This window comes from Paenibacillus sp. SRL342, from assembly GCF_984798905.1.
This window is the reverse complement of record NZ_OZ481790.1, coordinates 6,566,807-6,624,477: the sequence shown is the minus strand read 5'-3', so window position 1 is coordinate 6,624,477 and position 57,671 is coordinate 6,566,807. Positions and strand designations below refer to the sequence as shown.

The following is a 57,671-nucleotide window of genomic DNA, read 5'->3' as shown; positions in this document are numbered from 1 at the left end:
AAATACAGCGACAGGTAGATCATCAGCGGCACGATGATGAATGTCATCACAGCGAGCTGCCAGTTGATCCCCAGCATAATCCCGAAAGCTCCGGCGAGTGTCATGAGGGCAATGAACAGGTCCTCGGGTCCGTGATGCGCGATCTCACCAATATCCATCAGATCGTTGGTCATGCGGGAGACCAGATGTCCGGTCTTATTGTTATCGAAGAAGCGGAAGGACTGTTTCTGTACACGCTGGAACAGTTCACGCCGCATATCGGATTCGATGTTAATGCCAAGTTTGTGGCCCCAATAGGTCACTGCATAATGGAAAAAGGAACTGAGCAGGTAGATGCCGAGCAACCCAACACACGCCGCTAAGATCATGGACCAATTGCCAGCCGGAAGCAGCTGATCGACCACTCGGTTAACGGCGAGTGGAAAGGCCAACTCCAGCAGTGCGGCGGCAATGGCACAGGAGAAGTCCAAGATAAAGAGCCTTTTGTAAGGACGATAATAAGACATAAAACGGCGAAGCATATGTAAGTCCTCCTCGATATGACACAAATGCCCGAACAGGCTAATTAGGGCGTGTCTCAAAACTCGTTGAAGTGCATCTTTTACCGCCTTTTCGCCCCCTGCTGCGTCACTTTCCCTTGACGTGCCCCGGCACGCCTGCGGAAAACTTTCTTGCTTGGAACGAAAATTCGGCAAAATCTGCTTCCTTCGGAGTTTTCAGACGCGCCCTAGCCTGTCCGGACACCTGGATTCATCCTTATGTTATTTACGGTTTTGCTCGGCACGTTCTACGATCATATCGGCGAATTCTTCAGCCTGACCTTGAATTGCAATCGGGTCGAAGTACCAGTAACGGTCTTCTAATAATTCATACACCTGATTGTTTTTCACAGCCGGCAGGGATTGCCAGATGGCATCACCTTTGTAATTTTTATTGTTCTCTCCAACGGTTAAGAAGATATGATCCCCTGCATAATCACCAACAACTTCACGAGAAATCTCTTTCCATTGGGTATCACCCATCAGTTCTTTTTTGGTGATTTCGAGAGGGGCAAGTTGCAAAGCACTGTAGACCGCTTGTCCTCCTCGACCAAAGTTGTCTCCATATCCATAATAACTTTTGTCGGATACTTCAAGGATGGAGAAGGTTTCCTCCGGTTTGATGACTGTTTTCACCTTGGCGCGAGCGGCTTCAATTCGTTCATCGTACGTTTTCAGCCAAGCTTCGGCTGCTTCGGATTTGTTCATCAGCTCTCCGAATCCCCGGATTTCGTCATGTACATTGGTGAATGTACCGTACGGAATGACCACAGTTGGTGCGATTTTTTTATAACTTTCAATCTCTTCGGCTTGATCAGAGTAGGTAATGATCAGATCCGGGTTCAAGGCAATAACCTTCTCCATGGATACCGCTGCCCGATCACCGATACTTTCAATGCCCGCCACCTGATCTGCATAGAACGGGTTTTCCAAATAATATTGAACAGCCCCAACGGGTTTCACACCCAGTGCGAGCAGATCACTTACGTACATATCCGTGACGATTCGTTTCGGTTCAGCCGGAATCTCAACATCCCCGCTTAATGACTTGTAGATCCGTGTAGCATTCGAATTGTCCGAACTGGACGACGTGTCTATGTTCGTTTCGGAGGATCCGGTTGTCGTTTCTGTTCCCGCTGCCGATGTCTGTTCAGTGGCAGTCGAGCCTGTTCCGCTGCTACAAGCAGCCAGAATCATAATGATGGCGAGCATAAGCAGCAAGCCGGAAAAGCGTTTTTTTGTAGCAAACATATTTGTTCCCCCTGTGTATAATCAATAATGATTATTATTCTCATTAATAACATAGAGGAAGATGTGATATTTGTACATGGACAACTATGATCACTACAGCATGGACAATTATGATGTGAGGAGACGCATGATATACTGCAACTGCTCCATAACGGACAAGGGATCAAATCCATAGAACATGTCGGCATCAATCTCGTATACACGTCCTTCACGAACGGCGGAGAGGGTGCCCCAAGATTCCTGATTCAACAGGTTATCCAGCATTTCTCGTTCGGCAGGTTCCTCAGGGAAGGCGACAAACATGTGATCTGCGGCATACAAGTGAATCTCGGACAACGGAACATGAACGTACCCCGTAAGTAACTGCCCATCCTGCTCCATACGTGAGGGTGGAGTGAAGCCCAGCGATTGATACAGCACATGAGAAGCTCTGCCCCAGCCATGACCGTAGATATAAGCCCCGTCTTCTCCAATCATAAACATGCAAACGGCGGACCCTCGTGTTCCTGCCATCTGTTGGTCCAACGTATGATTGGCTTCTTGTTCAAGTTGGTGATATTGATCTAACAACGCTTGTGCATTGGACTCAAGCCCGGTAATTCGGCCCAAAAGAAGAAGCTGCTCCTGCCAATCGATTTCCTCAAAGGGCATCAGAATGGTCGGTGCGATCAGACGTAGTTCATCGGAAGTGGGATGCGGTGCATATCCGATAATGACATCGGGCTGAGCGTTTGCAATCAGATCCGTATGTTTAACCAGCTCATATTCGGAATGTTGCTCAAATGGTTCATGACCATCATGACCATGTTCCCCCATTTTTTCTTCCATCCAGCTGGCAACGGCGCCCATGTGGGGAGTGTGGCCCAGTGCCAGAAGTGAGGCCGTATAATTGTAAGTCAAAGATACAATCTTCTTGGGCATTTTCCGGTAGTGTGTTGGGGCTGATCCAACCATCTGTTTGAATTTGCGGCTCAGATAAAAGGTGTCCCTGTAGCCTGTTAGTTGTGCAATTTCCTGTAGCGTAGGGTTCGCGAACAACAGATGTTCCTGAGCCATCCTGATTCTGAGACGGGTCACATATTCAACAAACGTAAGACCTGTATGCTTCTTGAACTCTCTTGAAAAATGCTCAGGACTCACATTCGCATCGCGTGCCAATTGTTCGCGAGTCAGCGGATGCGTATACATCTGATGGATATGTCTGAGTACAGCATCGAGCCAGGAGTGATCTTCATGAGCAGAATGAGCTACATGATCCCGCAAAATATCCAGTAATTCATAGAAAAGCATATGTGGCCTGAAGGGGCTCGAATCATGGCCTGTCGAACTTGCTTGAATCAGCTCTACTGCCCTGTCGGTGAGAGTACGGCTCGCAATGGGGGCTGGTATCCCGAACGGCCAGAACAGCTGTTCATTTTCAATGGAATCAAAAGCAATAGCAATGCCCTGTACTGGCGACAGGGAGCCGCGCTTGCTCTCGTGCTGAAGCAGGCTTCCAGCTTGTCGAACGACTGCAGAGCCTGCATTTAATGTCAGTTTGCCCTCTGCACTGATCAGCCTGGCCTGGCCAGCAGTAATGACGTATAGTACGTGAAGTGTGCTCCACATCTCATCTATGCGGGAGAATGCCTCGCGGTCGTGAAGCTGCACCAGATGGCACAGCTTGAACAGGGCAACAGGTACGGACTGAATCTTCTGCAAGGAAACGGGACGGGACAGTGGTTTTTTTTGGTATGTGGGTTTGGAAATATTCATTAAATAACTGTCTCCTTATATAAGTCAGCAGGGGCATTATGCGTCTCATGCCCTTTGTATACTGGCGTAATTCGCGGATCTCAACTATTATGCAGTATATACTATAAACGGAGTGACGTGGATGGACAGATTGGACAATTCAACTTTTTCTGTGAAAAATAGATAAAGTGGTTGAAATCGCTATCAACACCGACTATAATGAAAATGTCGAAACGTTTCAATCTGGCGTTTACTGCCAGTTTCATTGTATTAGGCAATAACTGGTCATAGGGCGCCAGATTGAAAGACGCGTCATGACCATCATTAATGGTATGGATTGGAACGGGACGCATTCAACCGTGGTCCCATAAGGATGGGAACGAGGATTTTTTTTGAGAACACCTCGAAACGTTTCGATTGACATCCATCGCTATGATATGTATAAAGATTAATAAACGATAATGAAGGATTTAGTGGTTGTTCTAACCATGTACCGTATAAAATGTGGGTAACCTTGAATTTGTTCTATATAGGTTCAACTAAACTTTTTACGCGAGAACGGAGAGGACAGAAATAACGTGAAGAAGCGAAGCGTTCGCCTTTATCCCCGGATTTTCCCTTTGAAGAAGGGAATTAAAAAAAATCTGGGGATAACAGCGATCGGAAGGTTATTCTGTCATCGGAGTGGTAAGTGTAAATATTCTTTAGTTGAACTTATATATAGTTTAGAAGGAGCGAACGTGGAATGGCAACGATTAAGGATGTGGCAAAGCTGGCAGGTGTAGCACTCTCGACTGCTTCCTATGCGCTGAGCGGGGATAGCAAGGTTAGTGCCAAGACCAAAGCTAAAGTGCTTGAGGCAGCACGAGAACTGAATTACCGCAAGAACGGCTTTGCCATGGACCTGAAACGGAGCCGGACAAACACGATCGCTTTGATCCTGACCGATCTGTCGGGCCCGTATTACTCGGAGTTGATCCGTAGTGTACAGGATGTAGCCCTCGCGAACGGGTATGACCTGATTGCGTGCAGCTCCATGGGTGGACGGGACTCAACGGCAGTGCGATTTTTGCGTGAAAAAAGAGTAGATGGAGCCATCATCCTGGCGCATAACATTCATGATGATATTCTGGTAGAATCTGCCGGTCATCGTTTTCCGATCATTGTGATGGATCGTCAGCTGTCGAGTGACCATCTGGTCAACGTGCTGGTAGATGGAGAGCAGGGCGGTTACCTTGCCACCCGCCACCTGATTCAGGCAGGACATCAGAAGATTGCCTATATCAGCGGTCCATCCAACTCATATGATAACGCGCTCCGTTACCAAGGGTACCTGCGAGCGATGCGGGAAGCGGGACTTGAAGAAAAGTCCAAATGGCGTCTGAACGGTAATTTTGTACGTGAGGGCGGATACAGCGCAACTAAGATGATGATCATGCAAGGCGATCTTCCCTCAGCGGTATTTTACGGTAACGATGAGATGGCGATTGGCGGCCTAAAGGCATTGGAAGAGCGTGGTGTATCGGTGCCGGATGATATTTCCGTGATCGGTTTTGACGATATTCAGTTGTCCGAATATGTGAATCCACCACTGACAACGATACGCCAGCCGAAGCATGAAGCCGGGTCGCTCGCCGGACATCTGTTATTCCAGATGCTCAATGGCGAAGCGGTTGACCCTTCATATACGTTAACGATTAACATGATCGAGCGCAGCTCTGTACGTTCGATTTAGACCGAGTCTGAACAACCAAGAACTGCCTGCATGCTGAAGTAAAAGTTTAATGATGGGGTTATCGTCCGGACGGGCTGTAAATGGCCGGTTTGAAGAGGCCCCTATTCTTTTTCAGATTTATCGAAACGTTTCGATTTTAACTATTTCAAGGAGTGAACCTTATGACAACGATGATTAATGAACCGATCCGCTTAAGTGCCGGAGAGTTATCCTTTACCTTTTTGAACAGTGGCGACCTATACCAAGCTACATCCGGCACAACGATGTTGAACCAGTTGCTCAACAACCAGATTGATGGATCATTGAACAACTTGTACCTGCGTGTACATGAGGGAGAGAATATCAGCTCGTTCCCGTTGCTCGGTGTACGTTCGAACAGCAAGGTGATTACAAGCAAGGCACAATCCAGCAACCAGTTGATCTGGGAGGGCACAGTCCAGCTGGAAGGTAGCGAAAAAGGCATTGGCTATCAGGTCGTATTTACGGCTACACCTCAAGGTGTATGGTTCTGGGATGTGAAGCTCACAGGACAACAACATAACGTAGACGTGGTATACGGACAGGATGTAGGTCTTGCTGATCCAGGTGCGGTACGCAGTAATGAAGCTTATCTGTCACAATACATTGACCACACGGTGTTTGAAGATGAAGCGAAAGGTTATGTCGTTTGTTCCCGTCAAAACCAGCCTCAGGGCGGCGCATTTCCTTATATGCAACAAGGTTCCCTGACGAAAGCAGTTGGTTACTCCACAGATGGATTCCAATTCTTCGGTCTGTCGTACAAGGAAACGAATCAACCAGAGAGCTTGAATCGCCCAACGCTGGCAAATGAGACGTATCAGTATGAATTTGCCTACACGGCGCTGCAATCTGAACTGCTGAATCTAAACGGAGAAGCTCAGGTGGTCTTCTATGGACTGGCGAAGCCTAATCATGCCGAAGGAATCTCTGCACTGGAATTCGGAGATGAAGTTACCGCAGCATGGAATGAAGTACAGGCTCTGACTGTGGAAAATGGTGACACGTTGGAACAGGTGAAACTGTCCTCCTTCCTGGGTGAACCACTGGTTACATTTGATCTGACACAAGATGAGATTCATGAACTGTTCCCTGATCGTCATCAGGAAGAGCACAGCGGTGAGGAACTGTTGTCCTTCTTCACAGGCAGCTATGAGCATATCGTTCTGAAAGCAAAAGAATTGCTCGTAGAGCGTCCACACGGTCACATTCTGATGAGTGGTGGCAATGTGCAACTTGGAGCACAGGTTATTACGACAACGTCGTATATGTACGGTATTTTCAACTCACAGCTCGTTATTGGTAACACCAATTTTAATAAAATGATCAGTAATGCCCGCAATGCATTAAACGTGCCGAAAACGGCGGGACAACGCATCTATGTGGAAATGGACGGACAATATCGTCTGCTTACGATGCCTTCCCTGTTCGAGATTGGCTTCAACTATGTACGTTGGATCTACAAAGCGGCATCCGATACGATCATCGTGACGAACTATACAGGGGCACAGACCACTGAAGTGAGCATGAATGTGCGCTCCACAAGTGGCACAGCATACCGTTACCTGGTAACAAACCAGATTACGATGAATGTGAATGAATACGAGTATCCACTGCATATGACGCAGGATGGCGATACACTGATCTTCAAGGCTGATCCACAAGCGATTAGTGCAGGAACGTATCCAGATCTGCAATACCATATGTCGGTGGATGGCGCAGCTGTGAATGTAGGGGACGAAACGTTGCTGGCAAGTGGTATCCGCAGTGGGTCTGCATCACTAGTTACGCTTAGTCTGGAAGCAAGTGCTGAATGGACGCTGAAGGTACAAGGGGTATTGGAAGGTCAAGCGGATAGCGGAGTGGCAGTGGGCTCAAGCCTGACGTTTGAAGAGGAAGTGCAGGCATACCGCGAGTTCTTCGCAGGGGTGATGAACGGATTCCGTTTGTCCCGTGGCGAAGGTCAGAGTGCTGAGGATCTGTTCAAAGTAAATGCGCTGGCTTGGTGGTACACCCACAATATGCTGGTTCACTACTCCGTGCCTCACGGTTTGGAGCAGTATGGCGGCGCGGCTTGGGGTACACGGGATGTGTGCCAAGGTCCGGTGGAGTACTTTATGGCAACGCAAAAATATGAGCAAGTTCGCGATATCATCAAAATGGTTTATACCCACCAATATGAAGATGATGGCAACTGGCCGCAATGGTTCATGTTTGATAAATACTTTGCGATTCAACAGGAAGAGAGTCATGGCGACATCATCGTATGGCCGTTGAAAGTATTGGCGGACTACCTGACAGCGACTCGCGACTATGCAATCCTGGATGAGAAAGTACCTTATACCGTCAAGCATAGCTTCGGGTTCACGGAAGAGACGGCAACGGTATTGGATCACGCGAAAAAAGAGATCGAATATATCCGTTCGCACTTCCTGCACGATACGTTTCTGTCTTCCTACGGAGATGGCGACTGGGATGATACGCTCCAACCAGCCAATGCACAGCTGAAGCAATACATGGTGAGCAGTTGGACGGTGGCATTGACGTATCAGTCCGTAAACGTGCTCTCGCAAGCGCTGAAATTCAAGGATGCGGACTTTGCACAGGAGCTTGACGTGCTAGCTCAAGGCATTCGTGAGGACTTTAACCGTTACATGCTGGGCACAGATGTGATTCCAGGCTTTGTATACATGGAAGAAGCCGACCAAGCGAAGCTGATGCTTCATCCAACGGACACAGAGACAGGCATTCAATATCGTCTGTTGCCAATGACGCGCAGCATGATTGGTGAGTTGCTGAATGCGGAGCAAGCAGAGTCTCATTACGCATTGATCCGTGAGCAGTTCCTATGCCCGGATGGCGTGCGTCTGATGAATCGTCCAGCTCAATATGCTGGTGGTGTAAGCACACACTTCAAACGTGCAGAGCAAGCATCCAACTTCGGACGTGAGATTGGTTTACAATATGTTCATGCTCATATCCGTTACGTAGAAGCGATGGCGAAGCTCGGTAAGACAGATCAGGTCTGGAATGGTCTCGCGATGATCAACCCGGTTGGTATCGGTGAGGTTGTACCTAACGCGGAGATTCGCCAAGCGAACTCGTACTTCAGCAGTTCGGACGGCAAGTTTAATACGCGTTACGAGGCGCAGGAGCATTTTGACCAGCTTCGTAAAGGGACTGTACAAGTGAAAGGCGGATGGAGAATCTACTCCAGCGGCCCTGGAATCTACATGAACCAGCTGATCTCCAACGCACTGGGCATTCGTCAAGAGGGCGGCGATCTGGTCATTGACCCGGTATTGCCAGCTGAGCTGAACGGCATGCAATTCGAATTCGAGTATGCAGGTGAGCCAGTGACGTTTATCTATCACTTGAACGAAGGTGCTGTGAGCCGTGTAGCAGTGAACGGCAAGGACATTCGTACCGAGCGTACAGCGAACCGTTACCGTCAGGGCGGTGTAAGCATCTCGCTTGATGAGTTCAGACAAGCACGCAATGCAACTGAGCGTACGGTTGTTGATATCTATATGTAATTTCATAACATGATGTACACCAAGGTCATCCTCCTTTATTCAAGGCGGGATGGCCTTTTTGGCATATGCTCATGATTGCTTACCGCAGTGGAACCGCCAGTAACGTATGTAACAGCTCATTATGCCGCACATGCTTGGTTACGTAGCCCTGCTGCTCCAACCAGCCGCATAGCTCACCCAGCAGAGGGAAGTGACGCTCGCGCAAGGCACGCAGCTGTTCCTCATGTCCTGTGGTTTCGGCCTGCCGAATGTAGGATTCACGGTGAGCAGCATCCACAAACATCAGATCGGTTAGACCGATACGTCCGCGCGAGGTTAATACCCGCTGCATCTCCTGTAAAGCCAATAGTTGCTGGTCTGCACTCAGATGATGGAAAGCAAAGCTGGATACAACAAAATCGAAGGAATGATCGGCAAAAGGCAGCGCCAGAAAATTCCCAAGTTTCACATGCATCTCAGGATATTTGGTGCGGCATCTGCGCAGCATCTCCCGGGATTGGTCGATTGCGGTCATGTCTGCGCCGTGCTGTAGCAGTTTCCCAGCCAGATTACCTGTGCCTGTACCGATATCGAGTCCTTTCTCACCAAGGGCGGGAGAGATCCAATGTGCTGTCTGTTCGAGCGCTTCGTCATAGTTGTGATACAGATAAAAGGAAGACTGTACCGTATCATTGGAGTCGCCCGGCGTGGAATGATCTGCATCCTGGTGTGGATGTAGAACTTCATTCTCATGGCTTACAGGGGAGGCGTTGTCCGAATGATGATTGTCCTCTGAATTGGGATGTTCAGTACTGACTCTGCCTTCAGCCTGCACTCGCTGATCATGGATGGCTGCCTGCGTGTCATAATTCCACCGATCATGCCAGTTCTGCCGGGCTTCACGCAGGCGACGGGCACTGTCCGCAAGATCGTGCAGATGGCTGACATCCAGCGGTACTTCCTGACGATTCAGGTCAATCATACGTTGGGTTGTATCCATCATACGTTTCAACTCAATCCACTGGGCATACATGACGGCCTGTTGCAGCTCCAGATATTCTTCCAGCCGCTGCTGATTCCCTTGATCAATCTCTCCGAGCGCGTGTGTAATATCCTGTAGGGACATGCCAATCTCACGCAGTGCAGCAATGGTTTGAAGCCGCCAGATATCATTCTCAGTGTATGTACGATACCCGTTACTAGACTGTTTGGCGGGGAGAATTAATCCTTTTTCCTCATAAAAACGAATGGCTCTCGCCGATATACCAAGCCTGCTTGCTGCCTCTTTGATATTCATCATGCATCCCCTCCTTATCGAATCAGTATAAAGCATGACGTTACGGCAAGGTTAAGTGTTTATTTCATTTTGCGAAAAGGTTCAATACCGAGTGGAATTTTAGTCAAAGCTGAGGCTATGCTACAATATATAGAACAAAAAACTTAAATAGTGAAGTAAACGAACAATGTCTTCCTATTCCTAAGTTTCTCAACGTTCTTAATTCTCTTAACTTTCCCAACGTTGTAACGCACAGCGTTGTCGACTATAGCACGAAAGGTTGAATCATTATGCTTACCAGCCATACATTTACGATTCGTCCATCGGAGATTAAGGATGCAGCCCAGCTAATGGGGTTGGATGCCCTGGTATGGGACAAATACACCTCTCCTGCACCGATGCATTGGCGTTCCAGACAGCAATATCTGCAGCATTGTCCGCCAGGCAGTCAATTGATTGCGGTGCAGGGAGAGCGGGTATGTGGTTATGTGGGCTTTCAGCCAGCCACAGGTATGCCGGTCAACCGTCATGTCTACGAGATTCATATTGCAGTTCACCCTCATGATCGGCGTTGTGGCATTGCTACAGCTTTGATGGATGCCATGAAGCAACATGCGGCCCAACAAGGCGTTCACAAGCTCAGGCTGCGCGTGCTATCCAGCAATCCGGGAGCCATCACGTTTTATACACAGTGTGGATTTGTGACGGAAGGCAGGCTGGTGTCCGAGTTTTATATCGGAGGCAAGTATGTGGACGATATTCTTATGGGTTATTTTATCCAGACCAAATAGAGACTAGCTGAGAAGGAGGAACAACGATGGACATGGGACTTCAAGGTAAAAAAGCACTGGTGCTGGCTTCCAGTCGAGGGCTGGGCAAAGCAGTAGCCGCTCAATTGGCAGCAGAAGGTGCTGACGTCATGCTTGCCAGCCGGAGCGAAGAAAAGCTCGCAGCAGTGAAGCAGGAGCTGCTGGCGCTTGGTGGTGGTGGACGTGTGGAATATTGTGCAACCGATGTGACACGCAAGGAAGATATTGAGGCTCTGATTCATAAGACAGCGGAGCTGTTTGGGCAGATTGATATTCTGGTGAACAATTCGGGTGGCCCACCATCGGGTTCATTTGAGTCACTGACCGATGAAGATTGGGAGCGTGCATTTGAATTAAATGTACTCAGTTATGTAAGGCTGATTCGCGGTGCTCTTCCTTATATGAAAGAAAGCGGAGGCCACATTGTGAATATCGCTTCAACTTCGGTGAAACAGCCCATTCCGGGTCTGGTGCTGTCCAACACGTTCCGTACCGGCGTGTTTGGATTGGCGAAGACGTTATCCCAGGAGCTGGCTCCATACGGAATTTTGATCAACACGGTGGCACCAGGACGTATTGCAACAGATCGTATTCGTGAATTGGATGCAGCGCGGGCTGAGCAGAACGGAATCAGTGAGGAAGAGGTATCTGACCAGTTCCGTAAAGAGATTCCACTAGGACGTTATGGTCAACCGGAGGAGTTTGCCAAAGCGGTGGTGTTCCTGTTATCCGGGGCCAATACGTACATTACCGGAACCTCATTGATCGTGGATGGTGGCATGGTCCGAGCCCTATAAAATCCATGGATACAATAAAATACCCTCTGTCACCACATTCTGTGGAGATAGAGGGTATTCCTGTTATTCCGGTATGTTGGGAGAGATCTCTCCTGATTTATTATGTAGGCGAATTAGCGCAAAAGTTCCCATTCATGCTGAAGCATGCCGTATACTGCATGGTTCACGTAACCTTTAGGCAGCTTCTCTGCCTGACGAATGACACCTTCGAGAACAAATCCGAGTCTTTCTGGGATAGCGCGACTCCGTTTGTTGTTGGTTGCCGAGCGAATCTCGACGCGATTCAGATCCAGGGTCACCAGTGCATAATCAACCAGAACGCGACAAGCGCTTGTCATCAAGCCTTGACCTTCAAAACCTTTGCCAAGCCAATATCCGATGCTTACCGAGCGGTTAGTCCAGTTAATCTCGTGGAATCCGATGACGCCGGCTAGATCCCCCTTTGACCATACTCCGGCGGTGAATCCGCCATTCTCGGCACCTTGTTTTAACGCGTTGGTAATAAAGTTCGAGGTGTGTTCCACTTCTGTCACATGATCCACCCACGGCAACCAATGTCTCAATTGATCCCGCGAGCGATCCGTCAGTTCGAACAGCGGTTTGGTATGTTCCATGGCCAGCGGCCGGAGTTCGGTATATTCATCCAATGAATAGGTAAACATGAATGCAACCTTCTTTCTTTATAAATTAGTGGATTAGCGGGAAGTCTTGGGTAACTTTTGCTCCAGTGCAAACAGGTCTTCTTCCATCGAGGCCATGCGTTGATTAACTGTTGTGCGTGCGTCACGGAGTGCCTGATTATATATGTAGGGAGCGAGCTGTGTCATGAACAGGTCGAGGACACCCCAAGCGGCCAGATCACCCAGTTCTTCGCCACGTTCCTCTTCGAAATACGACTGGATGGTGCGAATGGCTTCATCCTGCTGTTCTTTGGTCAGTTTAAGCGAGTTCAATGGAATGGGAAACCCTCCCTTTAATTTGTTTTTACTATCATGCTACATGATTCGAGCGAACCCGTCAAAATGGTTTTGGGCCTATTTATGCATGGCTGATCCTGACTTTGGTGCCGTTCTTTATTGAACTCCTCCCCCGTTAAAGGTATATTTAAATGAAACGCGTACGAAACTTTCCAAGAAAATAGATTTTTTCAGGAAATGACTTCGTTATTAAGGAATTATAGCCGGAATTGCTGCAATTCCCGAAGGCTCCAATCCATTCATGAAAGGTTTGATACCTGTGGACAATCGTACAACCCCACCTAACTTTATCAAAAATATTATTACCGAAGATCTCCGGTCTGGGAAAGTCCAGGAAGTTATTACCCGTTTTCCTCCGGAACCGAACGGTTATCTGCATATCGGCCATGCCAAGGCGATCTGGATTAACTTTACGCTGGGCGGCGAATTTGGCGGCAAAACGAACCTGCGCTTTGATGACACGAACCCGGTCAAGGAAGATGTTGAGTACGTTCAATCGATTCAGGAAGACGTGAAATGGCTCGGATACGAGTGGAACGAAAAACGTTTTGCCTCGGATTATTTTGACGAGATGTACAACCGTGCTGTCTTGTTGATTAAAAAAGGAAAAGCCTACATCGACGACCAAAGTGCCGACGAAATCCGTGCAATGCGCGGAACGCTGACGGAGCCGGGCAAGAACAGCCCGTACCGTGATCGTTCGGTGGAAGAGAATCTCGACCTGTTCACACGTATGCGTGCAGGCGAATTCAAGAACGGAGAGAAAGTGCTGCGTGCCAAGATCGATATGTCTGCACCGAATATCAATCTACGCGATCCGGTTATTTACCGGATTTCACATGCACACCATCATAACACGGGCGACAAATGGTGTATCTATCCGATGTACGCCTTTGCTCACCCGCTCGAAGATGCAATTGAAGGTGTAACGCATTCCCTCTGCTCCTTGGAGTTCGAGGATCAACGTCCATTCTACGATTGGGTTATTGCCGAGTGTGAGATGGAGAACAAACCGCATCAATATGAATTTGGTCGCCTGAATCTGTCCCAGATGGTAACAAGCAAGCGGAAACTGAAACTGCTCGTAGATGAAGGACATGTGGATGGATGGGATGATCCACGTATGCCAACAATTTCGGGTCTGCGCCGCCGGGGTTATACACCGGAAGCTATTCGTGATTTTGTATATGAGACAGGCATTTCCAAAAACTATGGAGTTATCGACCTGCAAACGCTGGAGCACTTTGTACGTGAAGACTTGAAACTGAAAGCTCCACGCACGATGGCTGTCCTGCACCCGCTCAAAGTGGTTATTACCAACTACCCTGAGGGGCAAGTGGAATGGCTTGAAGCAGAGAACAATGTGGAGAACCCGGAGATGGGTAATCGCCAAATTCCGTTCTCCCGTGAGATTTATATTGAACAAGACGATTTCATGGAGAATCCGCCGAACAAATATTTCCGTTTGTTCCCTGGCAACGAAGTTCGTCTGAAACATGCATACTTCATCAAATGTAACGATGTGATCAAAGACGCAGAAGGTAATGTAACCGAGATTCATTGTACCTATGATGTGGAGACAAAGAGCGGCAGTGGCTTCACTGGTCGTAAAGTCAAAGGAACAATCCACTGGGTAGAAGCGACTCAAGCGGTACCTGCTGAATTCCGTCTGTACGAGCCGTTGATTCTGGATGAAGCACCGGAAGCAGAGGTGGAAGTGGCTGTAGCCGGGGCAGAAACTGAGGTTGTGGAAGAGCAACCGGAGAAAACGTTCCTGGATCAACTGAATCCGAACTCCCTTGAGATTGTTAATGGGTATGTGGAGCAAGAGATGAAGGAAGCAAACGCTCAGGATAAATTCCAATTCTTCCGTCATGGTTACTTCAGTGTAGATCCAAAACACTCCGAGCCAGGTCGTCCGGTATTTAACCGGGTCGTATCCCTGAAAAGCTCGTTCCAACTGCCAAAGGCATAAGGTAAAGTCAAGGCGTAGGATTAAGTCTACAAGTTAGAGCTATAAGCTTAACTTGTAGATTTAAATTTATAAATGTAAAAGGCGTCTCCATGGCAACAACCCATGGAGACGCCTTTCTCTTTACTACACCTATGCTTAATCTTTTGTCTGAATGTTTGAACGGTTTATTTACACGATAACGGAGAGGACAGAAATAACCTGAAGAAGCAGAGCGTTCGCCTTTATCCCCGGATTTTACCCTTTGAAAAGGGAATCAAAAAATCCGGGGATAACAGCGATCGGAAGGGTATTCTGTCATCGTAGTGCTCTTGTGTAAAACGATCTCTCAACTCTTTCTAACAAAAGATTATCGGTCCTCATCCATATTGCCCATCTCCGTCAATACAACTGGCTGATAGCCGTTACGTCGATTCGATAACCACATGATGCTAAATCCAACAGCGCCGATGAGCGAGAAGAATACGCCAATGCTATACATGATTTCCGCACCGAAGCTCTGGAACAACCAGCCGCCGAACAGACCGGCAATGACGCCGGAGAGACCGCCCCAGGCCATTGTATATACCGCTTGACCGGAGGAACGATAAGGTCTTGGAATAAACAGCATGGTCAGCTGCGTACCCACATAGAAGTACCCACCAAACGTAATGGAGTGCATCAACTGAATGAATACAATCTCCAGCGGGTTGTTAGCCAGTGCCATGAGCTGCCAGCGCAGTGCAAACAGCACACTGATCAGAATGAGAGATGCCAAGAGCATGCTCATTTTGCGTTTGAGCAAGCGGTCGAGCAGCAGGAATACGCCGACTTCGAGAATGGATGAGGTGAAGATGGCCCAGCCGACCATCTGTTTGTCACCACCCATTTCTACAATATATAGTGACATAAACGTACTGTTCATTGCATTAGGCACCGATACGAGCACACCCAGGCCGATAAATGCCATAAAATACGGATTAAACATGACTTTGCCAAACCGCCGAAAAGTAACCACGGGTGTATCCGAAGCGATCGGCTGTCTGGGTAGAAATACGGATAATACAAAGGCGGTGGCAATCATGCATGCAAATATAATGGATACACTGCCGATGCCAAAACGGTCAATGAGCGGTCCGGCTGCGACGGCAGTCAGTGCCCAACCGAGTGAACCCCAGAGCCGGAATGACCCGAATTTTTGGGTTGTACCATCGATATATCCGAGAATCAGACTGTTCGTTTGAGCAAATAATGGACTTTGAAAAAAATAAAAGAAAATCATGGCTACATAGATCCATGTATAAGTGGGCGCATAGAACACACCCTGGGCGAGCACAAATGTACCTCCCATCATAATCATCAGAATGATGCGAATGTTGCGAGATTTATCGCTCCAGAAACCCCAGAACGGGTTGGCAAACAAGGATACAAAAGGTCCAATCGCCATGAGACTGCCAATCTCCAGTTTGGTCATGCCAATCTCTTGCAGGTAAAGTTGCAGGAATCCGGCGAAGATCGAGATAGCTCCATATATGAAAAAGTTATATAGTTTCAGAGAAACCAATGAGGGATTGCCTCTTGAAGGTGCAGGTCTGTCCAATTAAGCCATTCCTTTCAAATGCATATTGTTCAATGTATCATTTGTTGAAAGGGGATTCAATGCATAGCGAACGTTTTGAAATTGATGCAGTCATACACATATCGTGATCAGAGGAGGATAACGACATGAACACGAGGGAATGGACAGGCATCATATTGGCAGGAGGTTTATCCAGCCGCATGGGGACCAACAAGGCCATGCTGGAACTGAACGGTTCCCTAGTACTGCAACATGTCACGAAGGCGATGAGACCCGCCGTATCCCGTATCATCGTGGCTGCCGGACCCAATGTGACAACCTACGGTGCAATGGGCTACGACTGCGTTCAGGATCACTATCCGGGGAAGGGGCCACTCGCCGGTCTCCACGCGGCGCTGGAAGCTTCCGATACAGACTGGAATCTGGTATGCGCCTGCGATATGCCGCTCCTGCAAACGTCTTTCTTTGATGGAATAAAAAAACTGGTCGAATCGCATAACTCTTATTCTGCTATCGTTCCACGCGTGGATGGACATGTCCACCCTCTTGCAGGGGCTTATCACATACGAGTGCTCCCTGATCTGGAGCAGCGCCTGATACAGGATCATCTTCGAGTTATGCGATGGCTTGAAGAGATCGGTTGCTGTTATGTCGAAGCAGAAGAGCTTGAGAGAGCGGGCGTTCATCAAGTAGCGATGCAAATGAGTAATATGAACACGCCGGAAGAGTACGAACGTATCCGTAATCAAGATTCTGGACTCGATTCAGATCTGTAAGATACAGGATCACCTGATGATTCTGCATGATGATTGCGATATTGAAGCGGGCTTTGGCCTGTCCAGCGTTTGAATTGTCTGCTGAAATGGGACAGATGGGTGTAACCGAGCTTCCACGCAATTTCCCCGAGCGACAGCTCTGGCTGTTCGATCAATACTTTGGCCTCCTGCAACTTCAAGCTGGACAGGTAAGCCCTGGGCGAACGCCCGTACACCTTGCGAAAGACCTGTAGACCATATCCCGGGCTGATGCCAAACGAGGATATAATCTGCTCTACTTTGACCGTGGATACACTGCTTTCCTTGGTTCGAAGCTGGGCATGGAATGCCTGCTTGATTGCCTCTGCTATAGCTCCCGCATAATGCATGGCTGTTGGAGCTGGTGCATGTGAAGCAGCAACGGAAGTGGTGGACTCCGGTTCATGGTCAGCGGCTTGGGACAACAGGGCGAACAGTTCAAACATGCGTGCCTGCATGATCATTTTGTCAGTGGACGTGTAGGCCTCAGATATGTTAATCATCCCCATCCAACTCTCCAGCACAACGCGCATCTTCCTATTATCTGCCGTACCTGCTGCGTAGATTCGGCTGTGCTGTGACATCAGCTTCAGGGTGAAGACCGGATCATCCACATTAAAGTGAGCGCTAAAATAAGTCATGCCTTCCGTGGATACACATTGATTTGTATGTTTGAACCCGGGAGGAATGAGAAGAATGGAACCTTCCTCCACGGTATAGGTATAACCATGAATCACACTCTCCTGCGTACCTTCGATGATCAACATAATCTCAAAGCCCGGATGTGATTCCTCCGGCATCGCCCATCCACAGGGTACTTGTTGGCTGTGAGCACCATAGAATTTGATGTTACAGTCGATAATAGGCAGCCAGTGGGCCAGCGTATGGTGAGGCATTTCTCGGAGCTGTGATCGGATATCCATCATATTCACCTCGGAAAAGGGTAAAAACAACTTGCCTTATACAATCGGCACCCGTAGTATACTTCATTATAATCAGTTTAACGCAAGGATGGATGATCCATGCAACGCATCAGCGTTTGAAGTGGTTGCTGAACAATCCAAGTTCTTCGACCTATAATAATGTAAACGCTACCATTACGGATTGGAATATGTCAACTCTTGCACACGTCAAGAACATTATATTTTCCACCTAAAAAGGAGATTAAATCATGGACAAATTATTATATGGCGTAGCTTACTATGATGAATATATGCCTTACGAAAGATTGGACAAGGACATTCAGATGATGAAGGATGCAGGCATCAACGTGGTCCGTATTGCAGAATCCACCTGGAGTACCCATGAACCGCAGAATGGCGTATTTGACTTTTCTTCCGTAGACCGTGTGCTGGATGCCATGCATGAAGCGGGAATTCAGGTTATCGTCGGGACACCAACGTATGCTGTTCCAACATGGATGGTCAAGGAACATCCGGACGTGCTGGCTACCACCTCTCAGGGACCTGGTAAATACGGCGCAAGACAGATCATGGATATTACACACCCAACCTATCTATTCTATGCCGAACGGATCATCCGGAAGCTAATCTCTCGGGTAAGCACACATCCAGCGGTTATCGGTTATCAGACAGATAACGAGACAAAGCATTACAATACGGCCGGAGATAATGTGCAACTGCAATTCGTCAAATATATGCGGAACAAGTTCAGTTCTCTGGAAGAGCTTAACAAGGAATTTGGTCTCGACTACTGGAGCAATCGAATCAATAGCTGGGAGGACTTCCCGTCTGTGGTAGGAACGATCAACGGCAGTCTGGGCGCTGAATTTGCCAAGTTCCAGCGGCAGCTGGTAACCAACTTTTTGGCTTGGCAAGTGGGGATCGTGAATGAATACAAACAGGCAGGACAGTTTGTTACCCAGAACTTCGACTTCGATTGGCGTGGATATTCCTACGGCATTCAAGGGGATGTGGATCATTTTGCCGCATCGAAACCTTTTGACATCACCAGTGTGGACATCTACCATCCTTCCCAGGATGATCTGACAGGCATTGAAATTTCATTCGGCGGGGATGTGGCGCGTTCGACCAAACAATCGAACTATCTGGTACTGGAGACCGAAGCGCAGGCGTTCTGGCATTGGGTTCCGTATCCGGGACAACTGCGTTTGCAGGCATTCAGTCATCTGGCATCAGGGGCGAACATGGTCGCTTACTGGCACTGGCATTCGTTGCACAATTCGTTTGAGACGTATTGGAAAGGATTGCTCAGTCATGATTTCGAACCGAATCCGGTGTACAACGAAGCGAAGACCATTGGTAGGGATTTTGCAAGACTGAGTCCTCAGCTTGTGAATCTGAAGAAAAAGAATCGGGTGGCAGTGCTTTTTAGCAATGAGGCTCTGACATCCATCAAATGGTTTGGTTTTAACTTCACCAGTGACAAGAACTACAATGACGTGGTGCGCTGGATGTACGATGAATTGTACAAGATGAACATTAGCTGTGACCTCATCGACCCATCGGTTGAGAGTTATGCGGAGTATGACGTGCTCGTTGTACCTGCTCTGTATGCTGCTTCGGATGCATTGCTGGAAAAATTGAATCAATTCGTACAGGATGGCGGACATATCGTCTACTCGTTCAAAAGCGGATTCACAAATGAGCATATCAAGGTACGCTCTACCCGCCAGCCCGGCTTAATTAGTGAGGCATGCGGGATCAGCTACAACCTATTTGTAGAGCCAAAACATGTTTCGCTGCGCGATGATCCATTTGGAGTTGGTGAAGAGCAGAACCAGGTCCACACCTGGATGGAACTGATTACGCCGACAACGGCTGAAGTACTCGCTTGGTATGATCATCCACATTGGGGTGAGTATGCGGCAATTACCCAGAATGCCTATGGAAAAGGCAAAGCAACCTATGTCGGCTGTTATACCAGTTCTGCGGTGATCCGTAAGGTGTTGGAACGTGTCATGAAGGAAGCGGGTGTATGGGGAGCTGATCAGGAGCTGGCTTTTCCTGTCATTGTGAAGACAGGTGTGAACGATCAAGGGAACACGATTCGCTATTATTTCAATTATGCGGATGAGGCCACATCCTTCGTGAATGCTTATGGAGAAGGGACTGAACTTCTGGCCGGAACCCCTATTGCTGAAGGAGAGAAGATCGAGTTGGAACCATGGGGCATACGGATTGTCGAACAATAATAGGAAATAATAAATATAGGTATATAAGTTGATTTTAACATTTCCAAACGAATATAAAGACCAAAGCGCCCTCGGCTTCCATGCTGGGGCGTTTATCTATTTTAGCTCAGGAGTGGATGCGCTGTGTTTACCGAATGTTATCGGAAGCTGATAGATCCTTTCAAACGCAGCATTCGCAATAAATTGATTCTTACCATGACGCTGCTGGCCGTTGTGCCCGTCATTGCCATGACCGCTATGGCAGCTGAGAATACCCGCTCTTCCATGGAAGAGGAGATTATGGAGACCAACCGAGCCAATATGAACTGGGCCTCCATCTATCTGGGTGAACAGTTCGCCCGCATGAACAATATTATTTATTCGATTCAGATCAGTGACGAATTGCATCAATATCTGGCATTGAACGAGGAAGCGCCGGCAGCCAGCCGATTCGATGAACAGAAGGCCATGTTCAATATGCTCAACAGTGTATACTATTCGGCGGGTAATTATGTATTTGGTGTTGAACTCTATCTGAAGGAATTGGACACCCTGTTCACCTTCAACTCCATGGATTCTCGCATCAAAGCGGTATCGGAAATACCGGAAGGATATCATGAGCTTTTTGCACAACATAAAGATTTTACAATTATCAATGATCCGGACGATCCGCAAAAGTTCCATATGACCCGCAGCATGAACCGCTTCGAGGATCAGGCACAGATCGGCGCCATCAGTCTGGAGGTCAAGTGGGCTGAGTTCAACCAGACCCTGGAGCTGCTGGATAGCCGGGGAGACTATGCGGTATACATTGCTGACAGTACGGGCAGTCCGGTCTATCAGCCAAACCAAGAGATTCAGCCTTCAGCGGAAGCACTGGAGAAATTGGCTGGCACAAAAGAAAGTTCGGGGTTTATCCGTACAGCCAAGGAGTACGTATTCTTTCATTCCATTGAGCCGTCAGGACTGCGTGTGATCAAGATTGTACCTGCCCATGTTATTAACGAAAGTGCCTTGGAAACGATGAAATACGGATTGGTTGTGGGTGGCCTGGCCACTGTCATATCTGTAGGACTAGCTGCGCTCGTAGCCTGGCGTACATCGAAGCCCATTGTCAGATTGGCAAATTCCATGAAGGGTATTCAACTGATCAAGGACAGGGAAGTGGTGCGAAGCGGTCGGGTAGATGAGATTGGTCTGCTGGAGAAAAATCTGCACGGCATGGCTAGTCGTATTCGGGAACATATTCGCGACAACTACCTGATGAATCTGGAGAAGCAGACGGCCGAGCTCAAAGCACTGCAATCTCAGATCCATCCGCATTTCCTGCAAAATACGTTGCAGATGATTGGCGGCATGGTCTACTCGCAAAAACCGGCAGACAGTTACAAGGTCATTCGAGCCTTGAGCGAGATGTTTCGTTATATTGTGCGAGCGCCGGATGGACTTGTCCCTCTACAGGCTGAACTCGATCAGTTGGAGCATTATATGCTGATTCAGAAGCAACGTTTTGCCGGCAGGCTTGAATATACACTGGAGATTACCGGAGAAATTCGGGCGTGTTATATCCCCAAGTTGTCTTTGCAACCCATTGTGGAGAATGCATTTTTGCATGGTCTGGAGAAGAAACAGGGCGAGTGGAAGCTGGGCATTGAGGTCGTCTGTGAACCTACAGATGTAACCATTCGAATTCGTGATAACGGTATGGGTATGGATGCTGAGAAACTAATGGAGATGCAGTCCAGACTGGAGCGGCTTACCCGGCAGGCAGATCGGGTGTGGAGTTCAGGTACAAGTATTGGACTGGTCAATGCGGCCTCGCGAATTATAATGCATTTTGGACCTGAGTACGGGATGAGCATGGAAAGTGAATATGGACAGGGGACAAGCGTTACGGTACGAATCCCCTGCAATACAGGAGGCGAAGCCTTGTGAACAAGGAACTGTACAGAGTGCTGCTGGTAGATGATGAACCGTGGAACCGGGATATTCTGCGCAACCTGGGAGATTGGAATGAACTCGGCATGACCGTTGCAGGTGAGGCAGAGGATGGTGAGCAGGCCATACAACTGGTCGAGCAGCTTCAGCCTCACATTATCATTACGGACATGCGCATGCCCGGCACAGACGGTGTGGAGCTGTTACAGACGTTGAGCGGACAATACCCTCAGATCAAGGTGATCGTGGTGAGCGGATATGATGACTTCAATTATGCCAAACATGCGATTCGCCATCGGGCTGCAGATTATCTGCTCAAACCGGTGAATCCGGATGAACTGAATGGTGTACTTGCCAAATGTGCAAAAGAATTGGAAAAGGTGGAATCTGCGCCTGAATCATGGGAATCGTATCCCTCTGCGTTTGCTGGTGAGTTCTCCCTGTTTCAGCAGCAGGCTCGTTTGCGGTTTAATGACCTGAATGTTCAGGGTCTGCGGGAGTGGTTCCAGCAATTGCAGCAGAAGCTGGAACGATGCGAGATTAACAGACCTCGGCAGCTTGGAAGGGTAGCCTATGAATTACAGGCTTTGTTGGATGAACTATGCGTCTCCAATGGCTTGTACGAACGGCCCGAAGCAACGGCGCTACCTCCTTCAACAGCGCTGGCTTCCATCGAATCCACGATCACATGGATTTCGACTCCGTACTATCAGGCTTTGGAGCAGCTCATTGCGCAGCGTAAGTTCAAGAACAAGCTGAACCTGGACGAGGTGAAGCAATACATGGAGCAGCACTGTATGGAGATGATTACGCTGGAGCAGCTCGCCCAGATCTTTTTTGTCAGCAAGGAATATCTCAGCAAGGTATTCAAGAAGGAGTATGAGGTGAACGTGACCGACTATGTTGTCCAATTACGTATGACGAGAGCGAAAGAGTGGGTGATGGACGAACAGATTCCGTTCAAGCATGTTGCCGAGATGGCGGGTTATGAAGATGTGTCCTACTTCTATCGGGTTTTCAAAAAGCATTTCGGAGTATCTCCTGGGGAGATGCGGAAGGGACAACCTCGTATGTCAGGCAATTCAAGCAGCAGCACGGAATGAGTCGTTCGAGAGAGCATTTGCGGCAGGATTAAGGTTTAAAATAATCCAATACACAAGTCTAATTTTGTCCAATGAAGCGCTTTCATCCTCTGATATATAATGAGCCTATGAAAGACAAACCAGTTACACACCGGGAGGTCATAAGAGATGAAAGTATGGAAAAGTGTAGCAAGTGCGGTACTGGTCAGTGTTCTGCTCGCAGGTTGCGGTTCCAATGCAGGAACGGACAATGGGCAGGAGGAATCGGCATCAGGCAGCACGGTATCACTCAAAGTATTCGTTGCACAACCTCGGCTGAAAGAACATTACGATAAATATATAGAACAGTTCAAAGCCAAGGAGAAAGCAGAAAAAAACATTGAGGTGAACGTGCAACTGGAGATGCCGCCAGCGGACAATGCCCCTCAGATTCTGAAGACTCGTCTCGCCTCCAATGATGCACCGGATGTGTTCGCCCTGCATGCAGTCAATGAGATTCCACCATTCAGCAAAGCGGGTTATCTGGAAGACCTGTCGGGCCAACCTTTTGTCGATAAGCTGCTGGATTCGGTTAAACCTTCCATAACGGATGCGGAGGGCAAAATCGTAGCTGTTCCATTGGAAACAGTATCATGGGGCTATCTGTACAATAAAGATATTTTCGAAGAGCAAGGGCTGGAAGTGCCAACGACTTTAACGGAAATGAAAGCGGTCGTGGAGAAACTCAAAGCAGCCAACATTACACCGTTTGAACTATCCTACAAAGAAGCCTGGATTCCGCAATTATTCCTGCCACTTACCGTGGGTGCATTAACTCAGTCTGAGCACAAAGACTTCGTGGAGAAGATGAATCAGGATCAGGGCTCCTTCTCCGATATGAAAGCATTGTTTGATATCTTCGATCTCGTCAATGCCAATGGAACGGACAAAGCGCTGGAAGTGGGCGGAGATGATGGTTCAGCAGCCTTCGCATCAGGAAGCGCCGCGATGTGGATTCAGGGACCATGGTTTGCCGAAACCATTCTGAAGTCCAACCCGGACTTGAACTTTGGTGTAGCACCAATGCCGATTAATGACAATCCGGATGATACCAAAATCAATCTGAGTACCTCCACTTCACTGGCAGTATCGTCATCTAGCAAAAACAAAGAAGTGGCACTCGATTTCGTGAACTACATTCTCGATGACAAGGATTCAAGTGCATTCTTCGAAGCACTCAAGTTCAATCCGATTGCCAAGATCCATGACTTCAAGAGCTTCCCGTGGGTAGACGATGCTCAGAAATATGTGAGTGAAGGTAAAGCATATGAGGACCCATCCCTCCCTCAAGCGGTGAAAGACGAGTCAGGCAAAGCGTTGCAAGGCTACTACTCTGGGCAATTAAATCAACAGCAGGTTATCGATGCGCTCGACAAGGCGTGGAAATCCTACAACAAAGTCAACAAGTAAGGAGCTGTGAGGAATGGAGTACCTGCTTTTGTTTTGTTGACAAAATCTCAATGGGTTTGGGAGTGTAATCAACAAATGAGCGGTACTTTATTTCGTTACAGTCTCCAAGCAGATGATATGGCAGGCAGAACGTTCTTCGTTCCCTCGTTTACAATCATCCGCTTCGAGTGAAAAGGGGGAGAACCAATGGCTACGAATGTGTTCAAGAAGTATCTGTCACTGCTCGCGTTCACTGCGCCTGCCTTTGTCATCTATGCGATTTTCCTGCTGTATCCCACGTTTAGTGGCATGTTCTATAGTCTGACGGATTGGAACGGACTCAATCGGGATTACAGCTTTATCGGTCTGGGCAACTTCGTGGAATTGTTCAAAGAAGATCCTGACTTTCTGAACTCCCTGTGGTTCACGATGAAATATGTAATATTTATGCTGATTCTGCAAAATGGAATTGCCTTGTTGCTCGCCGTGTTGATTGAGTCACGAACGCGCAGCAAGGGGCTCTTCCGGACGCTGTTCTTCATGCCTAACATGATCAGTACAATCATCAGTGCTTTCATGTGGACATTTATCTTCTCTCAGGTGCTGCCACAGCTCGCACAGAAACTGGCCTTTTCGTTCCTCGACCAGCAATGGCTGGGTGATCCGAAGTTTTCATTTTACTCCATTCTGATCGTATCGCTCTGGAACGGTGTAGGGTATATGATGATCATCTATCTGGCTGCTCTTCAGGGTGTGCCAAAAAGCCTCAAGGAAGCGGCTGTTATTGATGGGGCCAACGCATTCCAGGTGCTGCGCAATGTGGTGTTGCCAATGATTACTCATGCCGTGACCATCTGTTTCTTCCTTACGCTGAACGGAGCATTCAAAGTGTTTGAAGTGGTGTATGGACTGACGGGTGGTGGACCGGGCAGAGCCACGCAGGTGATCACGATGAACATCTATGAAGAAGCGTTCTCCAACAACTTCAGATACGGCTATGCGAGTGCCAAATCGGTTGTGCTGTTCATCATCGTACTCATCTTTACCCTCATCCAGATCACCGTCATGAAGAAGAAAGAGGTGGAAGCATGAGGATGCAACGACTGAACAGTTATCTGATTCGACTGCTGCTGATTCTGGGCTCTCTCGTTGCCATGCTGCCGATCTACATGGCGGTGGTGAACTCTTTCAAAACACAGGGTGAGATGTTCCAATCCTTTCTCGCGCTGCCAACAACGCTTCACTGGGAGAATTATTCGGACGCGTTTAACAAAATCAATCTGCTGGGCAGTTCGATGAACTCGGCGATTGTATCCTTTCTGGGGATCGGGGGAATTGTCTTCTGTGCCTCACTTGCGGGATACAAGCTGTCACGTACCTCCGGACGTTTGAGCAACCTGATCTTCTTCCTGTTTGTTGCGTCCATGTTAGTACCGTTCCACTCAATCATGATTCCGCTGACACGGGTAGCCAAAGGCATGGGGGTGCAAGGAAGCACGTACGGATTGGCTTTGATCTATATCGGGCTTGGTGTGAACATGGCAATCTTCCTCTACCACGGGTTTGTGAAGTCTATTCCGCGTGAATTGGAGGAGTCGGCTCAGATGGATGGATGTAATGAGTTCCAGACGTTCTTCCAGATTATCTTCCCGCTCTTGCTTCCGATCACAGTCACCATCGCGATTCTGGACTTCCTGTGGATCTGGAATGACTTTTTGTTGCCACTGCTCATGCTAACCGATGTGAATCGTTATACGCTGATTCTGTCCACGAACATGCTGTTTGGTGAATATAACAAGGAATGGCCGTTGATTCTGTCCTCCCTGGTACTGACTGCAATTCCGGTTATTCTAATCTATGCGTTTTTCCAGAAGTTCATTATGGAGGGTATTGCGGAGGGTGCGGTCAAAGGGTAGAACATTCAAAGGAATCCCGGAGCGCAGCTGGTATTTACCCGTACTGGTATTCGGCTAAACTTACAAAATTTACGCGAATAGCCTTGATCTGAAGGACATGGTCCTTCCAGGTCAAGGCTGTTTTTTGATTGCGAAGTCAGGAAACAGTATTCGTCGAAGTCAGGATTCAGAATCCATGAGCCTCTGGACAGCCTCTGCGAGGCATTGTAGTCCACGCTCCATCTCATCAGGTGAGGCATAAGCGTAAGACAGCCGAATGTGACTCGCATCCAGCCGGTCATACAGATAACCCGGGTGGATAAGTACATTTTGCTCCAGACAGGTATGGAACAATTGGCGGATGGAGAGAGGGGAGACCGTGAATTGCAGCCAGATATAAAATCCACCAGCGGGTATTTCCCACTCCGCAATACCATGAAAGTGACTTTGAAGCAGCTCCAGCATGGTATCTCTGCGTCTGCGTAGTTCAGGGCGAAGGCGTTCCATATGTCCAGCGTGATGTCCTTCTGCGAACCACAGGGCAGCAGCTTCTTGGGCGAGTGAACTGGTACCATAATCGGTCTGCATCTTGATATCGGCGAAACGGCGAATGACCGGCTCTGGCCCAACTAGCCATCCGAGACGTAGTCCGGGGCTGACTGCTTTTGACAGGGTACCCATATGCAGCACCCGTCCTTCCTGGTCACGCGCCTTCAGCGATGAGGGAGGAGGAGTATCCAGCCACAGATCACTGTAGGCGGCATCCTCCAGTATGGAGATGCCTAGTGTTCGAGCCGTGGTCATCAGTTCTTCCCGGCGGTGATCACTCATGACAGAGCCGGTGGGATTGTGAAAGCTCGGGATCGTGTAGAGAAGCGAGATGTGGTCTTGATCTTTTACATGCTGCGCAGCTTCCTCCAGACGTGCAATGTGTAGGCCTTCGTCATCCATCGGGATACCACTCATTTTCAACCCTGCCGACTGAAAGGCGTGAATGGAATAGAGATACGACGGTTTTTCCAGCAGAACTGCTGATCCGCGAGGGAGAAGTCCGACCGAAATCAAGTGTAGCGCCTGAAGAGAGCCCGATACAATCAGTATGGAATCTGGAGAGGCTGGAATGCCAGTAGCCTGCAAATGGACTGACAAAGCCTCACGAAGCTCCAGGCTTCCTTGAGGTTCCAGGTAGTTGAGTATACGCGAACGATGGGATAGGGAATACAGAATGTCGTTAAAAGCATCCTGAGGCATCAGCTCCGGGGCAAGCTCCCCTGTACCTAGGCGTATGATGCCAGGCCGGAATTCAGCCTGATTAATCTGCTGGATCTCGGGCAGGTTGGGATAATACCAGCCCTCCTCGATGGCTTCGTTCCAGTTAGGCATGGCTCCGTGAGCCATACCATGCCAACCGGAGCCTGAAATATAAGTTCCCCCGCCATGTCTGCCCTCAATCAGACCAGCGGCGGCCAGATTATCAAGGGCAGTGACCAATGTACTGCGGTTTACCCCCATGGACTCAGCCCATATTCGCTGTGAGGGGAGACGGTATCCTGCTGACCATTCGCCCGTTGTGATTTTCTGCCGGACATAGGCTTCAATCTGGCGATACAAGGGCAAGTCGAGAGAAGGGTTCGGCTTCCACCCCATGTTTAGCCGGGAATCAGAACGTTCCATTACAGGCAGAATCACCTCCGTTTGAATTTACACTTGGTACTTCGATGGCAGAACAACCTTCCGATCGCTGTTATCCCCAGATTTTTAAATTTGATTTTATAAAGGTGAAAATCTGGGGATAAAGGCGAACGCTTCGCTTCTTCAGGTTATTTCTGCCCTCTCCGTTTACGTGTAAATTTTTATTTTTTATATAGTTAGCTTCTGAAATGACACTTTGTAACGAACACTATATCATTTGGTTGGGTCTGATGCCATCCAAGTGGTTGGTTACGTCAGTTATCATCTCCCCTAATATGAAGGACAGAGATAAGGGGGAAGCACGATGGAGGTTGTTATTCACGCAGTGGTTCTGGCGTTTGGCCTGATCTTACCACTGGGTGTGCAGAATGTATTTATTTTTAACCAGGGCATGAGCCAGAGGCGTTATATACATGCACTGCCTGCTGTAATAACGGCAGGGGTCAGTGATACGTTGTTGATCGGGGCAGCCGTTGGAGGGGTGTCGCTCATTTTGCTGCAATGGCCAGTTCTGGCGAATGTGTTGTATGGCGCAGGAAGTTTGTTTTTGCTGTATATGGCTTGGAGTATCTGGAGGTCATCCGAATCTGTGGAAGGTTCGCAAACGGTAATGTCAGCAGGGCGACAGATTGCGTTCGCCGCATCCGTATCTTTACTCAATCCCCATGCGCTGCTGGACACCGTTGCCGTGATTGGCACCAGTTCACTTGAGTATGAAGGGGTGGAGCGCATCTATTTTGCCCTGACAGCCGCGGCTGTATCGTGGATATGGTTCTTGGGACTTGCAGGCGCAGGCAGGGTGATTGGCAGAACGGATCGAACTGGACGCATCAGTCTGGTGTTTAATCGGTTGTCCGCTGTGGTCATGGTTGGGCTGGCGGTTATGATGCTGTGGAAGCTCATCTATTCATAGAAGGACCGTGATGTGACTCATCCTGTTAAAATAAAAAAACTCCCCGTGACGTTAATCGCACGGAGGGTTCAATGTAGGTGCTGAATTTGATTATCAGCATAGCTAACTGATCTAGTTATTGAGTAGGAATATGTAGTGCTCGATAATACTTCGATGTTGTGTCTCCCATATATGGCGGGTCATTTGAATTAGGGTCATCGTAATCGGATCTATTCCGCCTTCAGCAGCATGGATTCAATAAACACTTTCAGATCACGGCTTACACTGTTCAACTGATCAATGACCTCGCTGAACTCGGTTACCAGCACCGCTTGTTGGTTGCTAGACTGTGAGATGGATGTGATCTCCTGCTCCATCTGCTGAATGGAATGCTGAACATCCTTCAAGGAACGTTCGATATTCACCGTAGCTTCTTTGGTACCTGTAGAAAGTTTGCGCACTTCAGATGCAACAACGCTGAATCCGGCGCCTGCTTCACCTGCTCGGGCTGCTTCGATGGCTGCATTCAGGCCGAGCAGATTGGTCTGTTCTGAGATTTCACGGATGAATGCGGCGACTTTGTTCACTTCACCTGAGTTCTGCACAGCCATGCGGGTATTATCCAAAATCTGCGTGGAAGATGCCGTCAATTGCTCGGATTGGGCGGCTACCGTCTGCACCATATCTGTTAATTTTCCGCTGATACCGCCGATCAATTCAGTGAAGTACTCCAGTTTTTCTTCATTCTGAAGAGAGAAACCAATGGCAAGTGTGCCTACGATATTTCCTTGCTCATCCCGAAGTGGGGTGGCCGCCGAGTTGATGGATGTGCCATAGAATTTTGCATCAATACGGTTCGCTGAAGTTTCTCCATGTATAAGTGCCCGGCGGAGTGTAGGGTCATCGAGGGAAACGGGGTCTCCTGCCTTGATGCCCAGATCGAGTTCGTTGCTGGGAACATAATACCAGAACTTCTCCGTGTCGGTTACCGCAATCATGATATCATGTTCTTTCAGCATAATTTTAAAATATGGACTTGCTGCAACGAGTGCTTCAACGATGTTCAATAAGGTTCAGCTCCTATAATGTATATGTATCATCTAGATGTATTGTATACATCGTCAGAATGAGGTTAATCTTGAAGGCCTGATAAGGGCATAACGTATATTAATTAAATTTCCAACAAATGAAACAGGGGAATTGGAGTTTTTCAGAAATTTACGAAAAAATAACGAAAAAGCAGACAAGAACATCATGCTCTTGTCTGCTTTGGTTATCCACCTATGTTTTATGACACGCTTCACTTCACGTTATGAAAGCTGATTTACGTAAGGGGTCACCGCGCCAGCGTTACCTCTTCCGTTGTGTGAAGAGGTCTTCCTGACGGTACAGATATATATCCATACGCAGGAATGCGCGGTCGTGTTATATGCGTACTGTTGCTATCCGCCAATCTGGGACATGCGGCGTACCGTCGGTGTATGAGATTGCATTTTTTGTTCCAAAGCCAGAGCCATCTCATGATTCTTTGGTTTCGTACCCAGCGCTTTGAGGAAAAGCGCCGCCATGGCATTCGGATCATCCACGAAGCGGCGAACATTATACTCATCTGACCAGTAGAGGCAGGCTTTGATATGTCCGTCTGCGGTCAGCCGAAGTCGGTTGCAATTGTCACAGAAGTGATCGCTTACGGGATGAATCAATCCAAATGTGCCTTCGGAGCCCGCAATTTTCATATTTCGTGATGGGCCATTGCCCGCAGGGCCTGTTGTATTTTCTACCGTCCAGCCTGCTTCAGCACATACATCTGTCACGGCTTCCAGCGGCAAATAAGATTTGCGCCATGAATCTGAAGCCTGTCCAATCGGCATATATTCAATAAAACGCACATGAAGAGGTTGATCAATCGTCATTGCAATAAAATCCTTGATCTCATCATCGTTGATACCCTTCATCAGCACAACATTCAGCTTGATCGGAGCAAGGCCAGCGGCAGTTGCAGCTTCAATGCCTTTCAGCACCTTGTTCACATCTCCGCCGCGGGTAATCATGGAGAAGCGATCAGCGCGCAGGGAATCCAGACTGATGTTAATCCGGTTCAACCCGGCATCTTTCAACGCCTGAGCTTGTTTGTCCAGCAGAAGAGCGTTGGTAGTCAGGGCAATATCGTCAATCCCGTCAATTGCCGAGATCATGCTGACGAGCTTGTGCAGATCCTTGCGTACCAACGGTTCGCCCCCGGTGAGTCGGACTTTGCGCATGCCCATGGGAGCGAGCACCTTCAGCACCTGCGCAATCTCTTCGTAGCTCATAATCTCATCATGTGGAGCAAACTCCATGCCCTCTGCAGGCATGCAGTACACACAGCGTAAATTACAGCGGTCCGTAACAGAAATACGGATGTAGTCATGTATCCGGCCAAATGAATCCTGAAGCAGTTCCATGCAGACCACCCTTTCATCGGTTCAGATTGGAAATCTTCTATTATAAATGATACGACAATTTCAAAAGGAACAGTTGCATCAAATTTTAGCTATTTCTCCAATCCGCGTCAACGATGACGTCAGATGACAGCATTTTTGGCAGGATGGTTTAGATGGAATTGACCCACGAGTTGTTGCAGAAAGACGGTAATGGCTTCCACATTATGAGAAGAATGCTGAACCTGCAACATATCACGGATCAGCTCCATCATCTCTGCTTCTACCTCAGCAGAAGTCGCCCGATTTTGATGGCTGATTGCAGCAATATTCTCCATCAGCATGACCACTTGATCCACGACTTGCGTGCGCTCAGGTTCTTCAGCGGTAGCATTTTGCAGAAGTTGCGAAGCGGCCTGAACCAGTGTTGTTCCTTCAGCCAGTACCTGATCACCCTCTGTGATTAATTGAGATGCGGCTCCTGCTGCCGTTGAGATTCGGTCCAGAATCTGATGAATATTTTCAGTTGAAGAGCGGGATAACTCGGCCAGCTTGCGGATTTCCCCTGCCACGACTGAGAACCCTTGGCCATGTTCGCCCACGCGTGCAGCTTCAATGGTGGCATTCAGAGCCAGCAGGTTGGTCTGAGCTGAAATTTCATCAATGACAGCCAGTGCACGGTAAATCTCTTTCATGGTATCCATGAAGGACAGGATGGTACGGTTGGTATCGGACACCGCTCCTGAGATTTGGGTCATTTTATCGCCGATTCGTTCCACTTCCTGTTGAGCCACGCTGATCTGTTCGGTAGCAGAGGTCTCCAGTTGTTGCAGCGTTATGCGCATGTGATCAGCAGCGATCTTGGCCTGGTCGAGATCTTCCAGTTGGGTGCGAATGGCCTGAATCATCGAACCAAGCTTGTAGTTCACACGCTCAGTCGTACCTTGGGTTGTCTCTGTTGAAGTTCGCATCTGATACTGATTATCCATAACGTCTACCGTGGCAAGTTGTACCTTCAGCATAATGCCTTCCAGAGAATCGATCATGTTGTTGATCCACTTCGCCAGTTCACCTGATTCATCTTGGGCAAAAGCAGACGTGTCCAGGCGCTGGGTCAGATCCCCCCTGCCTTCGGCGTTAATTCGAATAAATCGGCTGATGCGACGCAAGTCTTCATGAACTCGTTGATATTGGCTGCGATGCAGCTGTAATGCAGTGAAGAATCCGAATAACACATTAACAGCGGCCATTGCTGCTGCGCTCCACCCACTACCAGTGAGGGCATAGACAAGAGCTGCTCCTGCAACGCCTGACAAAAGCGTGAAGAGACTGTGCTGCTTGAACTGGCGCCAGCCGATGCTTCGTATCCGATACACTTCCTCCAGATCCCCTTCACACATCATGCCCCAGCGATCAGGACAGTGTGGCAGCTGGAAGGTGATGCCTTTGCCGATCACAGAAATATGGCGATAGTCCGAGTAGCCGGGAAAAGCTACGAACAGATTGGAACCATTCTGAATGGTGTTTGCTACTCCGGGGTGTAGTTCTCCGGTCGACGGGTCAGTGAACATGAGTTCCAGCTCGGTATGCTCCTTGACGGAAACGATACCCCATTCGGTGGTGACACCATCTTTGAGATTTTCCCCATGTGTAAAAGTACGGTCCTCGAAGCGGCTTCGGGATAAGGCGGTGCCTGGTTGCAGATGGGGCCGTAATATTGACTCAGCCATAAAGAGGTAATTGTCACCGGAATCAGGATAGATATGACCAGATTCTCGTTGGATCAGGTCACCGAGTATATCCCCGGGTACACGGCTGCATAATGAACCGACATATCGACCTTCCTGCAGGATTGGGGAGATAAACAGCAAGGTGACATCATCGTGAAAAGCGGACGAGCGTGGACCAATATCCAACGTCAGTGGATCAGAATAAGGACCATACAAGCATTTTTTTCCATGGAGATCTGCTCTGGAGTATTTCAATCCTGGTCCAATTAAAGCTTCGTAATCTTCATAGATCTGTCCAATATGTTTCTTATATGTAGAGAATACCACCTGATTCTGTTCGTTCAGCATGAATAGCTCCGTACTGTCTACGGCTCGAATATAACTGGATTGAAACCATGCATCTAGTTTGCTTCGTTGCTGTGAACCTTGTAATACATCCTCTAATTGGACCGACTGTATCTGTTGGAGCAAACGGTCCAGGTGATTCCATTGTTCATCTGCCCAGTCCATCATAAGCTGCCGTCTCGTTTCCGCAATCCCCTCAAAGATCTGTTCGACATCTTCCTTCATATGTGCGTTCAACCGATACGATCGCCACAGCGGCAATCCTTTTCTCCATCCCAGCCAATCAAACATCATGACCACCCCAATTTCTGGATTCTATATTCAATCTTTATACAAGAAAACGAACAAGAATACGAGGGGATATGTCATATTTTCCGAATATTCATTCAATAAATACAAATGATCGTACGTTTATTGTTAGGTGAAATATATGTTAGCTTTCTACCAAGGAAATTCACATGAATACATCTGAGAATGGGTCTCATTTTACATTGTGTAACATGAACAGGCCCATACTCAAAACACACTGTATAATGTAATCCCCGCCCAAAGCGATATAGTATTATCTAACAAGCAAAACCTGTTACGTTTGTGTATATAAACCTCCCATTCAGCCTTGGTGTGCAATGAAAACAACTTCCCACAAAGGAGAATGCCCATGTCCTCCATATCCTCAGCCACAGTCCCCGAAGCCTGCCATATTGATGTAGATCATGTGTCCGTTGTTTTTGGCAAAGGTACACAACAAGTGACTGCCTTGTCGGATGTTACATTCCAGATCCAGTCCAATGAGTTTGTCTCTCTGCTGGGCCCTTCCGGCTGTGGTAAGTCGACCTTGCTCCGGCTGGTAGGTGATCTGCTTCAGCCCACCTCAGGCACCGTACGCATTGCAGGTCAGGAACCTGAGCGTGCTCGTCTACAGCGACAGTTCGGCATCGTTTTCCAGACACCAGCCCTGTTCGATTGGCGCACCGTTCGTCACAATGTGGAATTGCCCTTGGAGCTGCTCGGTACCCGCCGGAAGGAGTGCCGCCGCATTAGCGGTGAACTGCTTGAAATGGTAGGGCTAACCCGCTTCGCAGACCATTATCCATGGCAGCTCAGCGGCGGGATGCAGCAACGTGTATCCATTGCACGTGCCCTTGCGCTTGATCCACCATTGCTGCTGATGGATGAACCCTTTTCGGCCCTGGACGAATTCACCAAAGAAAAACTTCAATTGGAGCTGCTTGAGATCAAGCGCTCAACAGGCAAGACCTTCCTCTTTGTCACACACAGCATCCCCGAAGCGGTATTTCTATCCGACCGGATCATCGTACTCTCGGCACATCCGGGACAGGTGCATTCCATTCATTCCGTCAATCTGCCTTCCGAACGTCATAGTGAACTAAGAGAAACGGAAGCCTTCTACCACATGATCACGACCATTCGCAACTGCTTCTACGAGGAGCGTGATGAATCTCATGTCTCTGCGGTTCTTTAAACCAGGATATCGCTCCTGGGTTGTCATCTGGATTATGGCCATATTGGTGCTGTGGGAAGGAATCGCCTGGATACTCCAACTGTTCTTGTCACCCCAGCAGGCGGCGTCTCGCCTTCCTTATCTGCACGAAGTCTTTGTAGCCTTGTTTCGTTACTCGAGTACGCTCGCAGAGCAGGGGGCTGTCACGTTTGGCAATGCAGCCATTGGTTTTGCAGGGGGAACGTTGCTGGGTCTGGGTTTGGCGCTGCTCATGAGTGCGGCTGTCTGGCTGGAGCGCACGTTATCGCCATATGTTGTCTCCTCACAGATGGTTCCGGTTATTGGTCTAGCACCAATTGTGTACGGCATCATTCACAACGCGGAGTGGGCCCGAATTGTTATGGCGGCGTATGTTACTTTCTTCCCGATCATCATCCATACGTTAAAAGGATTGAAAAGTACAGCACCAGAGCACCTGGAACTTATGCGTTCCTGTGGAGCTTCACTGACTGCACGATATATCAAATGTCTGCTGCCCTCAGCACTTCCGGGACTATTTTCTGGGTTGAAAATAGCCGCTCCGCTGGCGGTGACCTCCTCCATCGTTGTGGAATTGATGGGCGCTCCCGATGGACTCGGCGTCCTGATGGTCAGTTCGTTATATTACGGTCATGCCCAAGTTGGCATGTTCTGGGCGACCATCATGCTTAGCATTGGCATTGGCCTGATCTCGTATCTGGCCATCAGTTTGGCAGAACGTTGGCTGACCCCTTGGCAGCCTGAATTCAGGGCCAAAGGAGGGGATGCCACATGAGTGAAGGTCAAGTTTTGCAACGGAAGCGGGATGAAGGTGTGGCAATTGCTGCTGTAACTGGCGCGGCTACGCCCCTCACTGGTTCACAGATGACGGCTTCTCCCGGATCGGAAATTCATGGACAACAGGGACAAGCTGAAAAGGCCAGATTGGGCACCAGCGTTCGCGGGCGCTCCATTGCACTGAGCATGCTTCCTTGGGGTGCTGGTGTGTTGTTTCTCACCCTTTGGCAGCTCAGGTTGTTTCATTGGATATTTTCGCTGGAAAGTTACCAACTACCTTTGCCTTCCGCGATTGCGGCATCCATTCAGGAAAATGCCAATATGCTCTTTCGTTATGCGATGTACAGCGGAACCGAAATGCTGGGTGGCTTTCTGCTCGGTTCCCTGCTAGGCGCTATGGCGGCAGCGGGTGCATCGTTCTTTCCCACAAGCGGCAGGGCGGCGGTTACGGTTCTGTCAGCACTGAACGCTGTTCCGATCGTGGCTCTTGCCCCGATTATGAACAATTGGTTTGGTGATGGGATCTGGTCCCGTATTGCAGTCGTCACGGTGATTACGATGGCCGCCATGGCTGTCAGCCTGTTCAAAGGGCTGACTTCCATTCAACCGCAGTACAGTGATCTGCTGAGTGGCCTTGCCGCGAGCAGGATGCAGTTTTTTTGGAAGCTGAGACTGCCTCACGCGCTGCCTTCCCTCTTCGCAGGTCTGAAGATCAACATGTCGACCAGTATTATTGGGGCCATTGTGGGTGAATTTTTCATCGCTTCGCAGGGGCTCGGATACTTGCTCTCGGATCAGATTCGACTGGCGAACATGCCCTTGGCCTGGTCCTGCATTGTCATCGCCGCTGCGCTCGGTATTGTGTTGTATGAAGCGGTTGTCCTGGCAGAAAAGCGACTCATTCCGTGGAATCGTGCACGCACAGATCACTAACATACATCAGGGTATCAACCATCCATAGATCATAATACTTGATTGAGGTTGTTCAAAAAGTCCACGGTACTGAAAAGCAGACTTTTTGAACACGGACTGATGCTTGAAAATTCGTATATAAACAGGGGGTTGTTCTGTACATGTACAAAACGTTGAAGCTGGGTTTGCTGGTATTGGTCCTGTTGGTTGTTACGGTGCTGAGCGCATGTTCTACGAAGTCCGAGCCGGCGGCTGAACCTATTGCCGCGAGTTCAGGAGGGGCGGGAGAAGCAGATCAACCGTTAACCAAAGTGAAAATTCAACTGAAATGGGTGCCTCAGGCGCAGTTTGCCGGGATTTATGCAGCGAAGGAAAAAGGTTTTTTTGCAGAGGAAGGCATTGATGCCGAGATTATTCCGGGTGGCCCGGATATCGTGATTGAGCAGCAGGTGGTCAATGGTGCGGCCGATGTGGGGATCACGGGAGTAGACAGTCTGCTGGTCAGCCGGGATAACGGCCTGCCACTCGTCTCGCTCGCCCAGATCTCACAGAAGAGCAGCTATCGTTTGATTGCGAAGAAGTCCCTGGGCATTACCGATCCGGCTCAGATGAAGGGAAAGAAGGCCAGTACCTGGTTTGGCAGTCAGCAATTCCAGGTGCTCGCGTTCATGGAGAAGAATGGCCTGGACCCGAAGAAAGACATTGAACTGGTGAAACAGGGTTTCACAATGGATCAGTTTTTCAACGATCAGGTAGATGTAGCTACGGCGACGATCTATAACGAATACCACGTTGTGCTGGAAAGTGGAACGAAAGAATCGGATCTGGATGTGTTCAACATTGAAGATGCCGGTGTTGGCATGTTGGAGGATACGCTGATTGCCAAGAAAGATTGGGTAGACAGCAACCGTGAGCTTGCGGTCAAAGTGACCCGTGCCATTCTGAAAGGCTGGAACTATGCCATTGATGAACAGGATGAGACGGTGGATATCGTGATGAGTAATGTGACGGATGGCAGCACCACCCGTGAACATCAGGTAACGATGCTGGAAGAGATTGCAAAGCTGATTCGACCGGAAGGATTTACGGAGCAGCAAGTCGGCAGTTTTGTGGATGAGTCATTTACCCGGACTGCGGATATTGCACTGAACTATGGTCTGATCAAAAAAGCTGCCAACCTGGATGAAGCGCTCGAGAAAAGCATCTATGAAGAAGCGGTGAAATAAGCGTGTGGAGGAGGATGACGAATGAGTTCTGTGGATCAGCAGCCTCAGCCGCTTGGCGGTACGAAGGAAGAATGGCTGGAGAAGGATCGCAAATACGTGTGGCATCACATCTCGCCTCATAACGATCATCCAATGATTGCGGTAAGTGGAGAGGGCAGCTGGATCACCGATCAGGATGGTACGCGTTATCTGGATGCGATGTCCGGACTGTGGTGTGTGAATGTGGGGCATGGCCGTGAGGAGATTGCGAGAAGTGCCTATGAACAGATGAAAGCACTCGCTTATGTACCGATGACGCAGAGTCACGAACCAGCGATTTTGCTGGCGGAGAAGCTGAATGAATGGCTGGAGGGGGAGTATCGAATATTCTTCTCCAACTCAGGTTCAGATGCGAATGAGGTGGCTTTCAAAATAGCCCGTCAGTACCACCATCAGAATGGTGAGCCTACTCGGCACAAATTCATTTCCCGTCACCGTGCGTATCACGGCAACTCCATGGGAGCGCTGGGAGCCACTGGGCAAGCCGCCCGCAAGATCAAATACGAGCCGCTCGGCGTAGGTTTCTCTCATGTTCCGCCACCGTATTGTTACCGCTGTCCGTTTGGAAGAAACAAGGATGGATGCGGACTCGAATGTGCAACCATCTATGAAGAGGTGATCCGTTGGGAAGGTCCTGAGACAGTTGCCGCAGTAATTATGGAGCCGGTGATCACAGGGGGCGGCATGATTGTGCCCCCGCCGGATTATATGCGTACCGTACAAGAGATCTGTCAACGCTATGGCGTGCTGCTCATTGTAGATGAGGTAATCTGCGGTTTTGGCCGCTCTGGGCAGAAGTTTGGTCATCAGAACTATGGAGTACAGCCTGATATTGTGACGATGGCAAAAGGCATGACCAGTGCCTATTCGCCGCTATCAGCAACGGCGGTGCGAGCCGATCTGTATGATACGTTCCGGGAACCCGGCCCGGATGCCCATTTTCGCCATGTGAATACATTTGGCGGGAATCCCGTGTCCTGCCGGGTGGCACTGGCGAATCTAGAGATTCTGGAACGAGAGAATCTGGTCAGCCGGGCGGAAGAACTGGGATATCTGCTTCGTGAGAAGCTGGAGCCATTGCTCGAACTGCCTGTTGTGGGGGATATCCGTTCATTCGGATTCGCCTGTGGCATTGAATTGATTGAAGCAGACGGTTCTCCTGCGGAGGCGGACAAAGTGATGAAAGTACTCGCCAGTTGTAAAAGGGACGGCATCCTGATTGGTAAGAACGGCGATACCGTGCCGGGGTTTGCAAACATTTTGACGATCTCCCCACCTTTTGTCACCACCGAGGATGAGTTGGATCTGATCGCTGGAAGTTTACTCGTTGCGCTACGTAGTCTGGACGCAGGTTAGTTGGCGTGGATGGATAAAACACATGTGCGACAGACGTTTACGGTTTAGCAAGCGAGATGGAGATTTTCATATCATTACGCGATAAATATGCGCAAGGAGGCGAGGGAGGATGCAGACCACAAGAGGCAAAGTCATTAATCAGCATCGGCTGAATGAGCGAATTGAGCAGTTGTCACAGATTGGCCGAATCGCGGAGACGGGTGTCTGCCGACTTGCCCTGACCCCGGAAGATATGGACGGCATCATACAGGTTCGTCTCTGGATGGAAAATGCCGGTTTGACGACACGACTTGATCCGTTTGGCAATCTGATTGGTCGTCTGGAAGGTGAGGATCAGGCGCTGCCGATCCTCATGATTGGTTCCCACATCGACTCTCAGCCCTACGGCGGTCGATATGATGGAGCGATTGGTGTGCTTGGCGCACTCGAAGCCGTGCAGTGCCTGATCGAAAATGGCATTCAGCCCCTAATGCCGATTGAAGTGATTGCCTTTTGCGATGAAGAGGGTTCCCGTTTTAACAAAGGCCTTTTCGGCTCGCGTGGTATAACCGGTCAGTTGGAAGAGGGCGAACTGGAGCGTCAGGATAAAAACGGAGTGACTCGCCGGGAGGCGCTGGAAGCCTTCGGCTGTTCTCCTTCGGATTTTGAAGAAGCGATCTATCCGCCAGGTTCCATTGGCAGTTATCTGGAGCTGCACATTGAGCAGGGGCCGGTGCTGGAAGCGTTGAATGCACCAGTAGGTCTGGTGACGGGCATCTCGGGCCCGTTGTGGCTTACGGTGACGATGAAAGGCATGGCGGGTCATGCTGGCTCTGTTCCGATGGGGATGCGGCAAGATGCTTTGGTAGGCAGCGCAAAAGTCATTGCGGCGTTTGACGATATGGTGAGAGAAGACCCGGAAGCTCCAACTGTAGGTACGGTGGGGAGTCTGAGGGTGTTTCCAGACTCACGGAATATCATCCCGGAGGAAGTTAGCTTCACGGTGGACTTACGAGATATGGAGATGGAGCGCAGGAACCGGCTTGAAGCCCGATTGATGAACATTTTGGATGACGTGAGTTCCCGATATGGTCTGACCTACTCGCTGACAGAGGATACGAATAGTGAGCCGCGGTATTGTGCAGAGCCAATCAAGTCGGTGATTCGTTCATCCGCGGAAGAGATCGGGGTTATTTTGCCAGAACTGATGAGTGGTCCGTTCCATGATGCGTTGGCCATTTCGCTTGCGTGTGATTATGGCATGATCTTTGTCCGCAGCAAAGACGGCATCAGTCATCATCCCAGCGAATATTCCTCCCCGGAGGATATTGTACTTGGCACGGAAGTGTTGTATCGCACCATTCGGAGGATGTGCAGTGGAATGAACCAATCAATCATTTTACCTGAGGAGGCGTTGTGACGTTATGAGCAAAATCAGCATCGGATTAATACAGGCTTCTCATGAAATCGAAGGTTCGGCTCCCGTTGAGGTGCACAAAGAAGCTGCGGTTCAGAAACACATAACGCTGGTCCGTGAAGCGGCTGCAAGAGGCGCCAAGATCATCGGGTTGCAGGAAGTATTCTATGGGCCGTACTTTTGCACAGAGCAGAATCCCAAATGGTATGCATCCGCTGAACCGGTGCCGGAAGGACCAACGACCAGACGTTTTCAGGAGCTGGCAAAGGAGCTTGCGGTGGTGATTATTTTACCTGTATACGAGGTGGAGGGCATTGCTTCGTATTACAATACGGCAGCCGTTATTGATGCGGATGGTACGTATCTGGGCAAATACCGCAAACATCATATCCCGCATGTGGAAGCAGGTGAGGGTACGAATGGGTTCTGGGAAAAGTATTATTTCAAACCAGGTAACCTTGGGTTTCCGGTTTTTGATACGGCCTACGCCAGAGTGGGTGTGTACATCTGTTATGATCGTCATTTTCCGGAAGGGGCACGATTGCTTGGGCTCGCAGGGGCAGAAATTGTATTCAATCCGTCCGCTACGGTTGCGGGTACATCGGAATATCTGTGGAAACTGGAACAGCCTGCTCACGCGGTAGCTAACGGCTATTATGTAGCGGCCATTAACCGTGTTGGCGTGGAAGCGCCGTGGAATATGGGTGAATTTTATGGACAGTCGTACCTGGTGGACCCGCGAGGCAGAATGGTAGCGATAGGTAGCCGGGATCAGGATGAGGTCGTTATTGGAGAGATGGATACGGAGATGATTCGTGAGGTGCGTAATGTGTGGCAGTTCTACCGGGATCGCAGGCCGGAAACGTACGAACATCTGGTTAGTCTGTAGGAAGCAGCAACGAGTGATCGGTAAGTGATTCTGTCAGCGGGGTGGCATGTGTAATGCACGTAAGATTGTTTTAGATAGCGTGGATCATTCTCCAGGAGGTGCATGACATTGATGAACAGCTCAGGAACAACGTTATCCGATTATGGGTGGGAGAGTCGTTTTGCCGAGATGAAACCCGCCATGACAGGCAAGGAAGCGATGGAGGAGTCGAACCGCTGTCTGTACTGTTACGATGCACCTTGTATCAAGGCTTGTCCAACCGACATTAATATCCCTTCTTTTATTAGCAAAATATCAACAGGGCACCTGAAAGGTTCCGCCCGCACCATCATGCATGCGAATCCGGTTGGAGCCAGCTGCGCACGTGTATGTCCCACGGAAGAGCTCTGTGAAGGCGCATGTGTGCTAAACGAATCGTCGAAGCCGATCCGGATTGGTGACTTGCAGCGATATGCCACCGACTGGGCGCGTGCGAAGAATGAGCCGTTATTCCAGGCAGCACCTGCCAATGGGAGAACCGTCGCTGTTGTGGGAGCAGGGCCAGCAGGACTGTCAGCGGCACGTGAACTGGGGCGCGAAGGATATGAGGTGACGATCTACGAGGCCAAACCCAAAGGCGGGGGGCTGAATACGTACGGCATCGTATCTTTCCGTTTGCCCGAATCGGTTGCGCTATGGGAAGTGGAGCAGGTAGAGGCGCTTGGTGTGCAGATTCGTTATGGTGTGCGCATTGGTGTGGATATCCCTGCTTCGCAGTTGCTGGAGCAGCATGAAGCGGTCATTCTGGCCTGTGGCATGGGTTCAGTACCCATGCTGGGCATTGAAGGGGAGACACTGGAAGGTGTCTATGACGCGATTGAACTGGTGGAGTCTACCAAGCAGGGTGTTCCACCCGCGCTGAATGGTCTGAAGGTCGCCGTTATTGGCGCGGGCAATACGGCGGTAGATGCAGCGACCTGTTCGGTACGCCTTGGTGCCGAGCGGGTGCAGATGTTATATCGGCGCGGGGAAAGCCAGATGACGGCGTATGCGTTTGAATATACGTTTGCCAAGCAGGAGGGTGTAGAGTTCCGGTGGTTTACGATGCCGCAGCGTATTATTGGAGACGAGAACGGTCGGGTTCAAGCTGTGGAATGTGTGAAAATGGAGCTGGTTACCCCAACTGGGGGTGGGCGTGCATTGCCTGTGCCTGTGGAGGGATCGGAGTTCATGATCGAATGTGATACGGTCATCCGGGCGATTGGGCAGCATCGTCTATTACCATTAATTGAAGCGTTTGGGCTTCGTCACCACTGGGGTGTTGTCGAGATCGAGCCGCATACGTACCGTACCTCGCATCCTCAGATCTATGCGGCAGGAGATGTCATTTTTGGTCAGGGCCAGGGTGAAGCGATGGTTGTCTCGGCTGCACAGCAGGGTAAGCTGGCTGCTGCCGCAGTCATGAAGGCATTGCCTGGACAGGTGGAAGAGACGGCGTGAGTTGTGAGGGAGACAAGGGAAAGTGGAGCGTGCACGGAAAGCGTGGAATGGAAGCATGCAAGGAGAGAGTACGGGTGGGAGGGCGCAAGGGACTGCTAGAGTGTTGAAAGTGTAGATTTGAGCAAGAGGTCTGGTGTGCATCGAAACCCTTTGTCCCTTATGCGCTAACCAACCCTACACATCTTATAGTGGCAATAATGGAGGATTGAAAAATCTAACGAATCTCACACGTCTTATGTTGACGAACACCTGTTGAAATGAAGCCGAAATGAGCGAATACAGCTATATAAGCTTTCTACGATTCGTTAGATTTTGAAATTGCCCCATAGGTCCCGAATAAGATCTGTACGGTTCGTTAGAATTTAGGTGCTATCCAAGAAACACCATTACTACGCAGAAATCCTGAGCACGACCAAATATTCCAGTGTAACTAATAAGTTCAAACAACACCAAGGAGGGATCGTTATGGCTGACTTATCCATTAATCTGGCAGGTATTCGATCACCCAATCCATTCTGGTTGGCATCTGCACCACCGACCAATACGGGATATCAGGTTCAGCGTGCGTTCGAGGCGGGCTGGGGTGGTGCGGTGTGGAAGACACTGGGCGAGCCAATTATCAATACATCATCGCGTTTCGCGGCTGTCCATTTTGGTGGGCAGCGGGTGGCGGGGTTTAATAATATTGAATTGATATCGGACCGTCCGCTGGAAGTGAATCTGCGGGAGATCGCCGAGACCAAGAAACGCTTCCCGGACCGTGCGGTTATCGCTTCACTGATGGTGGAACCTACGCGGGAGAAGTGGCATGAGATTGTCAAAAAGGTGGAGGCTGTCGGCGTCGATGGCCTGGAGCTGAACTTTGGTTGCCCGCATGGCATGGCCGAACGTGGTATGGGAGCCGCCTCTGGTCAGCAACCTGACCTGGTCGAACTCCAGACGATGTGGGTGAAGGAAGTGGCGACCACACCGGTAATTGTGAAGCTCACGCCGAATATCACGGATATTACGGCGACTGCCCGGGCAGCTGTCCGCGGTGGCGCAGATGCGATCTCCCTGATCAATACGATTAACTCCCTGGCAGGTGTGGATCTGGATTCGTGGAATACCGTACCGCATGTGGGTGGCAAAGGAGCGCATGGCGGATACTGTGGCCCAGCAGTGAAGCCAATTGCACTGAACATGGTTGCTGAGTGTGCGCGTAATCCGGAGGTAGGTGTACCGATCTCAGGGATTGGTGGCATATCCGACTGGCGTGACACCGCAGAGTTCTTGCTCATGGGCGCTACAGGGATTCAGGTATGTACCGCAGCGATGCATCACGGATTTCGAATTGTGGAGGAGATGATTGATGGCCTGAATGATTACCTGGATGAAAAGGGTCTAAGCAGTGTAGCAGAACTGGTAGGTCAGACGGTTCCGCGTTACTCCGATTGGGGCAATCTCGATCTGAACTACAAAGTCGTCGCCCGCATCAACCGCGATGTCTGCATCAACTGCAACAAATGCCATATTGCCTGTGAGGACACCTCGCATCAGTGTATTGATATGTTGACTGACCCGTCCGGCTCCTATCTGGAAGTGGTGGAAGAGGACTGTGTTGGCTGTAATCTGTGTTCGATCGTTTGCCCGGTGGATGGGGCGATTGAGATGGTTGAACTTGTACCTGAGCAGGAACCTGTAACCTGGAATGAACGTCAGTCTGCGATTGCCATGCTGCAATCCGTTAGAGATCAATCAACCAAGGAGGCGATATCATGAGTACTCGCAAATTGATTCGTAATGGTGTGTTAGTCACGGCGTCGGATACCTTTGAAGCAGATATATTGATCGAAAAGGGTAAAATCACACAGATTGGCATCGGACTGGTGCCAGACGAACGAATGGAGGTTGTAGATGCAGCGGGCTGTTACGTCATTCCGGGCGGGATCGACCCGCATACGCATCTGGATATGCCCTTCGGTGGAACGGTAACGGCGGATGATTTTGCGACGGGAACGACAGCAGCAGCTTTTGGCGGTACAACAACGATCATAGATTTTTGTCTGACACAAAAAGGCCGTCCATTAATCGAATCTCTCCAGGAGTGGCATGCCAAAGCCGAGGGTAAAGCTGCCATCGACTACGGTTTCCATCTCATGATTGGCGAGATGAATGATCAGGTGCTAGAAGAGCTGCCGCAGATCATTGAAGAAGAGGGTGTGTCATCCTTCAAGGTGTTCATGGCGTATAAAAACCAGTTTCAGGCGGATGACGGGATTCTCTTCCAGACGTTGCAAAAGGCAAAAGAGTACGGCGCACTCGTCATGGTTCATGCCGAGAACGGGGATGTCATTGACCTGCTGGTTCGACAGGCGCTCGCCGAAGGGCGCACCGAGCCGATTCATCATGCGCTGACTCGTCCATCCATGCTGGAGGGAGAAGCAACAGGGCGTGCGGCGCGTCTGGCTGCACTTGCGGATTCACAGCTGTATGTGGTGCACGTGACCTGTGCGGAAGCAGTGGAGCAAATTGCGCGTATGCGTGAAATGGGCTACCGGATCTGGGGGGAGACCTGTCCTCAGTATTTGACACTGGATCAATCGATCATGGATCAGCCGGACTTTGAGGGTGCAAAGTATGTTTGGTCACCTCCGCTACGGGAAGTAGCGCATCAGGAAGTGTTGTGGAATGCATTGAAAAGTGGTCAGTTGCAGACGATTGGCTCCGATCATTGCTCGTTTAATTTCAAGGGGCAGAAGGACTTGGGCAAGGATGATTTTAGCAAAATTCCTAATGGGGGGCCTGTCATCGAAGATCGTCTCAGCATTCTGTATTCCGAAGGTGTAGTCAAAGGAAGGATCACACTGAATCAGTGGGTTGATCTATGTTCGACAAGAGCGAGCAAGTTATTTGGACTATTTCCGCAGAAAGGGACTCTCGCTGTCGGGACAGACGCGGATATCGTTATTTTTGACCCCTCTGTAAACAGGGTGATCTCGGCAGATACGCATCATATGAACGTGGATTACAGTGCATTTGAAGGCATGCAGGTACAGGGGTGTCCGGTGACGGTGTTGTGCCGCGGGGAGTATGTCATTCGAGATCGACAGTATGCCGGAACAGCAGGGGCGGGGCAGTATGTGAAGCGCAACAAGTATGATGCAGGTGCACCTATACCGATGAAACAACCCGTGACGGCAGTGAATGGAGGGAGAAGCTGATGTCGGATCATGATGTGTTTGAGGCCGAGAGGATCGCCATAGAGCGAATGGTTGCACAAGGTTATCGGATCTATGCGGTACGGGAACATCTGGAGGGTGCTCACGTCATATGGGGGCACCCGGATCTTCCCGAAGAGAAACAAGAGCAATACGTGGGCACGGCGTCTGGACGGAAGTGGTTCAGTCACATTTTGATTCGTCAGCTTCAGGAGCAGCGGGGAGCGTAGACCATACTGGAACTCTTCATGCGATCGGGCCGTGTACGTACTCATATGCGTAGATGGCAAGTTCGATCGCGACCCTTTTCTCGGGGAGGATATAATCTTCTCCCAAAAGGGCTTCGATTTTGTCCAAACGGTGATACAGCGTCTGTCTAACGATATATAGAGCGGTGGCAGTCTCTTGCTTGGAGCAGCACAGGACCAAATATTGCTTGAGGGTCCGCAGCAGCTGACCTCCTTTCTCTGCATCGTAACGAATGAGCGGCCCCAGATATTCTTCTATGAAATCATCCAGATTACCGCTCTGCTTCATGCTGGCAATGATACGATAACAATGAAGGTCACTGTAAAAGGGCTGCTGCATCACACCGATGTCCTTCTGAATTCGCAGTGTCTCCTTCGCGGTTTCCAGACTATCCTTGAGACGGGAGAGGTCTGTGCAGTTATGACCGATACCGACAAGGCCTGAGAAGAGGTAGTGGGTCTGTTCCTGTTCGTGCTGCTGCAGCTGTTCGATGCAGCGCCAGAGACTGCTTTTACGCTGAGATCCAGGTAGTGGGTCGAGAATGATAAGAATGATCTGGTGGTTTAGAACGGTGCTGTAGAGGGTGAAGTTCTCCCGAGCGAACACGGAACGGGCAACGATGTTGCGTTGGATTAATAATTTCTGAAGTTTGAGGCTGTCTGTGTATGCGGGGTTACTGTCGAATAAGATAATCGTAGCTTTGCTCGTTGCGAGAAGGGGATTAACGGTAGATACATATTCATGGATTTCCTTCGTGGAGTGATGTCCGTTAAGCCAGTCAATGACCCACATATCTTCCTTGTAGCGGCGTTTTTCTTCCATGTATTTGGTTCGCATCCAGTCCTGGGCAATCGCGGCCGCGCAACGTTCCAGTGCTTGAATGACGAATTCATCCGAGGGTTTGATCGGTATATTTGAATAGTGATCCGGCAGCTTTTGGTGCATGAGTACAAGATCGGCAAAGGTGTAATCCAACGCCCGAACAGGCATGCTGAGTGCATGCAATGTGTTATCCGTGTATGCTTTTAACGCTGTAATATGCTCCTCCGCCAACTGTCCTCGCTGTAAAAACCAACCCTGCCGACGAGTCTCCAGCACCTCTGGAGGGCAGTAGGGAACGGCACTTGCTTCCCCTTCAAGTGGATATAACGCCACGGCATATCCGGTTGTACGTGACATTAATCGAAGCAGGGGTTGTACCCCGTCTCCATTCAGAAGAAGTTGGTTAAACGAGGTGGTGAGACTATCGAGTTCGGCAATCATCCGCTGATGACTGCGAATCAGGGTGAAATGCAGATCTTGGGTAATATCGATATAACGGACTTGTTCGTGGAACCAGATCAACGGAAAATCCGCTGCTACTGCAATTTCTTTCATCGCACCGAGCTGCGACTTGGTGTGATCCCCCAGTTCCATACAGAGTCCGGCAGCCCCACGTGCAATTAACTGACGTAGAAAAGACAGGCCATGCTGCTCACCTTCCTGCCAGCCAATGCCTGTCGTCAGCACCAGTTCCCCGCCATTGAGCAAGTCCCCGACCTCGGGAACTTCCATGATATGAACCCAGCGAACATATCGCTCCAGTGCGCGTTCACTGGCCAAGACTTCTGCCTTGCGGAATACGGGACGTTTTAACATGTCTCTGACTTGAATATGAAGCGTTGTCTCCCCCACACAACCACCGTCCTTCCCCAATTACATGTGATCTATCTGGAGTCTGGAATCCGTCAACTTGCATAATTAATCCATATTATAAGTCTATTTACAGCCGATGGGCTGAAATCTAACGTTCATTTGTTTCAAATGACAAATGGAACTGTGCTTTTTGTGATTTTGATTAAAATGCAGTATTTCTATGTCAGTCTATGTGACGCATATGCATATTCTGGAACGTTATTCAGCAAGAAGAAACCACATTAAAAAAGTTTTTTAAGCGGCGTTGGCATTAAACTGTTTGTTCCAGGAGGAAGGTGCGTAATATGGATTCACTCGGACATGAAGATCAGATAGATCGTAGGATCTTTTTGCGTATGTATAGGACAAACAATATAATCTCACCAAATCCGATAGCATCGGTAAATAAAGACACTGTTGGCAATACGATGGTAGTTATTTTTTTGGTTTTAATGTTTATATATGTATATACTATATAGGTATATATTTACATCAAAATCTTTAAATGGTATATAATGTAATTAGGAGGAAATAAAATGAAAAAATTAGTAAGTAGTTTAGTTGCAGGTGCTCTTTTGTTATCTTTATCAGCAGGAGCGGTATCTGCCGATACGAGTGTACATAATCTTCAAACGGCACCACCTGCAAATATAAATGTAATCACTCCAATGGGTGCTAACGCGCCAGGTAGTAATGCGTCAATTCATGACTTGTCAGTAAGTAGCTATAATTACCAAGTTAGTGAGGTTGGTGCACAAGTTTACACTGATAAATGGATAAAAGGATCTTCAAAAATGAAAGTTACTGTCACGAATGTGAAAAATGTAGGAGAGACTCCAGGTAGCTTGAGCGGAGTGACAATTACAGTGTATAATGCTAGTAATCAGGCAGTAGCATCCGGTAACATTAATCCTAATACAACAAGCTCTATCACATTTTCAGGTTTGAGTTCTAGTAATAAATATTACGTAGAATTTTCTGTACCTAGAAGTGGATTGAAGTTTGCTTTTAATGGCACTATATCTAGTGCACAATAACCAACTATTTTAAAAAATGGGAGTCAGAAATCTGACTCTCGTTTTATTTTATTTATTCAAAAAAAGAAAGTGTGATAATAATTATAAAAAAGATCATTGTTACTACATTTGTGATCTATCTACTCGGACTAGTTAATTTTGTTATAGTGAAATTCTTTGGTAATTTTCATGTTGTTGAAAAGAGAATTGAAGAAGTGCTTCAACAACGAGAACGTTATGGAATATGGAACATTTCGATCGAACCCTTCCGATCAATATCTGCTTCAGTACATTCTTTCATACGTGATCCAAGTTTAGGAGTAGTGACTCAATTTTTTATTGGAAACATATTGATCTTTATCCCTTTAGGATTTTTGTTACCTTTACTATATAAAAGATATTCTTTCACCAAAGTAATGCTTACTTCATTGGGTATCATTGTTAGTATTGAATTAATTCAATTTGCAACCTGTCTGGGTATTGCAGATATAGACGATGTAATTCTAAATATGTTTGGTAGTGGATTAGGATACCTAATTTTCATTTTAACTGAGAAATTGTTTGCTATCAGAAAAAATTATCTCGGCTCTCATAGTTTTTAAAATGACTCCAACAGACTTATATGTTGGAGTCATTTTATTTTAGGTAAATAACTGTACTTGTAAATAATCACTTTAATAATTTGGAAGTCTAAAAAGCCTACAAGTATCCATATACTGTGTCAGTGAAACATCTGTGCTTAGAAAAGCCTTCATATCCTGGGGCTCAAAACCTTCCCCCTCTTTCCAACACAACAGCATTGCGGCGTTGTCCAAAAGAATGTGCTTTCCTTCATAGCGATATACCCGATAAGCGGCGGAGCCGATGGTCACTAGATTGTTATCCGATTTCGAAATATAAGAAGCAAAACTTTTGAGCGATTACCAAAAACGAAATGCGGTTGGTTTCCAAGCCACTAATGTCATGAAATCCTTGCTTGGTATTGGTTTGAAGCACCGAAAACGTTGGATACCATGAGTCCATCAGTACGTAGGCTTGGCACATGGACATAGGAGCGGCCTGCATCATCTCGCAAGCCAGTGCAATTTTTCTCTTCCTTTCGGATCGTAACTTTCCGTAGCAAAGGGATACAGATCACCCGAACGAAGGCTTGGTTTTTTCATACATGATATCGTCGAGAATCACAAAAATCAGGCTGCGATGTTGCTGAGCGCTCTCTGTAATCTGATGAAAAGTCATAGGTTTAAGGTAAGAAGTGTTCCTGTGTTTCTTCAAATACAAATTCCGTCTTTAAGTGAGATAAGAAAGACTCAATACAAGCATTGTCATAGCAGTTCCACTTCGATAATGGCTTCCTCTAATAATCTGGCTTTCGCTCTTAGTCCTATCCTTCTTCCACTCGCAGACGAACGGCCTCTTCTTCGTTTCCTCACTATATCGATTAAGCTAACAAAAATCCCCTCCGGTATCCAGTGTTTGAGTTCACTGTCTGCCATGAGGGGATAATAGTATTATCTAATTAATCTTCGATTCTTTTCTTTTTAAATTTCATCAGGAACTCATACACAATCGGTACGATAACCAGTGTGAGCAGCGTGGAGCTGATCAGACCACCGATTACGGTAATTCCGAGTCCTTTGGAGATGATACCCGCACTTTCTTCCAGACCCGTAACCAGTGGCAACAGGGCACCGATGGTTGCGAGAGCGGTCATCAGAATTGGACGCAGACGAGTTGCACCGGCTTCCAGCAAGGCTTCACGGGTAGACATACCCTCTTTTTCCTTGTGAATAACACGGTCGATCAACACGATGGCGTTGGTGACCACGATCCCGATGAGCATCAGACCACCCATCATGGCCGAGACGTCAAGTGTACCACCAGCGATGAACAGACCTACCATAATACCAATAACCGTAAATGGCAGGGAGAACAGGATTGCGAATGGTGCCAATCCGCCGCCGAATGTAACAACGAGCACGAAGTATACAATGGCGATGGCCGCCAGCATGGCGAGACCCAATTGAGTGAAGGTATCATTAATCTGTTCGGTTGTACCACCGAACTTCACTTCAACGCCATCAGGCAGATCCAGCTTGTCGATCTCAGCTTGTAAATTGCTCGAAGCTTTCTGTACATCGGAAGCCAGGATGTTGGCTGTCACTTGTACAACTACCTTACCATCAATTTGCATGATAGAGTTCGGGGATGTACCTTCTTCCACTTTGGCAACATCTTTGATTGGTACTTCGATGCCAAGCGGTGAAGTGACGGTTTCATCCTCAATTTCTTTAATGCTGCTGAATGTTTTGTTGTCGGTCTCTACATATACTTTATACGTTTTGTTATCAATATCGACTTCCGTGAGCACAGGACGTTCACGTGCCGGGCTCAGCGTCATAGCCAGTTGACCTGCAGTCAGGCCCAGGGAACTTAATTTCTCCTGATCTGCCACGAGCGTATACTGCCCGTAGGTGTCAGCAAGTGTTGTATCTGCTTTTTCAAAATTATCCTTATCCGCTTCAACCAGTTTCAGAATTTCATCCGATACAGGTTTAAGTTGCTCTACATTATCGCCATAGATGGAGAGGCTGAGGCCGCTGCCACCCAGACCGCCGGACATGTCGAGTTCATTCCAGGTTCCTACGGTAACTTCCTTCTTCAGACCTTCGACAAGCTGTTCCTTCACTTTGGTAAAGTCTTTTGTATCTTCGTTATATTCGATATAGAAGAGTGCAGAGTTTCCGCCACCGCCCCCCATACTGCTCAGTGGGTTCGTGCCGCCGATGGAATATTGCATTTTCTCCAGACCTGGTTGTTCCAGCAACCACTTCTCGGCAACGAGTGCTTCTTTTTCCACATCTTCACGCAAAGCTCCGGTTTGTGGGCTGTACGTAATAGTCACGTATTTATCCTGTTGTTCTGGCAAGAAGCTTGCACCGATGAACGGGTACAGGAACAAACTGCCGACCAGCAAGATCACTGCAATACTGACTGTGATGAGTTTGTGTGAAAGGGTCCAGTTCAGCAGGCGTTTGTAACCTTCTGCCATCTTGCCTGGTTTTTCTTCGTGATTCTGCTTGTTCTTCAACCCTCCACGGAACAGGGTGTGCGCAAGCATCGGCACAATGGTAATGGCAACGATCAGGGATGCCAGCAAGGCGAATACCATGGTCAGTGCAAATGGCAGGAACAGCTCGCCTACCATACCGCTTACCAACGCTAGTGGCAAGAATACCGCAATCGTTACGATTGTGGAAGAAAGGATAGGAACAAACATCTCGCGAGTTGCTTCGCGAACCAATTCACGGCCTTTCAGTTTCTCGCCTTTGAGTGTTAATCTGCGGTAGATGTTCTCGATAACAACGATGGAGTCATCGACAACCCGTCCGATGGCAACCGTCATCGCACCCAGCGTCATCATGTTCAAAGTAATATCCATCATGTTGAGCGCAGTCAATGCCATAAGCAAGGAGAGCGGGATCGAGATAATGGAGATAATGGTTGAACGAATATTACGCAGGAACAGCAGGATGATCAGGATGGCAAACAAGGCGCCAAAAACGGCTTTGCCCAGCATCGTGTTCACCGAGTCCTGAATCGGTTTACCTTGGTCAAGCAGTACAGTCAAATCAGCATTTTTGAACTGCGTCTGCAATTCTTCCGCTTTGTCTTTGACTGCGTTAACGACACCAACCGTGTTGGCATCGTTGGATTTTACAACGGAAATACCGATCGATTCCTTGCCATCTGTCCGGGAAATGGATTCCGCTTGACCGATGACTTCGATCTTGGCAATTTCACTTAATTTCACTGTAGGGATACCAGCTGCGTTGGCAGCACCTGAAGGGCTACCCACACTGGCATTACCACCAGCGGCTTGGCCTGCAGCCTGGTCTGTTCCTTGTGCAGAGCCAGGAGCGGTACCTTGACCAGCTTCACCAGTTGGCGCTCCAGAGCCTTGTGGGGCTGCGCCTGCACCATTGCCTGTGGAAGCACCGGCACCGCCGGGTACGACTGGAATGGCAAGGTTTTTCAGATCATCGATGTCGATGATGTTTCCATCTACGACAACGGCTTTCTGGGATTTATCCAGTTCGAACAGTCCCAGTGGCACACGAATGGATGAACCTTGAACGATACCGTTTACCGTATCTTCAGTTAGGCCCAGCTCGGCCATTTTGGCTTGGTCAAACTTCAATTGAACTTCTTTCACAAATTGACCGGACACCTGAACCTGAGCTACACCGTCAATATCTTCGAGTGCAGGCTGAATGTCCGATTCAACCAGTCGTGTCAATTGTTCCAGGTCACCGCCGTCCTTGTCGGACAGACTCAGAGATACAACCGGGAAAGAGTTAATGCTGAACTTGGAAATGGTTGGCTTCTGCACGCTGTCAGGCAATTGGACTTCATTCAGTGCCTCACGAACGGTTGCCGTCGCGTTGGTCAGATCCGTTCCATAATCAAATTCGAGTGTGATCGATGCTGCATTCTCCATGGAAGTGGAGGTAACTGTCTTCACGCCATCCACATTGCGTAGTTTTACTTCCAGTGGCTTCGTGACATCTTCAACAATTCCCTCCGGTGCAGCCCCCGGATCAATGGCAGTGACATTCAGAAACGGTACGTTGATGTTCGGGATTGTTTCTTGTTTCATCGTCAATCCGCTGTACAAACCTGCGAAAGAGATGATAATTGTCAGAATCCAAATCGCAAACTTGTTGTTCAGTGAAAAATTAATAATACCTTTCATACGATGGTTTCTTCTCCTCTCTGTTTCTCCTGTTTATATGTGTGACGAGTCAGCCTGAATAAACCGGCTATACTTGGCATCCAGACTGTGCTTAAGCTCAGAGTGCAAAGGTTTGATGGCAGATACGCTCTCCAAATTGTGCATCATGCCAAGAATGATGGCACGCCTAGGCGTAAATTCCATCATCTCCTGTCTGAGAATGGCGATGGTTTCAAGCACATCATTCTTTGTTTGCCCTGATGGCAAATCGGAACCAGCGATATCCTGCATTTGCTTGATAATGTGAATGGGATGACGCATCACAGTGGAGTCTGTGTTTGGATCACTACTCCATGCGGGCCAGTCTTCCAACAAAATCAAAGGCGCAGGGCGATGATCGAGCAAACCGTAAGCTGCATAATCAATCATTTGCAGCATATTGGTTGCCATTTTGGAGACGGTAAGGGAAGGCATTTCTGTAAACCAGATCTTAACGTAAGAGAGGAACAGACCCTGTATGAGCAAAATAAGATCGATCGTATAGGGTTCAATCTCCGGTCCGTACATATCTTCCAGTTTGTCCTTGAAACCGTGTAGTGTAAGGATCTCCAAATCTTTATGTTGCGGGTTGCATTTTTCCTTGCGATGTGGCTCATCATTCATCATCATGCTTTGCATTTGCACTCGTAAAAATTCCTTTAGCTCGGACACATGGCCGAGCAGTGTCTCAATCTGTTTGTGTGAACGTTCTCTCGGAGTAAGGTCAGCTTCATGTTCGATCCGGGATAGTTCGTCTATGAGCGTAAATAAACAGTACTCCATCGTGCTGTCTTCCAATTCCTCTTTGGATTTGAATATCAGGTAGAGGCTTCCCTTGGACATCCCGCATAATTCTGCAATCTCTTGCATGGATGTTGCAGCACTGCCTTTGGATGAGAATAACTTGAGTGCTGTAGTAATGATGAGCTTTTTCTTCTCATTCATCTCATGTATAGGGTTCATTAACGATGCATTCACCTCATCAGGGAACTTGTGAGTTCTTGAATTGACTTTAAGGTCAAAATAAGTATAAACGATCTGGTTAAAGGAATTCAAATGGGAGTAAATTGGAAAATGTATATGGGGAAAAGTGGCTGATCAAAGGGAAGGAGAGACGGCAAGTAACAGGCAAGCTTGTATGTACGATTTGGATAAGGTATCACAGAATGGATAAGTTAATTTACTCCGGTAAAGGCGAATAAGGCGAGTATAATAATGGCGACAAAAGCGATGAGATAGAAGATGGCCATGCCGATCAGAAGGGTATACCCTGTATAAGAGCCCATGCGTGCCAATAACTTTCTAATAATTACACCATCCTTTCTTACGTAGCAAAGTATAAAGAGGTTCCCTATTTATATCATTCCCCAAAAAAGACGACTTCCTGATTGAAGTCGTCTTTTTTATATTACAAAATGTAATAGATATCATAATGGAAGCCAAGAATTACACGATAACGGAGATGGCAGAACCAACTTGAAGAAACGAAGTGTTCGCCTTAAAGCTTTCTGTAAGAAAGCTTCTTCGGAAGCTTATGCTACCACCGGAGTTATAGAGTGTAATTCAGTTGTTCCGTTATGTGATCAGTTTCAGCCCAACGGCTGCCACCAAAATCATCGCGATGAACAGGATACGCTTCGCTTCTTTCCGTTCACCAAACAGGAACATGCCTGTTAACGTACTGCCGACCGTCCCGATCCCCGTCCACACGGCATACGCTGTGCCCATCGGAATGGACGTCATGGCGTAGGACAACAACGAGAAGCTGAACACAAACGACACCAGCATAAGTACGATGTATGGCCATCCTTTCTTGGTGGAAGCGCCATTAATACCGATTACGCCGAAAATTTCACATATCCCTGCACCTACAATTGCCATCCAAGCCATTATACTGCACCTCCTTTGGCTTCTTGCTGATCCGTAACCAGTTTCAGCCCGATTACGCCGCAGAGCAGCAGCCCGATGAGCAATACTTTGGCCAAGCGGAACGGCTCACCGAACAGTACCATTTCCGTGAGGACGGTACCCGCCGTACCAATTCCCGTAAAGACGGCATACACCGTACCCACAGGTAGCCTTTTGGAAGCGGCAATGATCAGTCCAAAGCTGATCACGATGGCAATCCCCGTCAAAGACCACTCCCAGGCATTCGAGGCATGTTTCAGCCCGCTCACCCAGACAATCTCAATAATTCCACCGATAAATACATATAACCAGTTGCGGTTCATGATGTTAAATCTCCTTCCGGCACAACGCTTTGTGCCTCTTCGTTCAAATGATGAATGCCATGCCAGAAGACAGGCCAGGATGCTTCCAACCGTCTCTTGTAGCGACGGGAACTTCCATAGATAATCTCCACGGTAATCCCGTCGAGGAACGTCATGAATGCAATGGCGGCTTGTTCCGCGGGAATGGCCGGAATATCTTCAGTACGCATTGCCCTTTGCAGCAGACGAGTCAGTGCGCGTTCCATGCCATCGATAAACGGATACACTTGATCCATCACTTCGCCATACAGAGAAAGGGGTGGGTAAAAACAATTACGCAGCATCAATCGAGCCGAAGCATGGGCATTGTATTCTTGTTCGAACCAGATCAACAAGCCTTTCAGCCGCTGCTCCAATGGCAGATCCGCATGATCGCGGAAATATTCCAGTGTGTGCCGTTTCACCTCGTGAAAAGCAAAGGCCAGTGTGTGTAAAAACAAGTCATCCTTGCAGCTAAAATGCGCATATATGGACGGTTTTTTAATCCCGACTTCATCAGCAATAGCTCTCAGAGAAGCTCCCTCATAGCCATCTCTTGCAAAATGGAACAGGGCTGCATCTCGAATGGATTGTGCAGTCATTCAATCACCTTCCTAACGGTCGTTAGGTAATTATATTTTCACACTTCACATCCCCTGTCAAGATGAAAATATCCGTCTGCACAGTAGAGTACAGACGGATATAACAGGTATGAATGTGGTTTTTGATCAGAAGGTTGTAAAACCCAGAATCAGTTGCAGCTTATATAGGATACCTTTCAAAAACGTAGTCTTCTCCTGGAACTCATCCAGGTCTAACGTGAATTCGGCATCATTATTATTCCAAATACGCTCGAAATAATTCGCGATATCGAGTGTGAACTTATTGTCTGGAGGTGCAGCAACCCATAGATCATTCTCCAGATTGTAGTCATTCATGTTTCGGGGGGTGAAATTGGTTGAACCCCCTAGGACAATATGATCTCCGGTTGCTTTGGCAAGATAGATCATCTTGGTATGGTATTGCTCCTTGGTGGTGTTATACCAGCGGATCTGTATTTTACCGTCGGATTTATCATGCAATTCAGCAGCGACAGGACGGTTCGGAATACCGATCTTTTCCTGACCAAAGGCATTTTCATTTGGATCCAGTACAAGCCGGATCTCGGTTCCTCGTTTTGCGGCTTCCAGCAGGGCTTCCAATACTTTCGGAGAGGCCACATAGAACATGCCCATCCATAAGGTGTCACCTTTGCCAGCCTGATTGATCTCATGGAGTACAGCGTCATTCACTTTGCCTTCAGTTAAATAGCGTATTCGTAAATCTCCCGTGTTTGAATCCGGGGAAGGCGCAGTATAGGACGGAACCTGACCTCCGCCTGAG

The 57,671-nt window shown here is 48.6% G+C and carries 45 protein-coding genes (2 of these 45 running past the window's edge); 26 read left to right on the top strand and 19 right to left on the bottom strand.

The genetic code is table 11. From position 1 onward, the window contains the following. The 3 genes from AC4E8D_RS29400 to AC4E8D_RS29390 all read right to left on the bottom strand — a co-directional run. Window positions 1–521, bottom strand: the 5' portion of a protein-coding gene (locus AC4E8D_RS29400; protein ID WP_490205591.1) for an ABC transporter ATP-binding protein. The gene continues 1,192 nt to the left of window position 1, outside the view; 521 of the gene's 1,713 nt are visible here — the first part of the coding sequence; it begins with the start codon at window positions 519–521; its stop codon lies beyond the left edge, outside the window. A gap of 240 nt (window positions 522–761) precedes the next feature. Next, window positions 762–1,790, bottom strand: a complete 1,029-nt coding sequence (locus AC4E8D_RS29395) for an ABC transporter substrate-binding protein (protein ID WP_339180051.1) — start codon at window positions 1,788–1,790, stop codon at window positions 762–764. A 108-nt stretch (window positions 1,791–1,898) separates the two neighbouring features. Continuing rightward, complete coding sequence (locus AC4E8D_RS29390) at window positions 1,899–3,545, bottom strand: ABC transporter substrate-binding protein (RefSeq protein ID WP_490205590.1); 1,647 nt, start codon at window positions 3,543–3,545, stop codon at window positions 1,899–1,901. A 724-nt stretch (window positions 3,546–4,269) separates the two neighbouring features. Here AC4E8D_RS29390 and AC4E8D_RS29385 point away from each other — a divergent pair. Further along, the gene (locus AC4E8D_RS29385; protein ID WP_221825499.1) at window positions 4,270–5,259 is read left to right on the top strand and encodes a LacI family DNA-binding transcriptional regulator; all 990 of its coding nucleotides are present in this window, start codon (window positions 4,270–4,272) and stop codon (window positions 5,257–5,259) included. Between the two features lie 161 nt (window positions 5,260–5,420). Next, window positions 5,421–8,813, top strand: coding sequence for a GH36-type glycosyl hydrolase domain-containing protein (locus AC4E8D_RS29380; RefSeq protein ID WP_490205589.1), 3,393 nt, complete (start codon window positions 5,421–5,423; stop codon window positions 8,811–8,813). Between the two features lie 79 nt (window positions 8,814–8,892). Here AC4E8D_RS29380 and AC4E8D_RS29375 read toward each other — a convergent pair whose 3' ends face one another. Next, window positions 8,893–10,092: a methyltransferase domain-containing protein gene (locus tag AC4E8D_RS29375; RefSeq protein WP_221825493.1), complete on the bottom strand. Its 1,200-nt coding sequence runs from the start codon at window positions 10,090–10,092 to the stop codon at window positions 8,893–8,895. Window positions 10,093–10,358: 266 nt separating this feature from the next. On the opposite strand from AC4E8D_RS29375, the gene AC4E8D_RS29370 reads away from it, so the two are divergent. Further along, window positions 10,359–10,859, top strand: coding sequence for a GNAT family N-acetyltransferase (locus AC4E8D_RS29370; RefSeq protein ID WP_221825490.1), 501 nt, complete (start codon window positions 10,359–10,361; stop codon window positions 10,857–10,859). A gap of 26 nt (window positions 10,860–10,885) precedes the next feature. Further along, the gene (locus AC4E8D_RS29365; RefSeq protein WP_047840749.1) at window positions 10,886–11,674 is read left to right on the top strand and encodes an SDR family oxidoreductase; all 789 of its coding nucleotides are present in this window, start codon (window positions 10,886–10,888) and stop codon (window positions 11,672–11,674) included. Window positions 11,675–11,787: 113 nt separating this feature from the next. Here AC4E8D_RS29365 and AC4E8D_RS29360 read toward each other — a convergent pair whose 3' ends face one another. Continuing rightward, window positions 11,788–12,336, bottom strand: a complete 549-nt coding sequence (locus AC4E8D_RS29360; RefSeq protein WP_036612698.1) for a GNAT family N-acetyltransferase — start codon at window positions 12,334–12,336, stop codon at window positions 11,788–11,790. Between the two features lie 33 nt (window positions 12,337–12,369). Continuing rightward, window positions 12,370–12,627 (bottom strand): DUF2164 domain-containing protein, encoded by a 258-nt coding sequence (locus AC4E8D_RS29355; RefSeq protein ID WP_091012850.1) that lies wholly within the window; start codon window positions 12,625–12,627, stop codon window positions 12,370–12,372. Between the two features lie 265 nt (window positions 12,628–12,892). Between AC4E8D_RS29355 and AC4E8D_RS29350 the strand changes: the two genes are divergently transcribed. Next, entirely contained in the window at window positions 12,893–14,626 is a 1,734-nt protein-coding gene (locus AC4E8D_RS29350; protein ID WP_339305961.1) for a glutamine--tRNA ligase/YqeY domain fusion protein, read from the top strand. Window positions 14,627–14,972: 346 nt separating this feature from the next. Here AC4E8D_RS29350 and AC4E8D_RS29345 read toward each other — a convergent pair whose 3' ends face one another. Further along, complete coding sequence (locus AC4E8D_RS29345; RefSeq protein ID WP_036667790.1) at window positions 14,973–16,166, bottom strand: MFS transporter; 1,194 nt, start codon at window positions 16,164–16,166, stop codon at window positions 14,973–14,975. Window positions 16,167–16,327: 161 nt separating this feature from the next. Between AC4E8D_RS29345 and mobA the strand changes: the two genes are divergently transcribed. Beyond that, a complete protein-coding gene (gene mobA / locus AC4E8D_RS29340; protein ID WP_339305959.1) occupies window positions 16,328–16,957 on the top strand; it encodes a molybdenum cofactor guanylyltransferase in 630 nt (209 codons plus the stop codon). Here the strand turns inward: mobA and AC4E8D_RS29335 are convergent. Next, the gene (locus AC4E8D_RS29335; RefSeq protein ID WP_490205588.1) at window positions 16,927–17,901 is read right to left on the bottom strand and encodes an AraC family transcriptional regulator; all 975 of its coding nucleotides are present in this window, start codon (window positions 17,899–17,901) and stop codon (window positions 16,927–16,929) included. The genes mobA and AC4E8D_RS29335 overlap by 31 nt on opposite strands. A gap of 245 nt (window positions 17,902–18,146) precedes the next feature. Here AC4E8D_RS29335 and AC4E8D_RS29330 point away from each other — a divergent pair, with 245 nt between their 5' ends. The 6 genes from AC4E8D_RS29330 to AC4E8D_RS29305 all read left to right on the top strand — a co-directional run bounded on the left by AC4E8D_RS29330 (window position 18,147) and on the right by AC4E8D_RS29305 (window position 26,493). Further along, window positions 18,147–20,150 (top strand): beta-galactosidase, encoded by a 2,004-nt coding sequence (locus AC4E8D_RS29330; RefSeq protein WP_490205587.1) that lies wholly within the window; start codon window positions 18,147–18,149, stop codon window positions 20,148–20,150. 123 nt (window positions 20,151–20,273) lie between these two features. After that, window positions 20,274–22,064 (top strand): sensor histidine kinase, encoded by a 1,791-nt coding sequence (locus AC4E8D_RS29325; protein WP_490205586.1) that lies wholly within the window; start codon window positions 20,274–20,276, stop codon window positions 22,062–22,064. Next, window positions 22,061–23,170, top strand: coding sequence for a response regulator transcription factor (locus AC4E8D_RS29320; RefSeq protein WP_339305951.1), 1,110 nt, complete (start codon window positions 22,061–22,063; stop codon window positions 23,168–23,170). Before AC4E8D_RS29325 ends, AC4E8D_RS29320 begins: the two co-directional genes overlap by 4 nt. A gap of 147 nt (window positions 23,171–23,317) precedes the next feature. After that, window positions 23,318–24,598: an ABC transporter substrate-binding protein gene (locus tag AC4E8D_RS29315; protein WP_221825477.1), complete on the top strand. Its 1,281-nt coding sequence runs from the start codon at window positions 23,318–23,320 to the stop codon at window positions 24,596–24,598. A 186-nt stretch (window positions 24,599–24,784) separates the two neighbouring features. Continuing rightward, complete coding sequence (locus tag AC4E8D_RS29310) at window positions 24,785–25,669, top strand: carbohydrate ABC transporter permease (protein WP_145324507.1); 885 nt, start codon at window positions 24,785–24,787, stop codon at window positions 25,667–25,669. Further along, on the top strand, window positions 25,666–26,493 hold the full coding sequence (locus AC4E8D_RS29305; RefSeq protein WP_047840740.1) for a carbohydrate ABC transporter permease: 828 nt from the start codon (window positions 25,666–25,668) through the stop codon (window positions 26,491–26,493). The genes AC4E8D_RS29310 and AC4E8D_RS29305 overlap by 4 nt, the downstream gene beginning before the upstream one ends. 159 nt (window positions 26,494–26,652) lie before the next feature. On the opposite strand, the gene AC4E8D_RS29300 is transcribed toward AC4E8D_RS29305, so the two are convergent. Further along, window positions 26,653–28,146 carry an aminotransferase-like domain-containing protein gene (locus tag AC4E8D_RS29300; protein WP_339305947.1) on the bottom strand — a complete coding sequence of 498 codons (1,494 nt, stop codon included), beginning with the start codon at window positions 28,144–28,146 and terminating at the stop codon, window positions 26,653–26,655. Between the two features lie 322 nt (window positions 28,147–28,468). Here AC4E8D_RS29300 and AC4E8D_RS29295 point away from each other — a divergent pair, with 322 nt between their 5' ends. Continuing rightward, the gene (locus AC4E8D_RS29295; RefSeq protein WP_339305945.1) at window positions 28,469–29,077 is read left to right on the top strand and encodes a LysE/ArgO family amino acid transporter; all 609 of its coding nucleotides are present in this window, start codon (window positions 28,469–28,471) and stop codon (window positions 29,075–29,077) included. A 209-nt stretch (window positions 29,078–29,286) separates the two neighbouring features. Here the strand turns inward: AC4E8D_RS29295 and AC4E8D_RS29290 are convergent, their stop codons facing one another. From AC4E8D_RS29290 to AC4E8D_RS29280, 3 genes are all read right to left on the bottom strand, one after another. After that, a complete protein-coding gene (locus tag AC4E8D_RS29290; protein WP_036612668.1) occupies window positions 29,287–30,123 on the bottom strand; it encodes a methyl-accepting chemotaxis protein in 837 nt (278 codons plus the stop codon). A gap of 375 nt (window positions 30,124–30,498) precedes the next feature. Next, window positions 30,499–31,500, bottom strand: coding sequence for a GTP 3',8-cyclase MoaA (gene moaA, locus AC4E8D_RS29285; protein ID WP_100528370.1), 1,002 nt, complete (start codon window positions 31,498–31,500; stop codon window positions 30,499–30,501). Window positions 31,501–31,619: 119 nt separating this feature from the next. Continuing rightward, window positions 31,620–33,845: a methyl-accepting chemotaxis protein gene (locus AC4E8D_RS29280; RefSeq protein ID WP_339305943.1), complete on the bottom strand. Its 2,226-nt coding sequence runs from the start codon at window positions 33,843–33,845 to the stop codon at window positions 31,620–31,622. A 364-nt stretch (window positions 33,846–34,209) separates the two neighbouring features. Here AC4E8D_RS29280 and AC4E8D_RS29275 point away from each other — a divergent pair, with 364 nt between their 5' ends. The 11 genes from AC4E8D_RS29275 to AC4E8D_RS29225 all read left to right on the top strand — a co-directional run bounded on the left by AC4E8D_RS29275 (window position 34,210) and on the right by AC4E8D_RS29225 (window position 46,556). Continuing rightward, window positions 34,210–35,034: an ABC transporter ATP-binding protein gene (locus AC4E8D_RS29275; protein WP_237177369.1), complete on the top strand. Its 825-nt coding sequence runs from the start codon at window positions 34,210–34,212 to the stop codon at window positions 35,032–35,034. Further along, window positions 35,015–35,827: an ABC transporter permease gene (locus AC4E8D_RS29270; protein WP_490205585.1), complete on the top strand. Its 813-nt coding sequence runs from the start codon at window positions 35,015–35,017 to the stop codon at window positions 35,825–35,827. The genes AC4E8D_RS29275 and AC4E8D_RS29270 overlap by 20 nt, the downstream gene beginning before the upstream one ends. Beyond that, window positions 35,824–36,762, top strand: coding sequence for an ABC transporter permease (locus AC4E8D_RS29265; protein ID WP_490205584.1), 939 nt, complete (start codon window positions 35,824–35,826; stop codon window positions 36,760–36,762). The genes AC4E8D_RS29270 and AC4E8D_RS29265 overlap by 4 nt, the downstream gene beginning before the upstream one ends. Before the next feature lie 140 nt (window positions 36,763–36,902). Beyond that, window positions 36,903–37,967: an ABC transporter substrate-binding protein gene (locus AC4E8D_RS29260; protein ID WP_490205583.1), complete on the top strand. Its 1,065-nt coding sequence runs from the start codon at window positions 36,903–36,905 to the stop codon at window positions 37,965–37,967. Window positions 37,968–37,988: 21 nt separating this feature from the next. Beyond that, a complete protein-coding gene (locus tag AC4E8D_RS29255; protein WP_221825459.1) occupies window positions 37,989–39,362 on the top strand; it encodes an aspartate aminotransferase family protein in 1,374 nt (457 codons plus the stop codon). Between the two features lie 109 nt (window positions 39,363–39,471). Then, complete coding sequence (locus AC4E8D_RS29250; protein ID WP_490205582.1) at window positions 39,472–40,761, top strand: M20 family metallo-hydrolase; 1,290 nt, start codon at window positions 39,472–39,474, stop codon at window positions 40,759–40,761. 4 nt (window positions 40,762–40,765) lie between these two features. Next, a complete protein-coding gene (locus AC4E8D_RS29245) occupies window positions 40,766–41,647 on the top strand; it encodes a nitrilase-related carbon-nitrogen hydrolase (protein ID WP_221825454.1) in 882 nt (293 codons plus the stop codon). Between the two features lie 111 nt (window positions 41,648–41,758). Next, entirely contained in the window at window positions 41,759–43,126 is a 1,368-nt protein-coding gene (locus tag AC4E8D_RS29240) for an NAD(P)-dependent oxidoreductase (protein ID WP_490206518.1), read from the top strand. Window positions 43,127–43,591: 465 nt separating this feature from the next. Continuing rightward, window positions 43,592–44,887 carry an NAD-dependent dihydropyrimidine dehydrogenase subunit PreA gene (gene preA / locus AC4E8D_RS29235; RefSeq protein ID WP_490205581.1) on the top strand — a complete coding sequence of 432 codons (1,296 nt, stop codon included), beginning with the start codon at window positions 43,592–43,594 and terminating at the stop codon, window positions 44,885–44,887. After that, window positions 44,884–46,329, top strand: a complete 1,446-nt coding sequence (gene hydA, locus AC4E8D_RS29230; protein ID WP_490205580.1) for a dihydropyrimidinase — start codon at window positions 44,884–44,886, stop codon at window positions 46,327–46,329. The genes preA and hydA overlap by 4 nt, the downstream gene beginning before the upstream one ends. Next, entirely contained in the window at window positions 46,329–46,556 is a 228-nt protein-coding gene (locus tag AC4E8D_RS29225; protein ID WP_062836929.1) for a hypothetical protein, read from the top strand. The genes hydA and AC4E8D_RS29225 overlap by 1 nt, the downstream gene beginning before the upstream one ends. A 16-nt stretch (window positions 46,557–46,572) precedes the next feature. Here AC4E8D_RS29225 and AC4E8D_RS29220 read toward each other — a convergent pair whose 3' ends face one another. Then, window positions 46,573–48,249, bottom strand: coding sequence for a PucR family transcriptional regulator (locus AC4E8D_RS29220; protein ID WP_490205579.1), 1,677 nt, complete (start codon window positions 48,247–48,249; stop codon window positions 46,573–46,575). 536 nt (window positions 48,250–48,785) lie between these two features. On the opposite strand from AC4E8D_RS29220, the gene AC4E8D_RS29215 reads away from it, so the two are divergent. Together AC4E8D_RS29215 and AC4E8D_RS29210 are read left to right on the top strand one after the other, a co-directional pair. After that, window positions 48,786–49,286 carry a hypothetical protein gene (locus AC4E8D_RS29215; protein ID WP_215077409.1) on the top strand — a complete coding sequence of 167 codons (501 nt, stop codon included), beginning with the start codon at window positions 48,786–48,788 and terminating at the stop codon, window positions 49,284–49,286. 71 nt (window positions 49,287–49,357) lie between these two features. Next, on the top strand, window positions 49,358–49,867 hold the full coding sequence (locus tag AC4E8D_RS29210) for a VanZ family protein (RefSeq protein WP_397330590.1): 510 nt from the start codon (window positions 49,358–49,360) through the stop codon (window positions 49,865–49,867). 917 nt (window positions 49,868–50,784) lie between these two features. Here the strand turns inward: AC4E8D_RS29210 and AC4E8D_RS29205 are convergent. The 6 genes from AC4E8D_RS29205 to AC4E8D_RS29180 form a co-directional block, all read right to left on the bottom strand. Continuing rightward, on the bottom strand, window positions 50,785–54,021 hold the full coding sequence (locus AC4E8D_RS29205) for an efflux RND transporter permease subunit (RefSeq protein WP_490205578.1): 3,237 nt from the start codon (window positions 54,019–54,021) through the stop codon (window positions 50,785–50,787). A 33-nt stretch (window positions 54,022–54,054) separates the two neighbouring features. Then, the gene (locus AC4E8D_RS29200) at window positions 54,055–55,002 is read right to left on the bottom strand and encodes a TetR/AcrR family transcriptional regulator (RefSeq protein WP_339305924.1); all 948 of its coding nucleotides are present in this window, start codon (window positions 55,000–55,002) and stop codon (window positions 54,055–54,057) included. A 612-nt stretch (window positions 55,003–55,614) separates the two neighbouring features. Continuing rightward, entirely contained in the window at window positions 55,615–55,929 is a 315-nt protein-coding gene (locus AC4E8D_RS29195) for a DMT family transporter (RefSeq protein WP_017691901.1), read from the bottom strand. Further along, window positions 55,929–56,270 (bottom strand): DMT family transporter, encoded by a 342-nt coding sequence (locus AC4E8D_RS29190; protein ID WP_221825442.1) that lies wholly within the window; start codon window positions 56,268–56,270, stop codon window positions 55,929–55,931. Before AC4E8D_RS29190 ends, AC4E8D_RS29195 begins: the two co-directional genes overlap by 1 nt. Then, on the bottom strand, window positions 56,267–56,890 hold the full coding sequence (locus AC4E8D_RS29185; RefSeq protein ID WP_221825441.1) for a TetR/AcrR family transcriptional regulator: 624 nt from the start codon (window positions 56,888–56,890) through the stop codon (window positions 56,267–56,269). Before AC4E8D_RS29185 ends, AC4E8D_RS29190 begins: the two co-directional genes overlap by 4 nt. 126 nt (window positions 56,891–57,016) lie before the next feature. Continuing rightward, a protein-coding gene (locus tag AC4E8D_RS29180) for a phospholipase D family protein (protein WP_490205577.1) crosses the window boundary here: on the bottom strand, window positions 57,017–57,671 show its 3' portion. 1,013 nt of this gene lie beyond the right edge of the window; only the last 655 of its 1,668 coding nucleotides appear in the window; its start codon lies off the right edge, out of view; the stop codon is at window positions 57,017–57,019.

Bases quoted from the DNA above. Each gene is read 5' to 3' on its own strand.
- AC4E8D_RS29360 (WP_036612698.1), bottom strand. From the start codon at position 12,336: ATGTTTACCTATTCATTGGATGAATATACCGAACTCCGGCCGCTGGCC.
- AC4E8D_RS29390 (WP_490205590.1), bottom strand. From the start codon at position 3,545: ATGAATATTTCCAAACCCACATACCAAAAAAAACCACTGTCCCGTCCC.
- AC4E8D_RS29385 (WP_221825499.1), top strand. From the start codon at position 4,270: ATGGCAACGATTAAGGATGTGGCAAAGCTGGCAGGTGTAGCACTCTCG.
- AC4E8D_RS29240 (WP_490206518.1), top strand. From the start codon at position 41,759: ATGAACAGCTCAGGAACAACGTTATCCGATTATGGGTGGGAGAGTCGT.
- AC4E8D_RS29190 (WP_221825442.1), bottom strand. From the start codon at position 56,270: ATGAACCGCAACTGGTTATATGTATTTATCGGTGGAATTATTGAGATT.
- AC4E8D_RS29265 (WP_490205584.1), top strand. From the start codon at position 35,824: ATGAGTGAAGGTCAAGTTTTGCAACGGAAGCGGGATGAAGGTGTGGCA.
- AC4E8D_RS29225 (WP_062836929.1), top strand. From the start codon at position 46,329: ATGTCGGATCATGATGTGTTTGAGGCCGAGAGGATCGCCATAGAGCGA.
- AC4E8D_RS29370 (WP_221825490.1), top strand. From the start codon at position 10,359: ATGCTTACCAGCCATACATTTACGATTCGTCCATCGGAGATTAAGGAT.
- AC4E8D_RS29330 (WP_490205587.1), top strand. From the start codon at position 18,147: ATGGACAAATTATTATATGGCGTAGCTTACTATGATGAATATATGCCT.
- moaA (WP_100528370.1), bottom strand. From the start codon at position 31,500: ATGGAACTGCTTCAGGATTCATTTGGCCGGATACATGACTACATCCGT.
- AC4E8D_RS29275 (WP_237177369.1), top strand. From the start codon at position 34,210: ATGTCCTCCATATCCTCAGCCACAGTCCCCGAAGCCTGCCATATTGAT.
- AC4E8D_RS29270 (WP_490205585.1), top strand. From the start codon at position 35,015: ATGTCTCTGCGGTTCTTTAAACCAGGATATCGCTCCTGGGTTGTCATC.
- AC4E8D_RS29215 (WP_215077409.1), top strand. From the start codon at position 48,786: ATGAAAAAATTAGTAAGTAGTTTAGTTGCAGGTGCTCTTTTGTTATCT.
- AC4E8D_RS29280 (WP_339305943.1), bottom strand. From the start codon at position 33,845: ATGATGTTTGATTGGCTGGGATGGAGAAAAGGATTGCCGCTGTGGCGA.
- AC4E8D_RS29395 (WP_339180051.1), bottom strand. From the start codon at position 1,790: ATGTTTGCTACAAAAAAACGCTTTTCCGGCTTGCTGCTTATGCTCGCC.
- AC4E8D_RS29300 (WP_339305947.1), bottom strand. From the start codon at position 28,146: ATGGAACGTTCTGATTCCCGGCTAAACATGGGGTGGAAGCCGAACCCT.
- AC4E8D_RS29365 (WP_047840749.1), top strand. From the start codon at position 10,886: ATGGACATGGGACTTCAAGGTAAAAAAGCACTGGTGCTGGCTTCCAGT.
- AC4E8D_RS29195 (WP_017691901.1), bottom strand. From the start codon at position 55,929: ATGGCTTGGATGGCAATTGTAGGTGCAGGGATATGTGAAATTTTCGGC.
- AC4E8D_RS29380 (WP_490205589.1), top strand. From the start codon at position 5,421: ATGACAACGATGATTAATGAACCGATCCGCTTAAGTGCCGGAGAGTTA.
- AC4E8D_RS29315 (WP_221825477.1), top strand. From the start codon at position 23,318: ATGAAAGTATGGAAAAGTGTAGCAAGTGCGGTACTGGTCAGTGTTCTG.
- AC4E8D_RS29205 (WP_490205578.1), bottom strand. From the start codon at position 54,021: ATGAAAGGTATTATTAATTTTTCACTGAACAACAAGTTTGCGATTTGG.
- mobA (WP_339305959.1), top strand. From the start codon at position 16,328: ATGAACACGAGGGAATGGACAGGCATCATATTGGCAGGAGGTTTATCC.
- AC4E8D_RS29375 (WP_221825493.1), bottom strand. From the start codon at position 10,092: ATGATGAATATCAAAGAGGCAGCAAGCAGGCTTGGTATATCGGCGAGA.
- AC4E8D_RS29185 (WP_221825441.1), bottom strand. From the start codon at position 56,890: ATGACTGCACAATCCATTCGAGATGCAGCCCTGTTCCATTTTGCAAGA.
- preA (WP_490205581.1), top strand. From the start codon at position 43,592: ATGGCTGACTTATCCATTAATCTGGCAGGTATTCGATCACCCAATCCA.
- AC4E8D_RS29310 (WP_145324507.1), top strand. From the start codon at position 24,785: ATGGCTACGAATGTGTTCAAGAAGTATCTGTCACTGCTCGCGTTCACT.
- AC4E8D_RS29305 (WP_047840740.1), top strand. From the start codon at position 25,666: ATGAGGATGCAACGACTGAACAGTTATCTGATTCGACTGCTGCTGATT.
- AC4E8D_RS29260 (WP_490205583.1), top strand. From the start codon at position 36,903: ATGTACAAAACGTTGAAGCTGGGTTTGCTGGTATTGGTCCTGTTGGTT.
- AC4E8D_RS29335 (WP_490205588.1), bottom strand. From the start codon at position 17,901: ATGATGGATATCCGATCACAGCTCCGAGAAATGCCTCACCATACGCTG.
- AC4E8D_RS29250 (WP_490205582.1), top strand. From the start codon at position 39,472: ATGCAGACCACAAGAGGCAAAGTCATTAATCAGCATCGGCTGAATGAG.
- AC4E8D_RS29295 (WP_339305945.1), top strand. From the start codon at position 28,469: ATGGAGGTTGTTATTCACGCAGTGGTTCTGGCGTTTGGCCTGATCTTA.
- AC4E8D_RS29255 (WP_221825459.1), top strand. From the start codon at position 37,989: ATGAGTTCTGTGGATCAGCAGCCTCAGCCGCTTGGCGGTACGAAGGAA.
- hydA (WP_490205580.1), top strand. From the start codon at position 44,884: ATGAGTACTCGCAAATTGATTCGTAATGGTGTGTTAGTCACGGCGTCG.
- AC4E8D_RS29200 (WP_339305924.1), bottom strand. From the start codon at position 55,002: ATGAACCCTATACATGAGATGAATGAGAAGAAAAAGCTCATCATTACT.
- AC4E8D_RS29350 (WP_339305961.1), top strand. From the start codon at position 12,893: ATGAAAGGTTTGATACCTGTGGACAATCGTACAACCCCACCTAACTTT.
- AC4E8D_RS29245 (WP_221825454.1), top strand. From the start codon at position 40,766: ATGAGCAAAATCAGCATCGGATTAATACAGGCTTCTCATGAAATCGAA.